This is a genomic window from Micromonospora sp. WMMC273, from assembly GCF_027460285.1.
Taxonomy (GTDB): domain Bacteria; phylum Actinomycetota; class Actinomycetes; order Mycobacteriales; family Micromonosporaceae; genus Micromonospora; species Micromonospora aurantiaca.
Window position 1 is genome coordinate 333,903 of record NZ_JAPZBE010000001.1, and the last position, 56,190, is coordinate 390,092.

At 72.1% G+C, this 56,190-nt stretch carries 55 protein-coding genes, 1 tRNA gene and 1 pseudogene (1 of these 57 cut by a window edge); 34 read left to right on the plus strand and 23 right to left on the minus strand.

The features are described from left to right. The 3 genes in view from O7611_RS01735 to O7611_RS01745 are tightly spaced (at most 27 nt apart) and all read right to left on the minus strand, a layout consistent with a single transcriptional unit that may run on beyond the window. Positions 1-59: the start of an SRPBCC family protein gene (locus O7611_RS01735; RefSeq protein WP_194798695.1), read on the minus strand. 421 nt of this gene lie to the left of the window's left edge; only the first 59 of its 480 coding nucleotides appear in the window; the start codon lies at positions 57-59; its stop codon lies off the left edge, out of view. Further along, positions 56-403, minus strand: coding sequence for an ArsR/SmtB family transcription factor (locus O7611_RS01740; RefSeq protein WP_013473924.1), 348 nt, complete (start codon positions 401-403; stop codon positions 56-58). The genes O7611_RS01735 and O7611_RS01740 overlap by 4 nt, the downstream gene beginning before the upstream one ends. Before the next feature lie 27 nt (positions 404-430). Then, entirely contained in the window at positions 431-1,057 is a 627-nt protein-coding gene (locus tag O7611_RS01745; protein ID WP_269696088.1) for a DUF1963 domain-containing protein, read from the minus strand. A 137-nt stretch (positions 1,058-1,194) separates the two neighbouring features. On the opposite strand from O7611_RS01745, the gene O7611_RS01750 reads away from it, so the two are divergent. Further along, positions 1,195-1,944, plus strand: coding sequence for a hypothetical protein (locus tag O7611_RS01750; protein ID WP_269696089.1), 750 nt, complete (start codon positions 1,195-1,197; stop codon positions 1,942-1,944). 25 nt (positions 1,945-1,969) lie between these two features. Here the strand turns inward: O7611_RS01750 and rox are convergent, their stop codons facing one another. The 3 genes from rox to O7611_RS01765 all read right to left on the minus strand — a co-directional run bounded on the left by rox (position 1,970) and on the right by O7611_RS01765 (position 4,755). Beyond that, positions 1,970-3,397, minus strand: coding sequence for a rifampin monooxygenase (gene rox / locus O7611_RS01755; RefSeq protein WP_194798692.1), 1,428 nt, complete (start codon positions 3,395-3,397; stop codon positions 1,970-1,972). Positions 3,398-3,510: 113 nt separating this feature from the next. Then, on the minus strand, positions 3,511-3,777 hold the full coding sequence (locus O7611_RS01760) for a hypothetical protein (RefSeq protein WP_269696090.1): 267 nt from the start codon (positions 3,775-3,777) through the stop codon (positions 3,511-3,513). A gap of 39 nt (positions 3,778-3,816) precedes the next feature. Further along, positions 3,817-4,755 carry a helix-turn-helix domain-containing protein gene (locus tag O7611_RS01765; protein ID WP_194798690.1) on the minus strand — a complete coding sequence of 313 codons (939 nt, stop codon included), beginning with the start codon at positions 4,753-4,755 and terminating at the stop codon, positions 3,817-3,819. A 95-nt stretch (positions 4,756-4,850) separates the two neighbouring features. On the opposite strand from O7611_RS01765, the gene O7611_RS01770 reads away from it, so the two are divergent. The 3 genes from O7611_RS01770 to O7611_RS01780 all read left to right on the plus strand — a co-directional run bounded on the left by O7611_RS01770 (position 4,851) and on the right by O7611_RS01780 (position 9,045). Then, entirely contained in the window at positions 4,851-5,861 is a 1,011-nt protein-coding gene (locus O7611_RS01770) for a saccharopine dehydrogenase family protein (protein WP_269696091.1), read from the plus strand. Between the two features lie 122 nt (positions 5,862-5,983). Continuing rightward, positions 5,984-8,071 (plus strand): cellulase family glycosylhydrolase, encoded by a 2,088-nt coding sequence (locus O7611_RS01775; RefSeq protein ID WP_194798688.1) that lies wholly within the window; start codon positions 5,984-5,986, stop codon positions 8,069-8,071. A gap of 110 nt (positions 8,072-8,181) precedes the next feature. Further along, entirely contained in the window at positions 8,182-9,045 is an 864-nt protein-coding gene (locus O7611_RS01780; RefSeq protein ID WP_194798687.1) for an alpha/beta fold hydrolase, read from the plus strand. 6 nt (positions 9,046-9,051) lie between these two features. Here the strand turns inward: O7611_RS01780 and O7611_RS01785 are convergent, their stop codons facing one another. The 5 genes from O7611_RS01785 to O7611_RS01805 form a co-directional block, all read right to left on the minus strand. Continuing rightward, complete coding sequence (locus tag O7611_RS01785; RefSeq protein WP_269696092.1) at positions 9,052-9,516, minus strand: hypothetical protein; 465 nt, start codon at positions 9,514-9,516, stop codon at positions 9,052-9,054. A gap of 63 nt (positions 9,517-9,579) precedes the next feature. Further along, positions 9,580-9,771, minus strand: a complete 192-nt coding sequence (locus tag O7611_RS01790; protein ID WP_194798685.1) for a general stress protein CsbD — start codon at positions 9,769-9,771, stop codon at positions 9,580-9,582. Positions 9,772-9,870: 99 nt separating this feature from the next. Beyond that, entirely contained in the window at positions 9,871-10,587 is a 717-nt protein-coding gene (locus O7611_RS01795) for a VOC family protein (protein WP_194798684.1), read from the minus strand. 126 nt (positions 10,588-10,713) lie between these two features. Then, positions 10,714-11,763, minus strand: a complete 1,050-nt coding sequence (locus O7611_RS01800; protein ID WP_194798683.1) for a hypothetical protein — start codon at positions 11,761-11,763, stop codon at positions 10,714-10,716. A gap of 76 nt (positions 11,764-11,839) precedes the next feature. Continuing rightward, complete coding sequence (locus O7611_RS01805) at positions 11,840-12,496, minus strand: 4'-phosphopantetheinyl transferase family protein (RefSeq protein WP_194798682.1); 657 nt, start codon at positions 12,494-12,496, stop codon at positions 11,840-11,842. A 127-nt stretch (positions 12,497-12,623) separates the two neighbouring features. On the opposite strand from O7611_RS01805, the gene O7611_RS01810 reads away from it, so the two are divergent. Then, positions 12,624-12,899: a hypothetical protein gene (locus O7611_RS01810; RefSeq protein WP_194798681.1), complete on the plus strand. Its 276-nt coding sequence runs from the start codon at positions 12,624-12,626 to the stop codon at positions 12,897-12,899. A 100-nt stretch (positions 12,900-12,999) separates the two neighbouring features. Here the strand turns inward: O7611_RS01810 and O7611_RS01815 are convergent, their stop codons facing one another. The 3 genes from O7611_RS01815 to O7611_RS01825 all read right to left on the minus strand — a co-directional run bounded on the left by O7611_RS01815 (position 13,000) and on the right by O7611_RS01825 (position 17,075). After that, complete coding sequence (locus O7611_RS01815) at positions 13,000-13,773, minus strand: peptidase (RefSeq protein WP_269698036.1); 774 nt, start codon at positions 13,771-13,773, stop codon at positions 13,000-13,002. Positions 13,774-13,775: 2 nt separating this feature from the next. Next, the gene (locus O7611_RS01820; protein WP_194798680.1) at positions 13,776-15,068 is read right to left on the minus strand and encodes a VWA domain-containing protein; all 1,293 of its coding nucleotides are present in this window, start codon (positions 15,066-15,068) and stop codon (positions 13,776-13,778) included. A gap of 336 nt (positions 15,069-15,404) precedes the next feature. Then, entirely contained in the window at positions 15,405-17,075 is a 1,671-nt protein-coding gene (locus tag O7611_RS01825) for a dolichyl-phosphate-mannose--protein mannosyltransferase (RefSeq protein ID WP_194798679.1), read from the minus strand. 92 nt (positions 17,076-17,167) lie between these two features. On the opposite strand from O7611_RS01825, the gene rsmI reads away from it, so the two are divergent. Beyond that, on the plus strand, positions 17,168-18,007 hold the full coding sequence (gene rsmI, locus O7611_RS01830; RefSeq protein WP_228531347.1) for a 16S rRNA (cytidine(1402)-2'-O)-methyltransferase: 840 nt from the start codon (positions 17,168-17,170) through the stop codon (positions 18,005-18,007). Between the two features lie 13 nt (positions 18,008-18,020). Here the strand turns inward: rsmI and O7611_RS01835 are convergent, their stop codons facing one another. Continuing rightward, positions 18,021-18,851 carry a hypothetical protein gene (locus tag O7611_RS01835; protein WP_269696093.1) on the minus strand — a complete coding sequence of 277 codons (831 nt, stop codon included), beginning with the start codon at positions 18,849-18,851 and terminating at the stop codon, positions 18,021-18,023. A 127-nt stretch (positions 18,852-18,978) separates the two neighbouring features. On the opposite strand from O7611_RS01835, the gene metG reads away from it, so the two are divergent. Next, on the plus strand, positions 18,979-20,781 hold the full coding sequence (gene metG, locus O7611_RS01840) for a methionine--tRNA ligase (RefSeq protein WP_269696094.1): 1,803 nt from the start codon (positions 18,979-18,981) through the stop codon (positions 20,779-20,781). A 57-nt stretch (positions 20,782-20,838) separates the two neighbouring features. Here metG and O7611_RS01845 read toward each other — a convergent pair whose 3' ends face one another. Both O7611_RS01845 and O7611_RS01850 read right to left on the minus strand, forming a co-directional pair. Then, positions 20,839-21,690 (minus strand): alpha/beta fold hydrolase, encoded by an 852-nt coding sequence (locus tag O7611_RS01845; protein ID WP_269696095.1) that lies wholly within the window; start codon positions 21,688-21,690, stop codon positions 20,839-20,841. Positions 21,691-21,750: 60 nt separating this feature from the next. Then, on the minus strand, positions 21,751-22,995 hold the full coding sequence (locus O7611_RS01850; protein ID WP_269696096.1) for a hypothetical protein: 1,245 nt from the start codon (positions 22,993-22,995) through the stop codon (positions 21,751-21,753). Between the two features lie 81 nt (positions 22,996-23,076). On the opposite strand from O7611_RS01850, the gene O7611_RS01855 reads away from it, so the two are divergent. The 6 genes from O7611_RS01855 (at position 23,077) to O7611_RS01880 (ending at position 28,907) form a co-directional block, all read left to right on the plus strand. Next, positions 23,077-23,976, plus strand: a complete 900-nt coding sequence (locus tag O7611_RS01855) for a TatD family hydrolase (RefSeq protein ID WP_269696097.1) — start codon at positions 23,077-23,079, stop codon at positions 23,974-23,976. A 13-nt stretch (positions 23,977-23,989) separates the two neighbouring features. Then, a complete protein-coding gene (gene rsmA / locus O7611_RS01860; protein WP_269696098.1) occupies positions 23,990-24,859 on the plus strand; it encodes a 16S rRNA (adenine(1518)-N(6)/adenine(1519)-N(6))-dimethyltransferase RsmA in 870 nt (289 codons plus the stop codon). 86 nt (positions 24,860-24,945) lie between these two features. Further along, positions 24,946-25,899, plus strand: coding sequence for a 4-(cytidine 5'-diphospho)-2-C-methyl-D-erythritol kinase (locus tag O7611_RS01865; RefSeq protein WP_269696099.1), 954 nt, complete (start codon positions 24,946-24,948; stop codon positions 25,897-25,899). A gap of 65 nt (positions 25,900-25,964) precedes the next feature. After that, complete coding sequence (locus O7611_RS01870; RefSeq protein WP_091330236.1) at positions 25,965-27,764, plus strand: ABC-F family ATP-binding cassette domain-containing protein; 1,800 nt, start codon at positions 25,965-25,967, stop codon at positions 27,762-27,764. 97 nt (positions 27,765-27,861) lie between these two features. Then, on the plus strand, positions 27,862-28,317 hold the full coding sequence (locus tag O7611_RS01875; protein WP_194798671.1) for a DUF4383 domain-containing protein: 456 nt from the start codon (positions 27,862-27,864) through the stop codon (positions 28,315-28,317). 116 nt (positions 28,318-28,433) lie between these two features. After that, positions 28,434-28,907 (plus strand): DUF4383 domain-containing protein, encoded by a 474-nt coding sequence (locus tag O7611_RS01880; RefSeq protein WP_194798670.1) that lies wholly within the window; start codon positions 28,434-28,436, stop codon positions 28,905-28,907. Between the two features lie 34 nt (positions 28,908-28,941). On the opposite strand, the gene O7611_RS01885 is transcribed toward O7611_RS01880, so the two are convergent. Beyond that, positions 28,942-29,568: a TetR/AcrR family transcriptional regulator gene (locus O7611_RS01885; protein ID WP_194798669.1), complete on the minus strand. Its 627-nt coding sequence runs from the start codon at positions 29,566-29,568 to the stop codon at positions 28,942-28,944. A gap of 107 nt (positions 29,569-29,675) precedes the next feature. On the opposite strand from O7611_RS01885, the gene O7611_RS01890 reads away from it, so the two are divergent. After that, positions 29,676-30,134 carry an ester cyclase gene (locus O7611_RS01890; RefSeq protein ID WP_269696100.1) on the plus strand — a complete coding sequence of 153 codons (459 nt, stop codon included), beginning with the start codon at positions 29,676-29,678 and terminating at the stop codon, positions 30,132-30,134. A 34-nt stretch (positions 30,135-30,168) separates the two neighbouring features. On the opposite strand, the gene O7611_RS01895 is transcribed toward O7611_RS01890, so the two are convergent. Beyond that, positions 30,169-30,834 (minus strand): TetR/AcrR family transcriptional regulator, encoded by a 666-nt coding sequence (locus tag O7611_RS01895; protein ID WP_194798668.1) that lies wholly within the window; start codon positions 30,832-30,834, stop codon positions 30,169-30,171. 72 nt (positions 30,835-30,906) lie between these two features. Between O7611_RS01895 and O7611_RS01900 the strand changes: the two genes are divergently transcribed. From O7611_RS01900 to O7611_RS01940, 9 genes and pseudogenes are all read left to right on the plus strand, one after another. Beyond that, complete coding sequence (locus O7611_RS01900; protein WP_269696101.1) at positions 30,907-31,773, plus strand: helix-turn-helix domain-containing protein; 867 nt, start codon at positions 30,907-30,909, stop codon at positions 31,771-31,773. A gap of 8 nt (positions 31,774-31,781) precedes the next feature. Continuing rightward, positions 31,782-31,853, plus strand: a tRNA-Gln gene (locus tag O7611_RS01905). 116 nt (positions 31,854-31,969) lie between these two features. Beyond that, a pseudogene (gene glmU, locus O7611_RS01910) lies at positions 31,970-33,493 on the plus strand (bifunctional UDP-N-acetylglucosamine diphosphorylase/glucosamine-1-phosphate N-acetyltransferase GlmU); the annotation flags it as partial. Between the two features lie 56 nt (positions 33,494-33,549). Continuing rightward, the gene (locus O7611_RS01915) at positions 33,550-34,530 is read left to right on the plus strand and encodes a ribose-phosphate diphosphokinase (protein ID WP_013283956.1); all 981 of its coding nucleotides are present in this window, start codon (positions 33,550-33,552) and stop codon (positions 34,528-34,530) included. A gap of 284 nt (positions 34,531-34,814) precedes the next feature. Continuing rightward, positions 34,815-35,510, plus strand: coding sequence for a 50S ribosomal protein L25/general stress protein Ctc (locus O7611_RS01920; RefSeq protein ID WP_194798666.1), 696 nt, complete (start codon positions 34,815-34,817; stop codon positions 35,508-35,510). A 100-nt stretch (positions 35,511-35,610) separates the two neighbouring features. Continuing rightward, on the plus strand, positions 35,611-36,201 hold the full coding sequence (pth, locus tag O7611_RS01925; RefSeq protein ID WP_269696102.1) for an aminoacyl-tRNA hydrolase: 591 nt from the start codon (positions 35,611-35,613) through the stop codon (positions 36,199-36,201). A gap of 53 nt (positions 36,202-36,254) precedes the next feature. Beyond that, a complete protein-coding gene (locus tag O7611_RS01930; protein ID WP_269696103.1) occupies positions 36,255-37,088 on the plus strand; it encodes an inositol monophosphatase family protein in 834 nt (277 codons plus the stop codon). A 79-nt stretch (positions 37,089-37,167) separates the two neighbouring features. Next, the gene (gene cysD / locus O7611_RS01935; RefSeq protein WP_013283960.1) at positions 37,168-38,079 is read left to right on the plus strand and encodes a sulfate adenylyltransferase subunit CysD; all 912 of its coding nucleotides are present in this window, start codon (positions 37,168-37,170) and stop codon (positions 38,077-38,079) included. Beyond that, on the plus strand, positions 38,079-39,380 hold the full coding sequence (locus O7611_RS01940; protein ID WP_194798664.1) for a sulfate adenylyltransferase subunit 1: 1,302 nt from the start codon (positions 38,079-38,081) through the stop codon (positions 39,378-39,380). The genes cysD and O7611_RS01940 overlap by 1 nt, the downstream gene beginning before the upstream one ends. A 48-nt stretch (positions 39,381-39,428) precedes the next feature. On the opposite strand, the gene galK is transcribed toward O7611_RS01940, so the two are convergent. Together galK and galE are read right to left on the minus strand one after the other, a co-directional pair. Next, a complete protein-coding gene (gene galK / locus O7611_RS01945) occupies positions 39,429-40,583 on the minus strand; it encodes a galactokinase (RefSeq protein WP_269696104.1) in 1,155 nt (384 codons plus the stop codon). After that, on the minus strand, positions 40,580-41,566 hold the full coding sequence (gene galE / locus O7611_RS01950; RefSeq protein ID WP_269696105.1) for a UDP-glucose 4-epimerase GalE: 987 nt from the start codon (positions 41,564-41,566) through the stop codon (positions 40,580-40,582). Before galE ends, galK begins: the two co-directional genes overlap by 4 nt. A gap of 177 nt (positions 41,567-41,743) precedes the next feature. On the opposite strand from galE, the gene O7611_RS01955 reads away from it, so the two are divergent. From O7611_RS01955 to O7611_RS01980, 6 genes are all read left to right on the plus strand, one after another. Then, a complete protein-coding gene (locus O7611_RS01955; RefSeq protein ID WP_194798661.1) occupies positions 41,744-42,760 on the plus strand; it encodes a hemolysin family protein in 1,017 nt (338 codons plus the stop codon). A 33-nt stretch (positions 42,761-42,793) separates the two neighbouring features. Further along, positions 42,794-43,819, plus strand: coding sequence for a tryptophan--tRNA ligase (gene trpS / locus O7611_RS01960; RefSeq protein ID WP_269696106.1), 1,026 nt, complete (start codon positions 42,794-42,796; stop codon positions 43,817-43,819). Positions 43,820-43,841: 22 nt separating this feature from the next. After that, entirely contained in the window at positions 43,842-44,429 is a 588-nt protein-coding gene (locus tag O7611_RS01965; protein ID WP_120571708.1) for a 2'-5' RNA ligase family protein, read from the plus strand. 56 nt (positions 44,430-44,485) lie between these two features. After that, positions 44,486-45,427, plus strand: a complete 942-nt coding sequence (locus tag O7611_RS01970) for a YhjD/YihY/BrkB family envelope integrity protein (protein WP_194798659.1) — start codon at positions 44,486-44,488, stop codon at positions 45,425-45,427. Further along, positions 45,424-45,798, plus strand: coding sequence for a GntR family transcriptional regulator (locus O7611_RS01975; RefSeq protein ID WP_194798658.1), 375 nt, complete (start codon positions 45,424-45,426; stop codon positions 45,796-45,798). Before O7611_RS01970 ends, O7611_RS01975 begins: the two co-directional genes overlap by 4 nt. 73 nt (positions 45,799-45,871) lie before the next feature. Then, on the plus strand, positions 45,872-46,315 hold the full coding sequence (locus O7611_RS01980) for a hypothetical protein (RefSeq protein WP_194798657.1): 444 nt from the start codon (positions 45,872-45,874) through the stop codon (positions 46,313-46,315). Between the two features lie 153 nt (positions 46,316-46,468). Here the strand turns inward: O7611_RS01980 and O7611_RS01985 are convergent, their stop codons facing one another. Both O7611_RS01985 and O7611_RS01990 read right to left on the minus strand, forming a co-directional pair. Next, on the minus strand, positions 46,469-48,103 hold the full coding sequence (locus O7611_RS01985; protein ID WP_194798656.1) for a glycoside hydrolase family 13 protein: 1,635 nt from the start codon (positions 48,101-48,103) through the stop codon (positions 46,469-46,471). Positions 48,104-48,515: 412 nt separating this feature from the next. Next, positions 48,516-49,598, minus strand: coding sequence for a LacI family DNA-binding transcriptional regulator (locus O7611_RS01990; RefSeq protein ID WP_194798655.1), 1,083 nt, complete (start codon positions 49,596-49,598; stop codon positions 48,516-48,518). 199 nt (positions 49,599-49,797) lie between these two features. Here O7611_RS01990 and O7611_RS01995 point away from each other — a divergent pair, with 199 nt between their 5' ends. The 5 genes from O7611_RS01995 to O7611_RS02015 all read left to right on the plus strand — a co-directional run bounded on the left by O7611_RS01995 (position 49,798) and on the right by O7611_RS02015 (position 56,057). Beyond that, positions 49,798-51,048: a sugar ABC transporter substrate-binding protein gene (locus O7611_RS01995; protein ID WP_262012603.1), complete on the plus strand. Its 1,251-nt coding sequence runs from the start codon at positions 49,798-49,800 to the stop codon at positions 51,046-51,048. Continuing rightward, positions 51,048-52,691: an ABC transporter permease subunit gene (locus O7611_RS02000; RefSeq protein ID WP_194798653.1), complete on the plus strand. Its 1,644-nt coding sequence runs from the start codon at positions 51,048-51,050 to the stop codon at positions 52,689-52,691. Before O7611_RS01995 ends, O7611_RS02000 begins: the two co-directional genes overlap by 1 nt. Further along, positions 52,688-53,593: a sugar ABC transporter permease gene (locus O7611_RS02005; RefSeq protein ID WP_194798652.1), complete on the plus strand. Its 906-nt coding sequence runs from the start codon at positions 52,688-52,690 to the stop codon at positions 53,591-53,593. The genes O7611_RS02000 and O7611_RS02005 overlap by 4 nt, the downstream gene beginning before the upstream one ends. A gap of 142 nt (positions 53,594-53,735) precedes the next feature. Beyond that, positions 53,736-55,547: a glycoside hydrolase family 13 protein gene (locus O7611_RS02010; RefSeq protein WP_194798651.1), complete on the plus strand. Its 1,812-nt coding sequence runs from the start codon at positions 53,736-53,738 to the stop codon at positions 55,545-55,547. 168 nt (positions 55,548-55,715) lie between these two features. Next, positions 55,716-56,057 carry a hypothetical protein gene (locus O7611_RS02015; protein WP_030501184.1) on the plus strand — a complete coding sequence of 114 codons (342 nt, stop codon included), beginning with the start codon at positions 55,716-55,718 and terminating at the stop codon, positions 56,055-56,057. The last annotated feature ends 133 nt before the right edge of the window (positions 56,058-56,190 follow it).

The window sequence follows — 56,190 nt, forward strand, 5'->3', positions numbered from 1 at the left end:
CGCTCCACCGGCGCGTCGACCACGATCTGCCGCCGCACCACCGCATCCGTTCCACTCATGATTCCTCCTCGTCAGGGCGCTCGGCGACGTCCTTGAAGCCGTCCAACGCGCGGCTCCAGTAGGTGTCGAGCTGATCTCGTAGGGCGGCCACGCCGGCGGGATTGAGCCGGTAGACACGCTTCGTGCCCGCCGTGCGGTCCGTCACGAGGCCGGCGTCCTTCAGCACCCGCAGATGCTGCGACACCGCCGGCCGGCTGACCGGCAGCACCGCGGCCAGTTCGCCGACCGCCCGCGGCTGCTCCGCCAGACACGCGATGATCGCCCGCCGCGTCGGGTCGCCCAGGGCGTCCCACCCGTCCTCGGTTCGGTAAGTCCCCACGAACGGTAAGCTACGACTTACCATTGGCGTTCGTCAAGCCTGGAAAGCAGGTCACTGTTGCCACAGGAACGCCGCCGTCGAGCACGGCCGGCAGCGGAATCCGTACCCGCAGCCACCGCCACCGAAGTTGAAGCCGGTGCGGTGATCGTGGCCTTCCTCGAGTTGGACGACGAACGACATGGGCAGAGCGCAGGCGGGACAGGCGGGCGTCTGGTCGAACTGGAGCCACGCCGGCAGTCCGCCGAGTTGCCCGAGGACGTCTCGCAGCGGTCGGCCGGACTCACTGCGCCACCGCTCGCGCGCCTCGTCGTAGCCGTCGGAGTCCTGCATCGGCACGTACGTGACGGCGGACGTCTCGGCGGCCAGGACGGTGTCACCCGAGGGCACGGCAGACGGAGCCAGCGCCCCGGAAGGGAAGACGAACGCGCGATTGCCGCCGGCTGTCGCATCCCACTCGTCGCACAGGCCCGGATCGTTCTGGCACATGAAGATCGACAAGAGCGCGGCGTCGGTCGCGTCGATGTCGTCGAGCCGGACCTGGGCCAGGAAGTGCATCGGCCCGTCGCACTCGCCGCACAATGGCCAGTCGAAGCCCGCGGGCACGAGCGGAACACCACCGGTACGCGTGCCGGGCGCGTCTGGCGCCGTGTCGCCGTTGTAGATCATCAGAATCGTCACGCGGCGCAGCATAGGGGGGCGCGGATGCGCCCGGGCCCGTCCGGAAGTCGGCCCGCAGCCGGGCGGCCGACTGGAGTCACGTCCGTTGGTAGCCTGACGCCTCCCGTACGACGGATGGAGTCTGCCCGGTGCTCAGGATGGTGCTGCGGTGGTTGGGCGCGGCGGGCGTGGTCTGCGTGGTGGCGGCGTGCGGACCCTCGACTGCCGATCCAGCGGATCGTTCGACGGGCGGAGCCGTCCCCTCCACGGCCCGGGCGAACGGCACGCCCACCACCGGGAAGCCGTCCGCGATTCCGGCGACCGGCGGCGCCGGCTACTCCGCGGCACTGTCGGCGCGGCTGGTGACCACTGACGCGCTGCCACCAGGATTCACTGTGGAGATCGCGACCGTCATGGCTCCGGACGCGGGCCGGCAGCGTCCCGGGCCCGAGATGCCCTGTACGGACATGATTCCGCTGTTGTCGGCCAACCGGCTGACCGGTACTCCGTCGGCGATGGCCGCCGCCACAGTCAGCTCTGCCGAGGGCCTCGACTACTCGTGGGTGGCGAGCGAAGTGCTCAGGACGTACGCCGACGACAGCGCCCGAGAGGCGATGGCGGACCTGCGGACGCTCATCGGCCGGTGCCCTGCCGTCGCGTCACCGAACCAGGACGGAGGCAGCTACCGTTTCGCGGTGGTACCGGGGCCGCGACTGGGCGACGAGAGCATGCGCGTCGACTCCAGCACGACCTCCGGATCGATCACCCTGGAATGGGACAGCAGCCTCGTCCGGATCGGCACCACCCTGGTGGTCGTTCACGAGCAGGGTAACGAGCCCGGCGGCGACGCTCACCTCACCCGGCTCGCCGAAGCCGCGCTGCGCAGCTACCAGACGACCGGACCCTGAACGCCCTCGGGCGTCCGGCGGCAGCTCACCTCGTCGTGCCACCGAACCATCTGGTCAGCGCATCCTCCAGCGTCGGCTGATCGTCACCCACCCAGACCACGTGGCCGTCCGGCCGCAACAACGCCGCCGGCACGTCCAGCTCGTCGCCGGTGCCGGCGACGTGCCCGACCCGGTCGGCCCAGCCGTCCACCGACAGCTTCCCGGTCCCGTCCAGCAACAACCCGCCGCCGGTACGCATCAGCTCGTACAGGCGTCCCTGCGGCAGCGGTACGTCGCGCAGCCGCCGCCCGAGTAGGGCGTGCCCCTCGCCGACGTCGTACCGGACGCCGATCGCGGTGACCTTCTCGATCAGGAAGCGGTTGACCTCGTCGAAGTCCATGAGCTGCGTCAGCACCTCCCGCACGGCCTGCGGTCCGGGCTCGTTCGTGGTCAGCAGCATCTGCGCGCGGGTGTTCGTCAGCACGTCAGCCGCGACCGGGCGCCGCTCGGTCTCGTAGGTGTCGAGCAGGCCGTCCGGCGCCCAGCCGTTCACCGTCGCCGCCAGCTTCCAGCCCAGGTTGAACGCGTCCTGGATGCCCAGGTTGAGCCCCTGCCCGCCGAGCGGCGGGTGGACGTGCGCGGCGTCGCCGGCCAGGAAGACCCGCCCGACCCGGTAGTGCTCGGCCAGGCGGGTCGCGTCGCCGAACCGGGACAGCCAGCGGGGGGAGTGCACGCCGAAGTCGGTGCCCGCGTACGCGGTAAGTTGCCGTTTGAAGTCGTCGAGTGTCGGCGGCACCGACGTGACGTCGGCAGCCGGTACGACCACCCGGAACACGCCGGGCTTCCCGGTCGGTCCGAGCCCGAACCGCTTCTCGGTGCGGCGTACCTCGGTCATGATCGCGGTGATCTCGTCCGGCGGCGCTGTCACCTCCATCTCGCCGAGCAGCGTGTCGATCGTCGACGGCTCGCCGGGGAAGCCGACGCCGAGCAGCTTGCGGACGGTGCTGCGCCCGCCGTCGCAGCCGACGGCGAACCGCGCCCGCAGCGGCGGCACGCTCGCGTCGTCGAGGTGGACCGTCACGCCGTCGTCGTCCTGCTCCAGCCCGGTGACCGCACTGCCGCGCCGGATCTCGGCGCCGGCCTCGGCGGCGTGGTCGGCGAGCAGCCGGTCGGTGAGCGTCTGCGGGATGCCGAGGACGTACGGGTGGGCGGTGTCCAGGTCGGCGGGCGCGGGTTTGTCGATGCCGGCGAAGAAGCCCCGGATCGGGTGTTTGCCGCCGTGTTCCAGGAACCGCTCCAGCAGCCCGCGCTGGTCCATCACCTCGATGCTGCGGACGTGCAGCCCGAGCGAGCGCACGTACGGCGGCGGCTCGGCGTCGCGCTCCAGCACGAGCACGCCGACGCCCTGAAGGCGCAGCTCGCTCGCCAGCATCATGCCGGTCGGCCCACCGCCGACCACGATCACGTCGAACACACCGATCCCCCGTGCCGAGTGTCAGGCGACCGTCCCCTCGGGCGGCACGAACCGACCATAGCCCTCGGGCCGGAACGCCCGGGCCCCGAAGGGCAGGCAGACGGCAGATTCGTTCAGGCCGCCCGGCGCCCGCCGCGCCCGGCGAGCTTCGACAGCAGGACGAGGGCGCCACCGCCGATGACGAGACCGACGACGGCGAAGGCGAGCGTCTGCAGCAGCCAGTGGGTCCCGCTCAGCAGCGACGTGGCCAGCCACACGCAGAGCAGGCCGGCCGGCGCCGAGAGGGCCAGGGCCACGACGACGGCGGTCGTCCACTGCCCGGTCGTGGCCTCCGGATAGGTGTTCCACAAACGCTGTTTCGAACCCGGGATCCGATCCATGATGGATCGACTACCCGGGCCGACGTGCCGGCAACCCGGTCAGCCGCGGCGGAACGTGCGGCGGTAGGTGTCCGGCGGTACGCCGACGGTGCGCTGGAAGTGGCGGCGCAATGTCGTCGCCGTACCCATGCCTGATGCCTCCGCGACGGCGTCGATGCTGTCGTCGGTGTTCTCCAGCAGTTCCTGCGCCCGCCGGATGCGCTGCGTGGCCAGCCACTGCGACGGCGTGGCGCCGGTCGCGGCGGTGAAGTGCCGGACCAGGTTGCGGGTGCTCATGGCCGCCTGGCGGGCCAGGTCGGCGACTGTGAGCGGGCGGTCCAGCCGCGCCATCGCCCACGGCAGCAGCGCGGCGAGCGGGTGGTCCTCGCGGGCCGGGACGGGTGTGGTGACGTACTGGGCCTGGCCGCCCGCGCGGTGCGGCGGCACCACCAGGCGGCGGGCGACGGCGTTGGCGACAGTCGAGCCGTGGTCGCGGCGGATCAGGTGCAGGCACAGGTCGATCGCGGCGGCCTTGCCGGCGGAGGCGAGCACGTCGCCGTTGTCCACGTAGAGCACGTCCGGGTCGACCTGCACGCGCGGGTAGCGGGCGGCGAGCGCCTCGGTGTGCGCCCAGTGGGTGGTGGCGCGCAGCCCGTCGAGGACGCCGGCGGCGGCGAGCACGAACGCTCCGGTGCAGAACGAGACCATCCGGGCGCCCGCCCCGTGCGCGGCGCGGACCGCGTCGACCAGGTCGGACGGCGGCTCGGCGTCGGTGTCCTCGATCGCCGGGACGATCACCGTGTGGGCGCGGGCGAGGTGGTCCAGCCCGTGGTCGGGGGTGACCGCGAACCGGCCGACGCCGACCGGGCCGGGACCGCAGACCACCAGGTCGTACCAGGGGTCGGCCAGGCCGGTCGGGTCGCGCACGAAGATCTCGCAGGCCGCCGCCAGCTCGAAGTGCAGCATCCCGTCGGTGGCGGCGAGCGCGATCAGGGTCATGTCCGAAACTGTACGGGCATTGGCGTTTGCGCCACTGTCCCGGCTCTCGGATCCCGGCGAGGATCATTTCAGTCGATCTTCGAGGGGGAAATGTCATGCAGGTGGCGGTGTTCGGGGCGTACGGGCACACCGGACGGTTCGTGATGGCGGAGCTGCGGGAGCGGGGGTACGAGCCGCTGCCGGTGGGGCGTGACGCCGGGAAGCTGGCGGCGGCGTTTCCGGGGACGGAGCAGCGGGTGGCGTCGGTCGACGACCCGGCCACGCTGGACCGGGCGCTGGCCGGGGTGGCGGCGGTGGTCAACTGCGCCGGGCCGTTCGCCTCGACCGCCGGGCCGCTGATCGAGGCCGCGTTGCGGGCCGGGATCCCCTACGTCGACGTGGCGGCCGAGATCGAGGCGAACCGGGACACGTTCGCCGACTACGCCGAGCGTGCCGAGGCCGTCGGAGTCGCTGTGGTGCCCGCGATGGCGTTCTTCGGCGGGCTCGGGGACCTGCTGGTCACCGCCGCGACGGGGGACTGGGCGGCGGCCGACGAGGCGCACGTCGCGTACGGGCTGAGCAGCTGGCACCCGACGGCCGGGACGGTCGCCTCCGGCGTCGTCTCGCGCGTGCGCCGCGACGGCCGGCGGATCCGCTTCACCGGCGGGCGCCTGGTGTACGCCGACGGCGACCTGCCCCGGCGGGACTGGGAGTTCCCGGCGCCGCTGGGGGTGCGGCCGGTGCTCGGGGAGTTCAGCATGGCCGACGTGGTGACGGTGCCGAGCCACCTGGACATCCCGGAGGTGTGCACCTACATGACCGTGAACGCGGCGGGGGACCTGGCCGCCGGGGACGCTCCGGCCGCTGTGGACGAGCGCGGCCGGTCGGCACAGACGTTCACCGTCGACGTGGTGGTGCGGGCGGGTGACGTCCGCCGGCGGGTGGTGGCCCACGGGCAGGACATCTACGCGGTCAGCGCGCCCCTGGCGGTCGAGGCGGTCCACCGGATCCTGACGGGGCGGACGCGGGCGACCGGTGTCGCCTCGGCCGGGCGGATCTTCGACGCGCCGGACTTCCTGCGCGCGCTGTCGGCGCACCTCACCGTCGAGAGTCTGCCGACTGCCTGACGCGCTTCCGTATCCACGTCTGCCGATTGACAATGTTTGGATTCCAAACTTACTCTCGCGCTGGGCGGGTGCGCGCCCCGCCTTCCCCGTCCACGCGCCCCACCCACCACGAAGGAACCACCATGTTCCGCTCTCCCCGTACCGCCCGATTGCGGGTCGGCCTGGTCGCCGCGGCCGCCGCCACCCTCGTGACCGGCACCGCCGTGATGGCGACGAACGCCCAGGCGGCGGCCGGCTGCCGCGTCACCTACACGACCGCCAGCCAGTGGCCCGGCGGTTTCACCGCGAACGTCGGCGTGACGAACCTCGGTGATCCGATAGACGGCTGGACCCTGCGCTGGACGTTCCCGTCCGGCCAGCGGGTCACCCAGGCGTGGAGCGCCGACGTCACCTCCTCCGGCGCCGACGTCACCGCCACGAACGTCGGCTACAACGGCGCCATCGCCACGAACGGCAGCGTCTCGTTCGGCTTCAACGGCTCCTGGACCGGCACCAACACGGCGCCCACCGCGTTCTCGCTGAACGGGGTCGCCTGCACCGGCGGTGTCGTCGGGACCACCGCGCCGGCCACCACGCCCCCGGTGACCACGCCGCCGCCCACGACTCCGCCGCCGGCCGGCAACGCCATGGCCGCCGTCGCCGCCATGCAGCCCGGCTGGAACCTCGGCAACTCCTTCGACGCGGTCGGCGCGGACGAGACCGCGTGGGGCAACCCGCGTGTCACCGAGGCGCTGCTCGACAACGTCCGGGCGCAGGGCTTCAACAGCATCCGCATCCCGGTGACCTGGAGCAACCACCACGGCGCCGCGCCGAACTACACGATCGACGCGGCCTGGCTCAGCCGGGTACGCGAGGTGGTCGGCTGGGCGCTCGCCGACGGCTTCTACGTGGTGCTCAACATCCACCACGACTCGTGGCAGTGGATCAACACGATGCCCACCGACCGCACAGGCGTGCTGAACCGCTACAACGCGCTCTGGACGCAGATCGCCGCCGCGTTCAAGGACTCCTCGCCGAAGCTGACCTTCGAGAGCGTCAACGAGCCGCAGTTCACCGGCAGCTCCGGCGACGCGCAGAACGCCACGCTGCTCAACGAGCTGAACACCTCGTTCCACCGCATCGTCCGCCAGTCCGGCGGGAACAACGCCACCCGGCTGCTGGTCCTGCCGACCCTGCACACCTCCGCCGAGCAGGCCCGGGTGGACGAGCTGGTCAGCACGTTCAACACGCTGAACGACCCGAACCTGATCGCCACCGTGCACTTCTACGGGTACTGGCCGTTCAGCGTGAACGTCGCCGGGGGCACCCGGTTCGACGCCACGGTCCAGCAGGACCTGACCGACCAGTTCGACCGCGTCTACAACGCCTTCGTCACCCGCAACATCCCGGTGATCATCGGTGAGTACGGGCTGCTCGGCTTCGACCGGCACACCGGCACCATCGAGCAGGGCGAGAAGCTGAAGTTCTTCGAGTTCCTCGGCCACTACGCACGCAGCCGCAAACTGACCACCCAGCTCTGGGACAACGGCCAGCACTTCGACCGGACGTCCTTCGTCTGGAAGGACCCGGAGCTGTTCGCGCAGATCAAGTCGAGCTGGACCACCCGCTCCGGCACCGCGTCCAGCGACCAGGTGTACGTGCCGCGTACCGGCTCGATCACCGCCAAGAGCCTGACGCTCAACCTGAACGGCACCACGTTCCAGGGGTTGCGGCAGGGCACCACCGACCTGGTCAACGGCACCGACTACACGGTCTCCGGCAGCACCCTGACGCTCACCGCGTCGGCGCTCACCCGGCTGGTCGGCTCCCGCGCGTACGGGGTGAACGCCAACCTGACGGCTCGCTTCTCCGCCGGTGTGCCGTGGCGGATCAGCATCATCACGTACGACCCGCCGGTGCTGTCGAACGCCACCGGCACCACCGCCGCGTTCACACTGCCGGCGCAGTTCCGCGGCGACCAACTCGCCACGATGGAGGCGAAGTACGCCGACGGCAGCAACGCCGGACCGCACAACTGGACCTCGTACAAGGAGTTCGACGTGACGTTCGCGCCGAACTACACCGGCAACACGATCGCGCTGAAGCCGGAGTTCTTCGCCGAGGTGAACGACGGCCAGCGAGTCACGCTGACGTTCCACTTCTGGAGCGGCACGAAGCTGACCTACTACGTGACGAAGTCCGGCAGCACCGTCACCGGCACGGTGAGCTGACCGCGACGGCACGGCTCGCGGCGGTGGGCGTCGACATCGCCGCGAGCCGCGCCCGGCACCGGTTTCCGCCGGACCGATTACTTCCGGAGCCGGCGCCGGTCGACACAGGCATGAAGACGCTCACTCTCCAGACTCCAGAGGTCGACCTGGTCTACGACGTCCACGCCCCCACGGCGGCCGAGGCCGGGCACCGTCCCCTGTTCATGATCGGTCAGCCCATGTGCGCCGACGGCTTCACCACGCTCGCGTCGTACTTCCCGGACCGCACCGTCGTCACGTACGACCCGCGCGGGCTCGGGCGCAGCGTCCGCAAGGACGGCCGCGGCGACGACGTGCCCGAGGTCCAGGCCCGGGACGTACGCGACATCATCGAGGCCCTCGGCGCGGGACCGGTGGACATGTTCGCCAGCAGCGGCGGCGCGGTCACGGCGCTCGCCCTGGTGGCCGCGTACCCGGACGCGCTGGCCACGCTCGTGGCGCACGAGCCACCGCTGATCCAGGTGCTGCCCGACGCCGAGGCCGCCCGCCGAGCCACGGCCGCCTGCCAGGAGGCGTACCGGAAGAGCGGTTGGGGCGCGGGCATGGCGGCGTTCGTGGCCATGACGTCGTGGCGGGGCGAGTTCACCGACGAGTACTTCGCCCAGCCGCTGCCCGACCCGGCCGCGTTCGGCATGCCGACCGAGGACGACGGCAGCCGGGACGACCCGCTGCTCTCCGACCGTGCGGCGGCGGTCACCCGTTTCCGGCCGGACGTGGACGCGCTGCGCGCGGCGCGTACCCGGGTCGTCGTCGCGGTGGGCGAGGAATCGGCGGACACCCTCACCGGACGCACGTCGGTGGCCACGGCCGAGCTGCTCGGCGGGAAGGCCGCGGTCTTCCCCAGCCACCACGGCGGGTTCCTCGGCGAGGGGATGGGCTACGCCGGGCAGCCGGAGGCGTTCGCGCGCCGGCTGCGGGAGATCCTCGACGCCTGATCGGGTTCAGGCCCGGCGCACCTCGGTGAGCATCGCGGGGTAGGGCCCGGCCGGTGTGCCGGGCCCGGCCTGGTCCACGGGAACGACGTTCTCCATCCTCAGCCGCAGGAGGGCCGGGTCGGCGGTGTCGAGGACGATCCGCCACTCCCAGCCGCCGCCGTACCCGGCGGTCAGCTCGACCACCGCCGCTCCGCCCGTCGCGCCGCTGAGCGTCATCGGTGCCGGCTGCTGGTGCCACGAGTCGCCCCACCAGGCGACGAGCGAGCCCGGCCGGTCACCGGCGGCGATCACCAGCAGGCCGTCCTGCGGGCCGTCGTCGGGGTGGCTCCACGAGTACGACACGGTGGTCAGGTGCCCGCCGGCCGCGGTGGCGACGGTGAGCACGGCCGGCGACTCGGCGAGCGGATCGGCGGGCATCAGCCGGAACCCGTTGGTGCCCGTCCAGGACCCGGTGGCGTCGGTGAGAGGCATCGCCCCAGGATAGGAACCACCCCCGACACTGCTTCTCCACGCAGGATCTCTGGTGACACCGGGTCAGGTGGAGAAGTCGTCGTCGGCGTCGCGGGCGTCCGCCTGGATGTGCTCGCCGGGGCGCTTGCCCCGGATCTCGTCCTGTTCGCGTACCCGGTCCGCTTCGGCGTGTTCGTCCTGGTTCAGGTCACCGAGACGGGCCCGGGCCGGACCGGCCAGGTCCTCCAGGTCGTTCCTCGCGCGCTCGACGCTCATGCCGCCTCCTCGGATCGTCGCGTGGCGGCGCTCGCCGCCTGCCGCGTCGCGTCCCCGCTGACCGCTACGGCAAACCGCCGCCACCGGACGGTCGTGCGGTCACGCGGGCGGCAGGGCGGTGAGCAGATCCTCGGCGTGCCGCATCGTGTCGGCCAGCGCGTCGCGTGAACCGTCGTCCAGCGGGATCGAGCGCGCCTGCCGCACCAGCTCCCGCGCGGACTCCGGCTCGTCGAGTTGCAGCGCCAGCTCCGCCCGGTAGACCAGTGCCTCCACGTGGACGGCCGGGTCGTCGGCGGCCTCCGGGCGGGCGAGCGCGCCGTCGAGGATCCGCGCGGCCTGCGTCGGATTGCCGCGCGAGTCGGCCTGCACCACCGCGTTGCGCAGCGTACGGGCCAGCCCACCCCTGTTGTCGGTCTCCGGCGGGGTGGCCCGCCCGACGAACCGGATCCAGTTGCCGCCGGGGTCGACGATGCTGAACCCGAAATGGCCCTCCTGGTTGCGGCGGGGCCGGGGCCGGGTCATCCGGGGTACGCCGGAGACGAGCACCTTGCCGTACGTGGACCGCATGCCGTCGGCGAAGGCGCGATGGATGTCGACCAGGTCGTCCACCACGACCAGGCAGGAGCCGTACGAGTCGGCGGGATCGAACTGCGGCATCCCGAAGAAGTGCAGGTGCAGATCCTCCCGCCGCAGCGTCACGTACGGGTTGGGGCGCTCCTGCCGGTACGTGACCTCGAAGCCGAGGGCCTGGTAGAAGGGCGCCACGTCGTCCAGGGACCGGCACGGCAGCAGCGGGATCGTCGTCTCGTTAGCCATGCCCCGAGCCTGGCAACCGGGGGCCGGCACGCGCACATGGAAATGGCCGATCGGCTGCCGGCGTCACCCGAACGGACACGGGGGCCGGTCCGCTGTGGACCGGCCCCCGTGCGGGGCACGCGTGGGTCAGGGCTTCCAGGACCCGGCGGGACGGAAGAGGTGCCGGTACTCGACGACGCCGTTCTGGTCCTTCACGTCGAAGATGAGCTGGCCGCTGCGCTTGGAACCCACGGGCAGGTTGGTGCCCGAGGTCATCAGCTTGCCGCAACCGGAGAAGGCGCCGCCGATGCCGCTCTCCTCGGTGCCGTCCGTGGCGACCCAGGTGAAGTAGAACGGGTTGATCGAGCCGGTGCCCTTGGTGATCTCGGCGGTCACGTCGGCGATCAGGAACATGCCGTTCTTCGGTCCGGGCATGACCTCGCTGCAGGCGGCGTTCCGGGTCCGGAAGTTGCCGACGGTGATCTCGATGGTGCCGCGGTCGTCGTTGACGACCAGCCTGTCGCCGGCCGGCATGTTGAACGTCTTGTCGTCGGTGTTGCCCGGCTGCGGCGTGCCGGTGGGAACCCCCGTCGGGGCGTCAGCCGTCGGCTGGCCGTAGGTGACGCCCGGGGTGGGCAGCGAGTCGATCGCATCCTGGGTCTTCTTCGCGCCGCTGTAGATGGCGAAGATGCCGCCACCGCAGCACAGCAGCAGCAGGATCACGGCGACGACGCCGATCGTGATCCAGACGTTCTTGTTCGACTTCTTCGCCGGCGGCCCGAACGGCGCTCCCGGTGGCGGCGGGTACGCCCCACCGCCCGGCGGCGGATACGCCCCGCCCGGCGGCTGGTACGCGGACCCCGGCGGCTGGTACGCGGCGCCCGGGGCCTGGTACTCGAACCCCGGCGGCTGGTACGCCCCGGCCGAGGGCTGGTATTCGCCGCCCGGTGGCGGGTAGGGCGCGCCCGAGGTGGGCGGCGCCGGCGGGAACGCCGTGGTGGGAGCGGGCGCGGGCGGGTACTGCTCGCCCGGACCCGGCTGCGGGGGATAGGGCGCACCCGAGGTCGGGGCGGGCGGCGGCGCGTACGGGCTGTCCGGCACCGGCGGCATCGGTGCGGTGGGGAACGCCTGAGTCGGCGGTTCCGGTGGCTGCTGGTTGGGGTCCGGTGAACCGGACGGAGGCTGAGGGTGGCTCACCGTACTCCTTGGGGCGCCTTCGGGATTTTCCGTCGCAACGACGGTACAAGCCGGGCACAAGCCGGCCGGTAGTGCCTCATCGACGTGGCAGGACGGCCGCGGTGCGGACCAGGTCGTCGTCCACGGCGAACCGTCCGGTGACCGCCGACGGCGGATCGGGCACCGGGGCGGCGGCGAGCCGGACCGGTGCGATCTCGGCGTGGAACGTGCCCGCTTCCGGGTCCAGCGTGACGCGCGCGTCGGCGAAGCCCAGCCACGTACCGACCAGCGGGTGCCAGACCTTGTAGACGGTCTCCTTCGCGCTGAACAACACCGTCGGCCAGGGCGTGCCGGCCGGCAGCCGGGCCAGGTCCGCCTCCTCGTCGGGACGGCACACCTTCCGGCGTACCCCCGGGGAGAGCGGCCGGTAGCGTTCGGCGTCGATGCCGACGGCGCGCACGTCGGCGGCCCGGGCGGCGGCTGCGGCGCAGTAGTCCCGGGTGTGGGTGATCGCGCCGACCACGCCGGGCGGCCAGATCGGGGCCCGGTCGGCGCCGGCGGGTACCGGCGTGGCGGGCAGGCCGAGCGCGGCGAGCGCCCGGCGGGCGCAGACGCGCCCGGCGGTGAAGTCGCGGCGGCGGCCGGGGACCGCGCGTTCGCCGAGAGCGCTCAGTTCGGCCGGGAGCAGCTCACCGGTCCAGTCGGCCGGGCCGGCCAGCGCGACGGCGACAGCGGCCGGGAGCAGATCACGCACGAGTGGTGGATGACGGGGACACGCGGTGAACGTACCGTAACGCTTGGGCGTGCCGCGGCGCTGAAGGAACGTTGCGGGGAGGCAACCGGTCCATCACCACCCATTCCTGACCCGGAAGGAGCGGCCGATGACGCCTGGCGCGGAGGTTCCGGGGAGTGCCGGCGGCGAACACGTGCCGGTGACCCCCGGCTGGACCTGCGGCTCGTGCGGTGACGACTGGCCCTGCGCCACGAAACGTCACCACCTGCTGAGCGAGTACCAGGTGGACCGGGCGTCCTTGAGCGTCTATCTCGGATCCTGCCTCGCCGCGGCGACGCAGGACCTGCGCTCCGTGCCGGTCACCGCGCTCCAGGACCGGTTCATCGGCTGGGTGCCGCGCGGTCCGCGTATCGCCGAGGCGTGAGCGCGTCCGGTGGCCGCCGCGTCGGGTTCGCGGCGGCCACCGGCTGCGGTCTCAGGGACGGCCGTTCTCAGGGGCGGCGGTTCTCAGGGGGCGGCGGTTCTCAGGGGCGGCGGGGCCGCCGGGTGAGCCCGAAGCCGACCACGCCGGCCACGGCGGCGAGCACCCCGCCCACAGTGGTCCACACCCAGCGCGATCCGGCCTCGGGGAGCCACCCGGTCAGGTCGGTCTCCTCCTCGGCCACCGGCTCGGGCGTCGGCTCGGTGCTGAGCACCGTGCCGGCCCTGGTGTTCGGCACCAGCGGCGCGGCCAGTTCGCCGTCGTCGCCGGACGCGCCACCCTCGTCGGTCGCGCCGACCAGCATCTCCACCTCGATCGGCAGGCCGAGGTCCGGTTCGGGCAGGTCGGTGACGGAGAGCCGGATGTAGTAGGTGCCGGGCAGCGGGTCGCCCGACCAGGGTTCGGCCCACGGCCGTAGCCGGCGCAGCGTGCAGCCGAGCGCGACGCTCGTCGCCGACGCGCCGGCGGTCGGGGTCTGCGCGCCCGCTGTGCACGCCTGCCGGCGGCGCAGCCCGTCGAAGACGTCGACGGTCCAGGTGGACGCGCCGCTGCGTGACTTCGGGAACGTGACGGTGGCGGTGACCTCGTGCACCTGCCCGGCGTCGGCGCGGAACGACCAGTACAGGTGGTCGCCGGTCGACGCGCCCACCTGCACCGGCTGACCGGCGGTGACTGTGGTGGCGGTGAGGAACGAGGTGCCGGCCTTGGTCACCGTGGTCGCGCCCGGTGACGGGCTCGGCGCGGCCAGGGCCGCCGCCGGGGTGAGGGCGAGTCCGACGGCGGTGGTCGCCGCCGCGGCGCGGATCAGCGTACGCATGCTCAGTTCGTCCTCCACGTGTGCACCCACCAGCGGGTGAGCAGTCCGGCGAGCAGCCCGGTGAGCAGTCCGGCCAGCGTGAGCAGGAGCAGCAGCACCCAGCCGCGGCCGAGGTCCGGTCCGTCCGGCGCGGGGGAGGCGGCCACCACGTCCACCGTCAGCTCGACCGGCATGCCGGGCCGGGCCTGGGTGCCGGGCTTGGCCGCGAACGAGTTGCTGACCACCAGGCAGACGGTCCGTACGGACTGCTCCGTGCCGGCGCTCGGCTCCGGGCTCGGCCCGTCCTCCTCCTCTTCAGCGGCCGACCAGCGCAGTCCGGCGGAGACCACGTCGGTACGCCCGCTGCCCGCGTCGACGCCCCGGACCAGTTCCCGCCCGTCCGGCGCGGTGGCACGCAGCAGCACGCCGTAGTCCGGGTTGACCGGGCGGTCCAGCGCCACGCTGACCGAGGCGCGCAGTTCCTGCCCGGGGCGCACCGGCACCCGGTACCAGCGGTGCTCGGAGAACGCCTCCCGGTCGCTGTAGACGCCGGGGGCGAGCAGCGGCGCGCCCTCGCAGGCCGAGCCGCCGCCGACGACCGCCGGGGCGGCGGTGTACGTGTCCCGGGCGCGGTCGACGAGCTGCTTGATCCGGCCGGTCAGCTCGTCGGCGCTCTGCGCGGCGGTGTAGGTGCCCCCTGTCGCGCCGGCGATGCAGAGCAGCTGCTTGCGGACCTTCTCGTCCGGCGCCAGGCCGAGCGTGTCGACGACCAGGCGGGTGCCCTGGGCGGCCAGCTCGCGCGCCACCTCGCACGGGTCGGGTGGGGCGCAGGTGTCCTCACCGTCGGTGATCAGCACGATCCGGCGGGCGGTGCTGCCGGTGCCCAGGTCCTGCGCGGCGGAGCGCAGCGCCAGCCCGACCGGGGTGAAACCGGTCGGGCGCAGCCCGGCGACGGCGGCCTTGGCCTGGGTACGGTCCACCGGGCCGACCGGCACGATCTGCTGGGTGTCCAGGCAGCCCTGCTTCTTGTCCTTGCCCCGGTAGGTGGCGCCGAGCACCCGGATGCCGAGCTGTGTCTCGTCCGGCAGGGCATCGACGACCTCGTTGAACGCCTGCTGCGCGACGGAGATCCGGCTGCGCCCGTCGATGTCGCGGGCCCGCATCGATCCGCTGACGTCGAGGACCAGCTCGACCTTGGGTGGTTCGGCGACGGGTTCGGTGGTCTCGTCGTCGGCCCCGGCGGGGCTCGGCCCGATCATCGCGGCCGCCGCCAGCAGTCCGATGAGGACGGCCGTCGATCGTCTCTTGTTGATCACCGGCCGAAGTGTAGTGAGATCCACTTTGGAAGATCACCCGGGTCGCGGGTGCCCGCCGGAGGCCCGTTTCCGGCGTCCGCCGGGGCCGTCACCGTCGCGCTCGGCCACCCACCGTTAGCTGCACCATGTAAACCTTTCGGCCGGTGGTGCACTCGTCGGAAATCTGACCGGCCCGCACCCGTTGTGCCGTTGCCGGAGTGTGGTTAAGCTCTGTCTTGCGCGCCCCAATCGCCCGCTTCCCCCGTGGCAGGCGATCGGGGCGCGCTTTCTTTGCGTCAGGCGCCGCGCAGTGTTACGCGCCGTGCCGGGCGCCGCGCAGGCACCCGGCACCCCGCCTCAGATCCAGCGGCCGTCCAGCCACATCCGGGCCGACCAGTCCGCGTACGGCAGCACCCGGCCCACGAAGATCGGGTAGAAGTAGGCGAAACAGAGCGCCACGAGCAACACGTACGCACCCGCGATGATCCCGCCCACCAGCCGCCTGTCGTGGACCTGTTGCGGGTCCGGTGGCGCGGCTGTGTTCGACACCGGCGCGGGAGTGGCGATCGCGCCGAGCACGTAGACCACCGCGAGCACCAGGAACGGCACCGCCGGGGCGGCGTAGAAGGAGAACATCGTCCGGCCGTCGAGGGCGAACCAGAACCACGGCAGCAGGCCGGCGGCGGCGCTGAGCAGGATCGCGCCCGCCCGCCAGTCGCGCCGGGCCAGGCCGAGCCAGGCGGTCGCGGCGATCGCCGGCAGGAACGACCACCACAGCAGCGGCGTGCCCAGCAGCAGCACCTCCGAGGCGCAGCTCGGCGCGCCGCAACTGCCGTCCCCGGACCAGTGGAACGCCACCGGGCGGCCGAGCAGCAGCCACTGCCAGGGCCAGGACTGGTACTTGTGCGGATCGTCGAGCTGGGTGTGGAAGCCGTACGCGGCCTTGTGGTACTCCCACAGGTTGATCAGCGCCCCGATGAACGGGGTGTCGCTCAGCTCCGGGTTGTTCGGGTAGCGCTCCGCCAGGCGGTAGTAGCCTTCCTGCCCGAGCAGCCAGCCCGACCAGGTCGCCACGTAGGTCACGACCATCAGCACACCGGCGGCGAGCAGCCAGGGCAGCTCGTCGAGCACGGCGTCGCGCCACGGCCGGCGTACCCCGGACGAGCGGCGGACGCCCACCTCCCAGAGCAGCACCAGCAACGCGAACGCCGGTACGAAGTAGAGCGCGCTCCACTTCACCGAGCAGGCGCAGCCGAGCAGCACACCTGCGGCCAGCCGCCACCACGGCCAGTCCCGCCAGCCCGACGACGGCCGGCCGGCCCGGCCCGGCTGCGTCGGGTCGAGCCCGCCCTCCAGCGCCCGCGCCCAGCGCCGCCGCCGGGCGTCCCGGTCGAGCACCAGCGCGCCGAACGCGGCGAGCACGAACAGCAGCAGGAAGATGTCGAGGATGGCCGTGCGGGACAGCACCAGGTGATAGCCGTCGAGCGCGAGCAGCAGACCGGCCGCGCAGCCGAGCACCGTGGAGCGGAACATCCGCCGCCCGATGCGGACCAGCAGCAGCACCGACAGGGTGCCCGCCACGGCCGCGCCGAAGCGCCAGCCGAACTCCGGCGAGGTGGTGATCAGGTGGCCCGGCACCGAGACGCCGCTGTCCGCGTCCTGGTAGCCGAAGGCCCACTCGCCGATGCCGATCATCCACTTGCCCAGTGGTGGATGCACCACGTACGAGGGGCCGTTGTCCTTGTAGTTCCACTCGAAGCCGCGGTCGATCAGCCCGTACGCGTCCTTGGCGTAGTAGGTCTCGTCGAAGATCTTCCCGGGCGGGAAACTGAGCCCCACGAAGCGCAGGATCGCCGCGACGCCCACCACTACCGCTGTCGCCAGCCACGCCTGACCTCGGCCGATGCGATCATCGACGGTGGCGAGCCGGCGCCGCACGGCGGCGGGAAGCCCGCGCCCGGCGCCGTCGCCCCGGTCGGTGGTGGAAGGGTCCGGGTTCGCGCTCTGTGCTGTCGACGCACTCGTCACCCGGCGATCGTAGGCTGCGAAGGTGCCCGGTGGCGTCTGTCGTCTCCGAAATTGGTACGACCGTCGATGAAGGAGCGCACGCCGTGGGGGAAATGTCCGAGGTAGGCCGGCTCGTGTTGCTCGGCGCGCCGCTCGGCAACCCGGCCGACGCGTCCGCCCGGTTCCGCGAGGTGCTGGCCGCCGCCGACGTGGTCGCCGCCGAGGACACCCGGCGGCTGACCCGGCTGGCCCGCGACCTGGACGTGACGGTGCCCGGCCGGATCGTCTCGTACTTCGAGGGCAACGAGGAGCGGCGCACGCCCGAACTGGCCGAGGTGCTCGCCGCCGGCTACACGGTCGCGCTGGTCACCGACGGCGGCATGCCGAGCGTCTCCGACCCCGGCTACCGGCTGGTCCGGGCCGCGCTGGACGCCGGAGTGCCGGTCACCGCCGCGCCCGGGCCCAGCGCCGTGACCACCGCCCTGGCGCTGTCCGGGCTGCCCTGCGACAGGTTCTGCTTCGAGGGCTTCCTGCCGCGTACCCCCGGGGCCCGCCGTTCCCGGCTGCGTGCGCTCGCCGCCGAGGACCGCACGCTGGTGTTCTTCGAGGCGCCGCACCGCATCGCCGGCGCGCTCGCCGACCTGGCCGAGGCGTTCGGCGCCGACCGGCCCGCCGCGCTGTGCCGCGAGCTGACCAAGACGTACGAGGAAGTGGTCCGCCGGCCGCTCGGCGAGCTGGCCGAGTGGGCCGCCGAGGGCGACCCCCGGGGCGAGATCACCCTCGTCGTGGCCGGTGCACCGGCCACGCCCGCGGTCCGGCCGGACGACGAGACGCTGCGCGCGGCGGTGGCCGAACGCGAGGCGGCCGGGCTGTCCCGGCGGGACGCGATCACCGAGGTCGCCACCGCGTACGGGCTGCGGCGGCGGGAGGTGTACGCGGTGGTGCACAGCTGAGGCGGCGGGCGCCTCACCAGGCGGCGGCCAGGAAGCCGACGGTGATCAACGCGGGCCCGGCCAGCGCGAGGCCGACCGCCCAGCGCCGCTGCCGTTCGTCGGCGAGCCGGGTCGCCCCGGTCCACCTGGCGATCCCGGCGGCGCAGCCGGCGACCAGGGCCAGCCCCAGCAGCCAGCGCAGGTGCCGTCCGACCCCGGTGTCCGCGTAGGCGGTGGACCCGTCCGGCCCGGTCATCCGCGCCCGCAGCGAACTGCCGGTGTCGGTGCGTCCGGCCGGTACGCCGCTGACCCGTACCCCGTGGGCCTGGAACCGGTCGCCGTCGGCGGAGAAGATGCCCCGGCAGCGCTGGGTGAGCCCGCCGCCCGCGCACTGCGTGATCATCACGGTGCCGCCGGTCGAGTGCCCCACCGCCAGCCAGAACGGCCCGGCGCTCACCCAGGCGAAGAACGCGGCGAGCAGGCTCAGCGTCAGCAGTACGGCCAGCCCGGCGGGCGGGCTCGGCGGCGCGACCGGGCGGGCGCGTTCCCGCCGCGCCGGGTGCGGGGCGGGACGCGGGCGCGGCTCGTCGCGCAGCGGCGTGCCGTCCCAGTGCACCTCCTCGATCGGCGCCCACCCGCCGGACGAGGCGGCCTCGCGCTGCCAGCGCGGCTGGCGTACCGGCACGCGGTTCGGCACCGCGTCCACCGGCGCTCCGGTGGTCGGCTCCACCTCCACCGGCGGGTCCGCCGGGTCGAGCCGCGGCTGCGGGGCGACGGGCCCGCCGGGCGGCGCGGGCCGCGCCGCACGCCGGGTGGCGGCGGCCGACGGCTCGGGCGCCGCTGGTCTACTGGTCACGATGTTCATTTCACACCGGTACGTCGGGCTTGTCGGGCAGCTCACGCCGCGTGTCGGCGACAAATCGGACGTACGGTCGGAGCGCGCACCCCATTGGTTCGCGGCGCACCCACGTCAATCACTAGGCTTGCTGCTCATGAGTCACGTTCTCGCCGCGGTCGCCTGGCCCTACGCCAACGGCCCGCGCCACATCGGCCACGTATCCGGATTCGGCGTTCCCTCCGACGTCTTCGCCCGGTACATGCGGATGGCCGGTCACGACGTGCTCATGGTCTCCGGCACCGACGAACACGGGACCCCGATCCAGGTGCAGGCCGACGCCGAGGGGGTCATCCCGCGCGAGCTGGCCGACCGCTACAACCGGGTGATCGCCGAGGACCTGCGGGCGCTGGGCCTGTCGTACGACCTGTTCACCCGCACCACCACGCGCAACCACTACGCGGTGGTGCAGGAGCTGTTCACCGGGCTGTACCGCAACGGCTACATCGTCCCGAAGGTCACCACCGGCGCGATCTCCCCGTCCACCGGCCGGACGCTGCCCGACCGCTACATCGAGGGCACCTGCCCGATCTGCGGCTACGACAGCGCGCGCGGCGACCAGTGCGACAACTGCGGCAACCAGCTCGACCCGATCGACCTGATCGACCCCAAGTCGAAGATCAACGGGGAGACGCCGGAGTTCGTCGAGACCGAGCACTTCTTCCTCGACCTGCCCGCCCTGGCCGACGCGCTGCGGCAGTGGCTGGACACCCGCGACGGCTGGCGCCCGAACGTGCTGCGGTTCTCCCGCAACCTGCTCGACGACCTCCAGCCCCGGGCCATCACCCGCGACCTGGAGTGGGGCGTGCCGATCCCGCTCGACGACTGGCGCGACCGCCCGGACAAGCGGATCTACGTCTGGTTCGACGCGGTCATCGGCTACCTGTCCGCGTCCATCGAGTGGGCCCGGCGCACCGGCGACCCGGAGGCCTGGCGCAAGTGGTGGTCGGCGGACGGGGAGGGGAAGGACGCCCGCTCCTACTACTTCATGGGCAAGGACAACATCGTCTTCCACTCGGTGATCTGGCCGGCGCTGCTCGGCGGCTACTCCGGTGAGGGCGCCCGCGACGGCGAGCCGGGCGAACTGGGCCGGCTCAACCTGCCCACCGAGGTCGTGTCGAGCGAGTACCTGACCATGGAGGGGCGGAAGTTCTCCTCCTCCCGCAAGGTGGTCATCTACGTCCGGGACTTCCTGGAGCGCTACGACGCCGACGCACTGCGCTACTTCATCGCGGTGGCCGGCCCGGAGAGCAACGACACCGACTTCACCTGGGCCGAGTTCCTGCGCCGCAACAACGACGAACTGGTCGCCGGCTGGGGCAACCTGGTCAACCGGTCGGTGTCGATGGCGGCGAAGAACTTCGGTGCCGTCCCGCCGGTCGACCCGGCGGGGCTCACCGAGGCCGACCGGGCGCTGCTGGACACCGCGAAGGCCGGCTTCGGCGTGGTCGGCGACCTGATCGCCCGGCACCGGCAGAAGCAGGCCATCGGCGAGGCCATGAAGGTCGTCGCCGAGGCCAACAAGTACCTCTCCGAGCAGGCGCCGTGGAAGCTCAAGGGCGAGGACGACAAGCCCCGCATGGGCACCATCCTGCACGTCGCGCTCCAGGTGGTCAGCGACGCGAACACCCTGCTCACCCCGTTCCTGCCGCACTCCGCCCAGAAGATCCACGAGCTGCTCGGCGGCACCGGCGTGCACGCGCCGATGCCGGTGATCGAGGAGGTCGACGACCTCGACGGTGGGCCGTCGTACCCGGTGCTGACCGGTGACTACACGGTCGGGGCGCGCTGGGAGTCCGTACCCCTGGAAGTGGGCCGGCCGCTCGCGGCGCCGAAGCCGGTGTTCCGCAAGCTCGACCCGTCCATCGTCGACGAGGAACTGGCCCGCCTGGCCGGCTGAACACACGCGCGAACCGCGGCCCCGGGGAGATCCCCGGGGCCGCGGTCGTCCGCCGGGTCAGGCGGTCGCCATGCTCGGCTTGCCGATGAACTCCATGATGGCCTTGTTGACCTCGGTGGGATGGGTCCACGGCGTGCCGTGCGGAGCACCCTTCAGCGTGACCAGCTTGGCGTCGGACAGCATGTTCACCAGCCGCTGGCCCGTCACCGGGAACGGCAGCACGTTGTCCTTGTCGCCCTGGATGATCAGCACCGGCACGTCGATGTTCGGCAGGTCGGCGCGGAAGTCGGTCTGCCAGGCGTCCACCGAGTCGTGGGTGCCCTTGGCCGACGCCTGCGCGCCGATCTGCCAGTGCGCGTGGTACGCCTCGTCGCTGACCAGCTTCCCCCGGTTCTCGCTGGCGTTGAAGAACGCGTCGCAGAACTGGGTCAGGTAGGCGAACCGGTCCTGGATGATCGCCTTCTGGAACCCCTCGAACATGCTCTTGTCGACGCCCTCCGGGTCGTCGGGCGCCTTCAGCAGGTACGGCGCCAACGGGGCCATCAGGACCGCCCGGTCCACCCGGTCCGACCCGTACGCGCCCAGGTAGCGGGTCACCTCACCGGTGCCCATCGAGTGTCCGACCAGGATCGCGTTGCGCAGGTCCAGCTCGGTCATCAGCACGTCCAGGTCGGCGGCGAACGTGTCGTAGTCGTAGCCGCTGGCCGGCTGCGCGGAGTTGCCGAACCCTCGCCGGTCGTACGTGATCACCCGGTATCCGGCGTTCAGCAGCGGACCGCTCATCTTCTCCCAGGTCGCCCCGTTGAACGGGAAACCGTGGATCAGCACGATCGGCTGACCGGAACCGTGATCCTCGTAGTACAGGTCGATGGGTGCGGAGTTCTCCGTACCGACGGTGACGAAAGGCATGTCGGGATTCCCCCTCGCGCGGGTTCTCGGACCCACCACGCCTTCCCGACCTGCCCTCGTCTATTCGTGGCCGGCCGGATAGGGCAGGTCCACCACCCGGTCGTCGGCCAGCTCGGCACCCGGTGCCCAGACCTCGTACACGCCGCGTTCCAGACACTGCGCGCCGGTCGCGGCCACCGCGTCCGGATCCGGGCGGCGTAGCCGCAACCGCAGCCAGCCGCCCTCCTCCCGCAGCACCAGGCACGGCACCCCGCGCCAGGCCGCCGTGCGTACCCGGCGGGCCGGCGCGTCCACCGGGTACCGGGCCGCCCGGGTCATCGCCAGCACCCGGAACCCGCCCGGCTGGTCGGCCACCGCCTCGTACTCCGAACCCGCGTACGTGCCGACGAGCCGGGTGGAGCGCGGCGCGTCGCCGGTCGGCACGTACTCCTGGTCGGCGGCCAGGCCGGGCACCGCGGCGAGCAGGTGCCGCCACTGCGGCCCGGCCAGGCGCAGCCAGCCCCGCTGCTCCGCCTGGTAGGTGTAGAGCACCACCTCCACCCCCTCGACGGGGTAGGCGAGCAGCGTGGCGTTCGCCGGCATCGGCAGGTCGGCGAAGTCCCGGGTGACGAACTCCGGTACGAGCTGCGCGCTGCTCGGCACGAACCCGGTACCCAGCACCGGCGGCCCCAGCCGGTCCCGGGGCGGCAAGGCCATGAGCCCTCGGTGCGCCGCGCCCACCGGCACGTCGTAGTCGGCCGGGTCGGCGGCCCGCCAGCGCAGCGCGTACGCCACGTCGCCGCCCTCGGAGTCGCCCCGCAGCACCGCCATCCCGGCCGGTGTCCGCAGGTGCGCCACGTCGTGCTCCCGGTAGCAGAAGCCGTGCGGCAGCACGCCCCGCACGTAGCCGGCGAGCTGCCGCGCGGAGAGCACCTTCACCATCCGGCTGCCGGGCCGGATCACCGCCGACGCCCGCACCGCGGCCAGCGTCGGGTCACCCGCCGCCCCCGGCTGCTGGCTGAGCCGGTGTACGTACTCCCAGCCCCGGTCCCGGTGCACCGGCATCAGCAGCGGCGCGTCCGTGTCGTCCGCCGACCCCGCGCCGCCGTGCACCGCGTCCACCTCGGTCGCGTGCACGAACCGCCGCCACGGATAGCCGGTGCCGGGCCGGGGACACCACTCGAACCCGGGCGCCTCGTCGGCGCTGAACAACTCGTACGCCGCGCCCCGGGCGATCTCCTCCGCCGGATGCACCCGGCCGCCGTACGTCACGCGCAACCCGGCCCGGTCGGAGGCGGGCCCGCCGGCCTGGTCGGTGACTGTCACTCCGAGACGCTAAGCCCGCCAGATGTGGGGCACGTGAACAGCCGGTGGCGGTCCGGGAACGCCGCACCGGGCCGGTGTGTGATGCTGGCCGCGATGACCGAGCAGACCGAGACCCGCAAGCAGCGCGCCGCCCGCCGGGCCGGGGAGTTCCCGCCCGCCCCCGAGCCGCTGCCCGTACCCGTGCCGGACAGCCACACCCACCTCGACATCACCGTCGGCGAGTTCGGCACGCCTCCCGGCGCCCCCGGCGACGACCCGGTGGCCGCCGCGATCGACGTCGCCGCCCGGGCCGGCGTGGACCGGCTCGTCCAGGTAGGGGTGGACGTCGACTCGTCCCGGTGGGGCGCCGACGTCGCCGACCGGTACGCCCCGGTGCTCGCCACAGTCGCGCTGCACCCGAACGAGGCGCCCCGGCTGGCCGACCTGGACGAGGCGCTGCGCGAGATCGAGACGCTCGCCGGCCGGGACCGGGTCCGGGGCGTCGGCGAGACCGGCATGGACTTCTTCCGTACCGGCGACGACGGGCGGGCCGCGCAGGAGGAGAGCTTCCGGGCGCACATCGCCATCGCCAAGCGGCACGGCAAGGCGCTGGTCATCCACGACCGGGACGCGCACGCCGACGTACTGCGCATCGTCGACGACGAGGGCGCCCCGGACACCGTGATCATGCACTGCTTCTCCGGGGACGCCGACTTCGCCCGTGAGTGCGTCCGGCGCGGCTTCCTGCTCAGCTTCGCCGGCACCGTCACGTTCGGCAGCGCCGCCGCGCTGCGCGAGGCCGCCGCCGTCACCCCACCGGAGCAGATGCTCGTGGAGACCGACGCGCCCTACCTCACCCCGATGCCGTACCGGGGACGGCCCAACGCGTCGTACCTGATCCCGCTGACGGTCCGCTTCCTCGCCGAGACCACCGGCACCGACCTGGACGAACTCTGCGCCACCATCTCCGCGACCGGCGACCGCGCGTTCGGGCCGTGGTGAGAGGATGCCCGGCGTGACCGGACTCCTCGGCCCGGCGGAGATCCGGGAACTCGCCGCGCGCCTCGGCGTCACGCCGACCAAGAAGCTCGGCCAGAACTTCGTGCACGACCCCAACACCGTGCGCCGGATCGTCACCACCGCCGGGCTCACTCCCGACGACGTGGCACTGGAGGTCGGCCCCGGCCTCGGCTCGCTCACGCTCGCCCTGCTTCCGGTCGCCGCACACGTGCACGCTGTGGAACTCGACCCGGCGCTCGCCGCCGCGCTGCCGGAGACCGCCGCCCGCTTCGCCGGGCCGGCCGCCGAGCGGCTCACCGTCCACCCGGCCGACGCGCTGCGGGTCACCGCCGCCGACCTGGCCGGCCCGGCGCCCACCGCGCTGGTGGCGAACCTGCCCTACAACGTCGCCGTGCCGGTCGTGCTGCACCTGCTCGCCGAGCTGCCCACGCTGCGGCACGGCCTGGTGATGGTGCAGAAGGAGGTCGCCGACCGGCTCGTCGCCGGTCCCGGCTCCAAGGTGTACGGCATCCCGTCGGTCAAACTCGCCTGGTACGCCCGCTCCCGCGCCGCCGGCAAGGTCCCGCCGAACGTGTTCTGGCCGGTGCCGAACGTCGACTCCGGCCTGGTCGCGTTCACCCGGCGCGAGCCGCCCCGGCCCGACGTACCCCGGAAGGCCGTCTTCGCCGTCGTCGACGCCGCGTTCGCGCAGCGCCGCAAGACGCTGCGCGCCGCCCTCGCCGGCTGGGCCGGCGGCGCGGACCGGGCCGCCGCAGCGCTCACCGCCGCCGGCGTGGATCCGGGCGCCCGGGGCGAATCGCTCACCGTCGAGCAGTTCGCCGCCATCGCCGCGTCGGCCCCGGACGCCCCCGGCGGCGAGCAGTAGGCTGGCGCCGTTGCCCGACCCCTCGCCGAGGAGCTGACCGTGCCGAAGCCGTTCGACATCCGCCCACGTCCGGTGGAGTCCAGCCGGTGACCGAGGCATGGCGACCGGGGGACGAGGACGGGCAGCGGCGCGGGGCCGGCGGCCCGGTCAAGGTGCGGGTGCCCGCCAAGGTCAACCTGCATCTCGGGGTCGGACCGCTGCGGCGTGACGGCTACCACGAGCTGAACACCGTCTACCACGCGATCTCCATCTACGACGAGCTGACCGCCCGTCGCGGCGACACGCTCACCCTCACGATGGAGGGCGAGGGCGCCGGCGAGCTGGCGCTGGACGACACCAACCTGGCGCTGCGCGCCGCGCACGCGCTCGCCGGTTACGCGGGCGTCGCCCCGCACGCCCGGCTGCACCTGCGCAAGCAGATCCCGCTCGCCGGCGGGCTGGCCGGTGGCAGCGCCGACGCCGCCGCCGCGCTGGTCGCCTGCGACACGCTCTGGGGCACCGGGCTGTCCCGCGACGAGCTGGCCGGCATCGCCGCCGACCTCGGCTCCGACGTGCCGTTCCTGATCCACGGCGGCACCGCGCTCGGCACCGGCCGGGGCGAGGCGGTCAGCCCGGTGCTGGCCCGCCCCACGTCCTGGCACTGGGTGGTGGCGATCGCCGACGGCGGCCTGTCCACCCCGGCCGCGTACCGGGAACTGGACCGGCTGCGCGACGCCGGAGCCGCCGGCACGCCGCTGGGCAGCACCGACGCGCTGCTCGCCGCGCTGCGTCAGCGCGACCCGCGGGTGCTCGCCGCCACGCTCGGCAACGACCTCCAGGACGCCGCGCTGACCATGCGCCCGTCGCTGGCCGAGACGCTCAAGGCGGGCGAGGCCGCGGGCGCGCTCGCCGGCATCGTCTCCGGCTCCGGACCCACCTGCGTCTTCCTCGCCGCCGGCGAGTCCGACGCGGGGCGGATCGCCGCCGAGCTGACCGCCGCCGGGGTGTGCCGGGAGGCCCGCGTCGCGCACGGCCCGGTCGCCGGCGCCCGCGTGGTCTGACGCCCCGTACCCTTGACTCAGGCGTCCCGGGCCCCCGGGACGCCTGAGTCATGAAGGGTGGGTCAGTGGCCAACATCGTCAACCTGGACCGGGTGTCCAAGGGGTACGGCGCCGCGGGGCCGCTGCTCACCGACGTCTCGCTCGGCCTCGACGACGCCGACCGGGTCGGTGTGGTCGGTCTCAACGGCGCCGGCAAGTCGACGCTGCTGCGGCTGCTGACCCGCACCGAGGAACCCGACGACGGCCGCGTCACGCACCGCCGCGACCTGCGGGTGGCCTGGCTGCCGCAGCGCCTGGACCTGGCCCCCGAGCTGACCGTGCGGGACGTCGTGCTCGGCACCGCCTGGCTCGGCGAGAGCATGGGCGCCGAGCACGAGTGGGCCGGCGACGCGGGCGTGCGCGCCATCCTCGACGGCCTCGGCATGCCCCACCTCGGCCTGGACACGCCGGTCGGCCCGATGTCCGGCGGGGAACGCCGCCGCGTCGCGCTCGCCGCGCTGCTGGTCCGCGACGCCGACCTGCTCGTCCTCGACGAGCCCACCAACCATCTCGACGTCGGCGGCGTCGACTGGCTGGCCCGGCACCTCGTCACCCGCAAGGGCGCGCTCGTCGTGGTCACCCACGACCGCTGGTTCCTCGACGCCGTCTGCACCACCACCTGGGAGGTCGCCGACCAGACCGTCCGGGCGTACGAGGGCGGCTTCGCCGCGTGGACGCTCGCCCGCGTCGAACGGCAACGCGTCGCCGCCGCCACCGAGGCCCGCCGCCAGAACCTGCTCCGCAAGGAGATCGCCTGGCTGCGCCGGGGTGCCCCGGCCCGCACCTCGAAGCCCAAGTTCCGCATCGACGCCGCGAACGCGCTCATCGCCGACGTGCCGGAACCCCGCGACACCATGTCGCTGCAACGGCTCGCCACCGCCCGGCTCGGCAAGCAGGTGTACGACCTCGAACACGTCCGGCTGCACGCCGGCCCGAAGGAGATCCTGCACGACACGACCTGGCAGGTCGGTCCCGGCGACCGGGTCGCGATCCTCGGCCGCAACGGCGCCGGCAAGACCACCCTGCTGCGGATGCTCGCCGGGGTGACCGGCCCCGACGGCGGGCGCTTCGCCGCCGGGCAGACAGTCCGGCCCGCGTTCCTGTCCCAGGAACTCGCCGAACTCCCCGGCCACCTGCGCGTGCTGGAAGCCGTCGAGGAGGTGGCCCGGCGCGTGCAGTTCGGCGACCGGGAGATCAGCGCCGCCCAACTCGCCGAGATCTTCGGCTTCGACGACAAGCGGCTCTGGACCCCGGTGAGCGACCTGTCCGGCGGCGAGCGCCGCCGCCTGCAGATGCTGCGGCTGCTCGCCGGGGAACCCAACGTGCTGCTGCTCGACGAGCCCACGAACGACCTGGACACCGACACGCTCGCCGCGCTGGAGGACCTGCTCGACTCGTGGCCCGGCACGATCGTCGTGGCCAGCCACGACCGCTACCTGATCGAGCGGGTCACCGACGTCGCGTACGGCATGTTCGGTGACGGCCGGCTGGTGCACCTGCCCGGCGGCGTCGACGAATACCTCGCGCGCGCCGCCGCGGCCGGTGGCCCGGCGCCCGCCGATCTCACCCCGGCCACGGCGGCGCCGGCGCGCGAGGGCATGTCAGCGGCCGAGGTACGCGTCGCGAAGAAGGAACTGAACCGGCTGGAACGGCAGATCGCCAAGCTCGAACAGAAGGAGGCGGGCCTGCACGAGCAGCTCGCCGCGAACGCCACCGACTACGCCCGGGTCGCCGAGCTGGACGCCCAGCTCAAGGAGGTACGAGCCGAGCGGGACCGCACCGAGGAGACCTGGCTGGCCCTCGCCGAGGAGCTCCCGGGCGGCTGACCTGCCGCCGGGGTGGGGGGTGTGCGGCGTCACTGACCGGCGTACGGGAGAATCACCGGTGGAACCCTCGTCCGAACGGTCTTTTGGAGACGCAGAGATGGCCCACACCCCCGTCAACCACCCCGCGCGGCCGATCTACCGGGCGATCGGCGGGCTCGTTGGTCTGTACTTCGTCGTCTTCGGCGGCCTCGGCATCATCGCCAGCGCCGGCAACGACTTCCTCGCCCAGGACGACACCAAGGTCCTCGGCCAGGGCACCAACATGGCGTTCTCGCTGCTGTCGGTGCTGGTCGGCGTCGTGATCCTGGTCGGCACCGCGATCGGTCGCAACCTCGACGTGGCGATCAACCAGTGGCTGGCCTACACGCTGATGGTGATCGGCCTGGCCGCCCTGGCGTTCCTGCAGACCGACGCCAACATCTTCAACTTCTCGATCATGACCGACGTCGTGGTCCTGACCCTGTCGCTGGTGCTCCTGATGGTCGGCATGTACGGCAAGGTCGGCTCCGACGACGAGCACGAGGCCTGGCAGAAGGCCCGCCTGGTGCTCTGATCCCGTCTCGTACCCGAAGGCCCGGCGCAGCGCGCCGGGCCTTCGGTGTTTTCCGGACGCCGACGGACATCCCAAGCGACAATTGCCCCGAATCAGTCACATGGCTGGAGGGCATCATGGCGCACTTCCCGGTGAACCACCCCGCGCGGCCGCTCTACCGGGTGCTGTCCGGGCTCATCGGCCTCTACATCCTGGTCTTCGGCGTCTTCGGCGTCTTCCAGACCTGGGGCGAAGGGCTGTTCGGCCGGGACAGCGACTGGGCGCTCGGCCTGCGCACCAACCTGGCCTTCTCGCTGGTCTCGGTGGTGTTCGGCGCGGTCCTGCTGGTCGGGGCGTCCCGCCGCGACAACCTCGGCCACTACATGAACCTCACCGCCGGGGTGGTCTTCCTGGTCACCGGCATCCTGATGATGTCGGTGCTCCAGACCCCGGCGAACTTCCTGAACTTCTCCATGTCGACGGTCATCGTGTCGCTGCTGTTCGGGCTGGTCCTGCTCGCCACCGGCCTGTACGACAAGGTCGGCACACCCGAGCACGCCGAGGAGGAACGGCAGCGCCGCTACCACCCCATCGGGGAACGCTCTCGGTGACCGGCGCCCTCGTCGCCACGACGGGCGCTGCGGCTCATTGGAGCGTCGGGCGACCGCCGTCGGCCTGGTCCGTCCGCGGGTCGTGGAGCGCGCGAAGCGCGTCGAGTGCGACAGCGGTGAGAACGCCACGGCCGACACCGGCGCGGCCGAGCAACTCCATCCCCCGGGTGACCGCGACGAAGTAGACCGCCAGTGACTGCACGTTCGCGTCCTCCGGGAGATCCCCGTTCTCCCGGGCGTGTTCCAGGCATCCGGCGTAGACCCCGGCGAGCTGCTCGATGCCGGCTTTCGTGACGGTCGAGAGCGGGTCCTCCTCGCCTGTCGACTCGACGAGCGCGCGCGTGGTGAGTGAGACCCGCCGATCGCTGCTGCTGAACTCGATCGCCATGCGGAGCATGTGCCCCCGGATTCGTTCCAGCGGCGAAGCGCCGTCGTGCCCGAGTGCTTCCGAGACGGCGCGCGTCGCCTCCTCCCGATCCTCGGAGAGCGCCCGGAGGAACAGTTCCCGCTTCCCGCCGAAGGCGTTGTAGAGGCTCTGCTTGCCCAGGCCGGTCGCCCGCACCAGGTCGTCGAGGGTCGAGGCGGCGAGGCCGTGCACGGCGAACACCTCGCTGGCGCTGCTGACGACGTCGCTCTCGACGAACTTGCGGGGACGGGCCACGGGGGAAGCCTACGTTATTGACCATCCGGTCAAAAACTTGCTAGCGTGGGCGGCGCGCATCGGCGAGAACTGTTCCCGCGGTGGCGCGACAATCGAGGACGGGCAGAATGAAGAGCAACGGAGAGATCGTTCGCGAGGCGTACCGGCTGGCGGAAGGGGATGTCCTCGACGGGCCCGGCTTCCGCGCCCTGTTCACCGAGGACGGAACGTTCAACGACATGCCCAACGGGCTGACATTCCGCGGGGACCAGATTCCGCAGGCGCTCACCGGCTTCGCCGGCGTCTTTCCCGACGTCCACCGCGAACTGCTCGACGTGCATGCTCTCGGTGACGTCGTCGCCGTCGAACTACGAATTCAGGGCACCCACCTCGGCGGTTTCCCCACGCCGGCCGGCGAGATCCCGCCGACCGGCAACCGGATCGACGTGCCGACCGCTGATCTCTGGCATCTGCGGGACGGAAAGATCGAAAGGTTCGACTGCTACAACGCGGCGAACGTGCTGCTCGCCCAGATCGGTGCCGGCCCCGACTTCGACTCGGCGATCGCAGCCGCCGCAGGGGCGTAGTGCCACCACCGCACCGCACGGCCGAGGATCCGGCTCACGTCCCGATCGGCCCCGGCTTCGAGGCCAGGTGCGACAACCCGTTCCAGGCCAGATTCACCAGGTGCGCCGCCACCGTCTCCTTGCGCGGCTTGCGCACCTCCAGCCACCAGCGGCCGGTCAGCGCCACCATGCCCACCAGCGCCTGCGAGTAGAGCTCCGCCAGCTTCGGATCGTAGCCCCGGATGGAGAACTCGCCCGCCAGGATGTGTTCCACCTGGTGCGCCACGTCGTTCATCACGCTGCTGAAGTTGCCCGTCGCGGACATCAGCGGGGACTCCCGGACCAGCACCCGGAAGCCGCTGGTCTCCTCCTCGATGTAGGTCAGCAACGTCAACGCGGCCTGCTCCAGCAACTCCCTCGGATGACCTGCGGTCAGCGCCGTGGTGATCCGGTCCAGCAGCGAGCGGACCTCCCGGTCCACCACCACCGCGTAGAGCCCCTCCTTCCCGCCGAAGTGCTCGTAGACCACCGGCTTGGAGACCTTGGCGCGCGCCGCGATCTCCTCGATCGAGGTCGCGTCGAAGCCCTTCTCGGCGAAGATCTGCCGGGCGATCGAGATCAGCTGCTCGCGCCGCTGCGTCGCGGACATCCGTACCCGGGAGGGCTTCGCCGCCGGCACGGGCCGCCGACGGGTGCGGTCGTTGCCGGAAACGTCGGTCACCCGTCCATCCTGCCAGGCGCGACGCTCGCGGTCAGACCGGCCGCTGTCGTACGCACGTTCTAATCTGCGCCGGTGACCGACCCCCTCGCCGCCGAGGCGCGGCGCCTACGCGTGGACGAGCAGCTCTCCGTCGCCGAGATCCGGGCTCGCCTGGGCATCGGCCGCGACCGGGTGTACGCGCTGCTGCGCGGCATCCCGCCGCCGGCGTGGACCCGCCGGCCACGCGCCCGGGACGACGCCCGTGCCGAAGCCCTGCGGCTGCGCACGGCGGGCCGGTCGGTCAATCAGATCGCGGTGCGGCTCGGGGTGGCGAAGTCGACCGCCTACCAGTGGGTGCGGCACCTGCCGCTGGATCCCGACGACGCGAGCGCGCAGCGGCGCCGCGAGCACTCGAAGGCGATGACGGAGGCGCGCTGGAGCGCGTACCGGGAGTCGCGCGACGCCGCACAGGCTGCGGAGCACGCCCGCGCCGCCGGTGTGGTCGGCGGTCTCGGCGAGCGGGACCTGCTGATGCTCGGTGCCGCGATCTACTGGTGCGAGGGAGTCAAGTCCAAGCCCTGGCGCCGGGCGGTGACAATCCAGTTCGTCAACACCGATCCGGGGTTGCTGGCCCTGTTCCTCCGATTCCTGGAGGTCTGCGGCGTGGACCGGACGGTGCCGACCTATCGCGTGAGCATCCACGAGTCGGCGGACGCCGAGGCCGCTGTGCGCTGGTGGGTGGCGCGGCTGCGGCTGCCCGCGGAGAGGTTTCGCCGTACGGTGCTCAAGCGGCACAACCCGACAACGGTACGGCGGAACACTGGCGACACCTATCACGGCTGCCTCGTGATCACCGTGCCCCGCAGTCGTGAGCTCTACTGGCGGATCGAAGGTATGATCGCCGAGCTGTTCCGGATCGCGGGCGAAGCGCAAGGGAAGACGCTGCTCCGTAGGTCTTGACATGGCGATGGGGTGTGGGGTAACGGCAACCCGCAGGCCTTTGGAGCCTTGAGCTCCTGGTTCGAATCCAGGCACCCCAGCTCATTCGTCGGATCGCTCTCGGGCGAACGGCGTTTGTGCGGCCGGATGCGAATTGTGGCGAGCCGCGTGGTTAGCATGACCGCGAGACTGTCGCCGTCCCGACGGGAGCCACGTCGTGTCCCAGCCCCACCTCCGCACCGTTGTCGTGCTCGCCGCCGGTGAGGGCAAGCGGATGAAGTCGTCCCTGCCCAAGGTGCTGCACCCGCTGCTCGGTCGTACCCTGCTCGGTCACGTCCTCGCCGCGGCCGGTCCGCTCGGCGCGGACCGCACCGTGGTCGTGGTCGGCCACGGCGCCGACCAGGTCAGGGAGCACCTGACCGAGGTCGCCCCGGGTGCCACGCCGGTGCTTCAGGAGCGCCAGCTCGGCACCGGCCACGCGGTCCGCATCGCGCTGGACGCGGTGCCGGACGCGACAGGCACCGTCGTGGTGATCAACGGCGACGTGCCGCTGCTGCGGCCGGAGACGGTCCAGGCGCTCGTCGAGGCGCACGAGGACGCCGCCGCGGCGGCCACAGTGCTGGCCGCCGAGGTGCCGGACCCGACCGGCCTGGGCCGGATCGTGCGGGACGTGCAGGGGCACCTGGAGCAGATCGTCGAGGAGCGCGACGCCACCCCCCAGCAGCGCGCGCTGCGGGAGATCAACGCGGGCATCTACGCGTTCGACGCGGCCCGGCTGCGGGAGGCGCTGGGCAAGCTCTCCACCGACAACGACCAGGGCGAGGAGTACCTGACCGACGTCTTCGCGCTGCTGCGCGACGCCGGTGAGCCGGTGGCGGTGCACTGCGCCGCCGACCACGTGGAGACGCTCGGCTGCAACGACCGGGTCGAGCTGGCCGCGCTGCGCCGGCTGCTGCGCGACCGGGTCAACGAGGGCTGGATGCGTACCGGCGTCAGCATCCTCGACCCGCACACCACCTGGATCGACGTGACGGTGACCGTCGAGCGGGACGCGGTGATCGACCAGAACACGCAGCTCCAGGGCGCCACGACGGTCGGCGAGGGCGCGCTCGTCGGCCCGGACACCACGCTCGTCGACACGGTGGTGGGGGCGGGCGCGAGCATCGTGCGCAGCCAGGCGCTCGGCGCCGAGGTGGGTCCGCAGGCGAGCGTCGGCCCGTACGCGTACCTGCGGCCGGAGTCGCGGCTGGGCCGCAAGGCGAAGGTCGGCACGTTCGTGGAGACCAAGAAGGCGTCGATCGGTGACGGGTCGAAGGTGCCGCACCTGTCGTACGTGGGCGACGCGACGATCGGCGACCACAGCAACATCGGCGCGGCGACCGTCTTCGTCAACTACGACGGAGTACGCAAGCACCACACCACCATCGGCAGTCACGCCCGTACCGGGGCGGACAACATGTTCGTGGCGCCGGTGCGGGTGGGCGACGGCGCGTACACCGCTGCGGGTTCGGTGATCACCGGCGACGTGCCGCCCGGTGCGATGGCGGTGGCGCGTGGTCAGCAGCGCAACGTGGAGGGCTGGGTGCTGCGCAAGCGGGCCGGCACGGAAGCCGCGGAGGCGGCGCGGCGGGCCGGTGAGGGTGCGCCGGACACGGGCGGCGCCGCAAGCGAAGGTGACTGACTCCACGGCGATCGCCGGGCCGTGGGTGGATCGCTGAACCGGGGGCATACTGCAACCGAACAGTCCCCGGCCCCACCGCCGCCGGGCACCACCGACATACGGGAGCAGACGGGCCCATGGGCAGCATCGTCGCCGAAAACCGCAAGAGCCTGATGCTCTTCTCCGGGAGGGGTTTTCCGGAGCTGGCCAAGGAGATCGGTGAGGTGCTCGGCGTCGCGCCGACGCCGGCCGACGCGTACGACTTCGCCAACGGCGAGATCTTCGTACGGTACAAGGATTCGGTCCGTGGTTCGGACGCCTTCGTGGTGCAGTCCGTGACGCACGGCGTCAACACCTGGGTCATGGAGACCCTGATCATGGTCGACGCGCTGAAGCGCGGCTCGGCCAAGCGGATCACCGTGGTACTGCCGTTCTACCCGTACTCGCGGCAGGACAAGAAGCACCGTGGCCGGGAGCCGATCTCGGCGCGGCTGATCGCGGATCTGCTGAAGACCGCCGGCGCGAACCGGATCCTGACGGTGGACCTGCACACCGCGCAGATCCAGGGCTTCTTCGACGGCCCGGTGGACCACCTGTTCGCGATGGACGTGCTGGCCGAGTACGTGGAGCACAAGTACGCGGGCCGGCCGATGACCGTGGTGGCGCCGGACTCGGGCCGGGTGCGCGTGGCCGAGCGCTGGACCGACCGGCTGGGCGGCTGCCCGCTGGCGTTCATCCACAAGACCCGCGATCCGCTCAAGCCGAACCAGGTGGTGGCGAACCGGGTGGTCGGTGAGGTCGAGGGCCGGGTGTGCCTGATCGTGGACGACATGATCGACACCGGTGGCACGATCACCAAGGCGGCGGACATCCTCAAGGAGCAGGGCGCGGCGGAGATCGTGGTCGCCTCGACCCACGCGCTGCTGTCCGACCCGGCGACGGAGCGGCTGAAGAACAGCCCGATCAGCGAGGTCGTGGTGACGAACACGCTGCCGCTGCCGTCGGAGAAGCAGCTGGACAAGCTGACCGTACTGTCGATCGCCCCGCTGCTCGCGCGGGCGATCCGGGAGGTCTTCGACGACGGCTCGGTGACCACCCTGTTCGGTGGCCTGAGCTGAGCGTGCGGTCCGGTCGCCGGGAGTTCCCGGCGGCCGGGCCGATGCCCTGCGGAACCGGCGGGGCGGTGATATGGGGGACTGCCGGAGAGCCGGGAAATCCCTCGGGTAGACTGGTGCGGTTGCCACGGCGAGGGTGCCCGGCGGGCTGCTGACAAGCACCGCACGGAGGCGCCGTCATCGACGCGGTGCTCCGGGCGGTCGTTCATGACCCTAGCCCCAGCGAGCCCCTCGCCCCAGCACCGCCAGACGACAAGCCGCCGCAGCGAAGCATCAGGAGTTTCCCCGTGTCCGAGGTAAAGATCAGCGCCGAGCCCCGTACCGAGTTCGGCAAGGGTGGTGCCCGTCGTACCCGCCGGGCCGGCAAGGTGCCCGCCGTGCTGTACGGCCACGGCGAGAAGCCCAAGCACATCGCGCTTCCGGCGCGGGAGTTCGCCGCCGCGATCCGCAAGGGCGGCGCGAACCAGCTCTTCGCGATCGAGGTCAGCGACGGCACCCAGGTGCTGGCGCTGCCGAAGGCGATCCAGCGTGACCCGATCAAGGACACCTTCGAGCACGTGGACCTGCTGCTGGTCCGCCGCGGCGAGAAGGTCACCGTCGAGGTCCCGGTCCAGCTGACCGGTGAGGCCGCGAAGGACACCCTGATCGTGCACGACCACGACACGCTGTCGGTGACCGCCGACGCGACCAAGGTGCCGGACCACCTGGAGGCGTCGATCGAGGGCGCCGAGCCGGGCACCACGATCACCGCTGCCGACGTCGAGCTGCCGTCCGGCGTCGAGCTGGCCACCGACGAGGAGACCGCTGTCGCCTCGGTGACCGCCGCTCCGACCGCCGAGCAGCTCGAGGCCACCCTCCCCGAGGTCGAGGAGGCCGCCGAGGAGGCCGAGGCCGAGGTCGGCGAGGAGACCGCCGAGGGTGCCGAGGGCGCTCCGGCCGCCGAGGGCGAGGAGGCCCCGGCCGAGGCGAAGACCGAGGCCTGACCGGTCCGCAAGGCTGTGCGACAGGCGTCCCCGGTTCCCGGGGGCGCCTGTCGGCGTATCGGGACGGCTGGTCGGGCGAGCGAGCGGGAAGGGGCGTCGGGTGACGGACGAGGCGGGACCGTGGCTGGTGGTCGGCCTGGGCAACCCCGGCCGGGAGTACGCGGGCAACCGGCACAACGTCGGGTTCATGGTGGCCGACCTGCTGGCGGCCCGGGTGGGCGCGAAGTTCGGGCGGCACAAGCGCGCGATGGCCGAGGCCGCCGAGGGGCGGCTGGGGTTCGGCGGCCCGAAGCTGGTGCTGCTGAAGCCGTTGACGTACATGAACCTCTCCGGCGGTCCGGTGGCCGGGCTGGCGCAGTTCCACAAGATCCCGCCGGCGCACGTGATCGCGGTGCACGACGAGCTGGACATCCCGTACGGGCAGGTGCGGGTGAAGTGCGGCGGCGGCGAGGGCGGGCACAACGGTCTGCGCTCGATGTCGAAGTCGCTCGGCACGAAGGACTACGTGCGGGTGCGGTTCGGCATCGGCCGGCCGCCGGGCCGGCAGGACCCGGCCGACTACGTACTTTCGGATTTCTCCCCGTCGGAGCGCAAGGAGCTGGAGTTCCTGGTGGACCGCGCGGCGGACGTGGTGGAGTCCGTCGTTCTCAAGGGCGTGGAACCGACGCAGAACCTCTACCACGGGGCTTGAGCGGCGATCGGTAGTCTGCGGCTCTGGTGACGGGAGCGGGTGACGGGAGCATCATGGGCAGTCCTCCGATGATCGACGGCGGGTTCGCCCGGTGGCTGGCGTCCCGGGCCGGTCAGGCGCTGACGGCCCTGCGCGCGGAGATGGGCTTCGCCGACGCGGGCGCGCTCCGGTCGGCCGGTGACAAGGTCTCGCACGACCTGATCCGCACCGAGCTGGCGAAGTGGCGGCCGGCGGACGCGGTGCTGTCGGAGGAGGACGAGGGCTCGCGGCTGGCCTGGACGGCGGAGGTGACGGACGCGGCGTTGTCGCGCCTGAACGCGGACCGGGTCTGGATCATCGACCCGGTGGACGGCACCCGGGAGTACGCGGAGGAGGGGCGCGCGGACTGGGCGGTGCACGTGGCGCTCTGGTCGCGTAACGCGTCGAGGCCGCACGGTCTGGTGGCGGGCGCGGTGGCGCTGCCGGCCCAGCACCGGGTGCTGGGCACGGACCACCCGCCGGCGTACCCGCCGATGACCGTGGAGGCGGCCACCGGGGGCGGCGCGCGGGTCATCCGGTTGGCGGCCAGTCGTAGCCGTCCGCCGGTTTTCCTGACCGACCTGGCAGAGGACGTCGGCGCTCATCTGGTTCCGATGGGCTCGGCGGGCGCGAAGATCGCCGCCGTGGTGACCGGCGAGGTCGACGCGTACATCCATGCGGGCGGTCAGTACGAGTGGGATTCGGCCGCTCCGGTCGCTGTGGCGACGGCCACCGGTCTGCATGCTTCCCGGATCGACGGTTCTGCGCTGAAATACAACGGGGCCGACCCGCGTCTACCGGATCTGCTGGTCTGCCGCAAGGATCTCGCGAGTCGGTTGCTTGCAGCGTTGCAGCGGCATTCCGGGTAACCTGAGCGTTCTTCTTCACGAGTCCGACCTGAAAGGTCTGGAATCCGATGTACGGATCCGTGCGAATCGAGTTCGTGTCATGACGTCCCCCGCCGCGTACCAGGTGTCGCACCTCGACGCGCTCGAGGCGGAGAGCATCTTCGTGATGCGCGAGGTCGTCGCCGAGATGGAACGGCCGGTGCTGCTGTTCTCCGGCGGCAAGGACTCGATCGTGATGCTCCGGTTGGCCCAGAAGGCGTTCGCGCCGGCCAACATCCCCTTCCCGGTGATGCACGTGGACACCGGGCACAACTTCCCCGAGGTGCTCGACTACCGCGATCAGCGGGTGGCCGAGCTGGGCCTGCAGCTCATCGTGGCGAGCGTGCCGGAGGCGCTGAACAAGGGCCTGGTCCGCGAGTCGGCCGACGGCATGCGCAACCGGATCCAGACGCCGGTGCTGCTGGAGGCGGTGGAGAAGCACCGCTTCGACGCGCTGTTCGGCGGCGCCCGGCGCGACGAGGAGAAGGCGCGGGCCAAGGAGCGGGTGTTCAGCTTCCGCGACGAGTTCGGCCAGTGGGATCCGAAGAACCAGCGTCCGGAGCTGTGGGCGCTCTACAACGGCCGGCACCACCCGGGCGAGTCGATCCGGGTGTTCCCGCTGTCGAACTGGACCGAGCTGGACGTCTGGCACTACATCGAGCGGGAGCGGATCCCGCTGCCGTCGATCTACTACGCGCACGAGCGCGAGGTGATCGAGCGCGACGGCATGCTCTACGCGGTGAACGAGTTCTTCCGGGCACGCGCCGGCGAGCAGCCGTTCAAGGCCCAGGTGCGGTACCGGACCGTGGGTGACGCCTCCTGCACCGCGGCGGTCCGCTCGGACGCCGACACGGTGGAGAAGGTGATCGAGGAGGTGGCCGCCACGCGGATCACCGAGCGCGGCGCGACCCGCGGCGACGACCGGGTCAGCGAGGCCGCCATGGAGGACCGCAAGCGAGAGGGCTACTTCTGATGAGCGTCGAGACCCTGGCCCCGGCCGAGAGCGAGACCGCGCGGCCGATGGACCTGCTGCGGTTCGCCACCGCGGGCAGCGTCGACGACGGCAAGTCGACGCTGATCGGCCGTCTGCTCTACGACACCAAGTCGCTGTTCAGCGACCAGCTCGCCGCCGTCGAGGCGGTCAGCGCCGCCCGTGGCGACGAGTACACGAACCTGGCGCTGCTCACCGACGGCCTGCGCGCCGAGCGGGAGCAGGGCATCACCATCGACGTGGCGTACCGCTACTTCGCCACGCCGCGGCGGAAGTTCATCATCGCCGACACCCCGGGGCACATCCAGTACACCCGGAACATGGTCACCGGCGCCTCCACCGCCGACCTGGCGCTGATCCTGGTGGACGCGCGTAAGGGCCTGGTGGAGCAGTCCCGTCGGCACGCGTTCCTCTGCTCGCTGCTGCGGGTGCCGCACCTGGTCCTGTGCGTGAACAAGATGGACCTGGTGGACTGGTCGCAGGAGGTCTACGAGCGGATCGCGGACGAGTTCACCGCGTTCGCCGCGAAGCTCGACGTGCCGGACCTGACGGTGGTGCCGGTCTCCGCGCTGCAGGGCGACAACATCGTCACCCGCTCGGAGAACATGCCCTGGTACGAGGGCCCGTCGCTGCTGCACCACCTGGAGCGGGTGCACATCGCCTCGGACCGCAACCTGGTCGACGTGCGGTTCCCGGTGCAGTACGTGATCCGGCCGCAGTCCACCACCGTCACCGACTACCGGGGTTACGCCGGTCAGGTGGCCTCGGGCGTGCTCAAGCCGGGCGACGAGGTGATGGTGCTGCCGTCGGGCTTCACCAGCCGGATCGCCGCGGTGGAGACCGCCGACGGCCCGGTGGACGAGGCGTTCCCGCCGATGTCGGTGACGGTCCGGCTGACCGACGAGCTGGACATCTCCCGCGGCGACATGATCTGCCGGCCGAACAACGCCCCGACGCCCGTGCAGGACATCGAGGCGATGGTCTGCTGGATGGACGAGACGCGGCCGTTGCAGGTCGGCGGCAGGTACGCGATCAAGCACACGACCCGCTCGGCGCGGGCGATCGTGCGCGGGCTGCACTACCGGCTGGACATCAACTCGCTGCACCGCGACGAGACGGCCGGTGAGCTGAAGCTCAACGAGATCGGCCGGGTCCGGCTGCGCACCACGGTTCCGCTGCTCGCCGACGAGTACCGGCGCAACCGCACCACCGGTGGCTTCGTCATCATCGACGAGTCGACGAACCGTACGGTCGGCGCCGGCATGATCGTCGAGGCCGGCTGACGCACGTGACGAGAAGGCCCCCGGCGCTGCGCCGGGGGCCTTTCGCGCTCAGTCCAGGCGGGTGACGCCGCCGGCCGGGAGCACGGTGAGCGTGCCGGGTGCGGTGAAGCCGCGCTTCGCGTACGCCTGGGTGACGGCGGCCGCCACCGCGTCGGCGGCGCCGGCGTCGACCAGGGCGAGCACGCAGCCGCCGAAGCCGCCGCCGGTCATCCGTGCGCCGTACGCCCCGGCGGCCAGCGCCGCCTCGACCGCGGTGTCGATCTCCGGCACGGTGATCTCGAAGTCGTCGCGCATGGAGGCGTGCGAGGCGGTCAGCAGCGGACCGGTGTCGCGGACCCGCCCGGCGCGCAGCAGCGCGACGGTGTCGAGCACCCGCTGGTTCTCGGTCACCACGTGCCGGACCCGGCGGCGGGTCTCGTCGTCGTCGAGGCGCGCCAGCGCGGCGTCGAGATCGGCGACGTCGACGTCGCGCAGCGCGGTCACGCCGAGCGTCGCGGCGGCCCGCTCACAGCTCTTGCGGCGGGCCGCGTACTCGCCGTCCGCGTGCCGGTGCGGGGCCCGGCTGTCGATCACCAGCACGGCCAGCCCCGCGCCGTCCAGGTCGAACGGGATCTGCTCGACGTCCTCGGTGCGGCAGTCGAGGAACAGCGCGTGCCCGGCCCGGCCGCGGATCACCGCGGACTGGTCCATGATCCCGGTGGGCGCGCCGACGTAGTCGTTCTCGGCCCGCTGGGCGAGCCGCGGCCACCGCCCGGCGGGCAGGTCGAGCCCGCCGAGGTCGACAAGGGCGGCCAGCACCGCCGACTCGATCGCCGCCGACGAGGAGAGCCCGGAGCCGACCGGCACGTCGGAGGCGACGGCGAGCCGCGCGCCCGGCACGTCGTGGCCGTCGGCGCGCAGCGCCCACACCACCCCGGCCACGTAGGCGGCCCACCCGTCGACCCGGCCGGGCTCGTCGGCCTCCGCCGCGCCGAACTCGACCGGTTCGTCGTCGAGTTCCGACCAGACGGTCCAGCGTCCGCCGGGGGCGGGCGCGGCGGCGACCACGGTACGCAGCGGCAGCGCGAAAGGCAGCACGAAGCCGTCGTTGTAGTCGGTGTGCTCACCGATCAGGTTGACCCGGCCGGGAGCCGCCCAGCGGCCCGCCGGCTCGGTGCCGTACCGCTGCCGGAAGCCGGCGGTGGCGCGGTCGGCGACGGTCATGAGGGCTGCCTCGCGACGTGGGCCCGGTAGAACGCCCAGGCGTCGCCGACCATGTCGTGCAGGGTCGGCTTGGCCGGCGTCCAGCCCAGCTCGTCGTGGGCCAGCGCGGAGGACGCGACCAGCTCGGCCGGGTCGCCCTCGCGGCGGGGGGCCACCTCGACCGGCACCGGGTGCCCGGTGACCTCGCGGACCACGTCGACCACCTGGCGGTTGGTGAAGCCGTTGCCGTTGCCGAGGTTGTAGATGCGGTGCCGGCCCGGGGTGGCCGCGTCGAGCGCGAGCAGGTGGGCGCGGGCCAGGTCCTCGACGTGGATGTAGTCGCGGACGCAGGTGCCGTCGACTGTGGGGTAGTCGTCGCCGAAGAGCTGGAGCTTCTCCCGCCGCCCGGCGGCCACGTCGAGCGCGATCGGGATGAGGTGCGTCTCCGGGTCGTGCCGTTCGCCGATGGCCAGCCCGTCGCGCAGGTACGCCCCGGCGACGTTGAAGTAGCGCAGCGAGACGGCGGCCAGGTCGTGCGCGATCGCCTCGGAGGTGAGCGCCATGTCGACGGCCAGCTTGGTGGCGCCGTAGGTGCTGGTGGGCGCCTTGACGGCGGTCTCCGGGATGGGCAGCTCGGTGGGGTTGCCGTAGACGGCGGCGGTGGAGGAGAAGACCATCCGGGGCACCCGGGCGGCGCGGACCGCGTCGATGAGCGCGATCGAGCCGACCGTGTTGGTGTGCCAGTACAGCTCGGGACGGATCATCGACTCGCCGGCGGCGATGAGGGCGGCGAAGTGCAGCACGCCGTCGAACCCGGCGTCGGGGGTGAGCACCTGGGCGGCCTCGTGCACCGGCAGCTCGACATGGGTGGCGTCGGGGGCGAGGGCTTCCCGGTGACCGGTGCGCAGGTCGTCCAGCACGGTCACCTGGTGGCCGTGGTCGAGCAGCATCCGGGTCACCACGCTGCCGATGTAGCCGGCGCCGCCGGTGACGAGCAGTTTCACGTCGGTCCTCCTGCCTGGGCCGCGTCCCGCGGCGGCCGTCCCGCGATCACCCTACGGCTGAGGGCTGTGTCGCGGCTGTCGAGTCGAGTCCGCCTCCATTCCATCATAATCCTTCATGATTGAACAGATCCGAACATTGGGCCGAGCGTACGGTGGTCGCTGTCTACCATCCTTCTCATGCGGGAGGGTGGTGGTCCCGGGCCCCGGCGGCGACCGTCGGGGCGGCCCCGACGCGAACCCGGCCCGCTGGCCCGCACCGTGGCCCGTCTCGTGGTGCGCGGTGCCGACGGCGCCACCCGCCTCGTCACCGCCCTGCTCGGGGCCAGCCCCACCGCCGGGCGCGAACGGATCAGCGAGGCCGAGCTGCGGGATCTGGTCGCCGCGAACACGCTGCTCGACCCGGACGAGCGGCGGATCATCGACGAGGTGCTGGTGGCCGGCGCCCGGCTCGTCCGCGAGGTGATGGTGCCCCGCACCGAGGTGGTCTTCCTCAGCGCGGCGCTCCCGCTGACGCAGGCCCAGCGGCTGGTCCGGGCCGACCCGCACACCCGCTACCCGGTGGTGGACGGCACCCACGACGACGTGGTCGGCCTGGTGCACCTGCGGGACGTGCTGCTGCGCCCGGACGCGGACCGGCTGCTCCTGGTCGGCGACCTGATCCGGGAGGTGAAGCGCCTGCCGGACAGCAAGCGCGTGCTGGCGGCGCTCACCGAGATGCGCCGGGAGGGCCACCACCTGGCCGTCGTCGTCGACGAGTACGGCGGCACCGCCGGCATCGTCACCTGCGAGGACCTGGTCGAGGAGCTGGTCGGCGAGATCCGCGACGACGAGCACGGCCCGCTCGAACCGGAGCCCGCCGGCCTGCCCGCGGTCGTCGACGGCCGGCTCAACCTGACCGACTTCGCCGAGCGCACCGGGGTGTCGCTGCCCGCCGGGCCGTACGAGACGGTGGGCGGGTACGTGATGGCCGCCCTGGGCCGGCTGCCGGTGGCGGGCGACGAGGTGCCGGTGGCTGTCGACCCGGACACCGGATCGGTTCCCGCCGATCCGGCGGGCTGGCTGCTGCGGGTGCTCACGCTCGACGGCCGCCGCGTGTCCCGCCTGGCGGTCTCCGCCGCGCGGCTGCCCGAGCCCCGGCGTGAGATGAACGGTCCGCTTCCGCCCGTACCCGCCCGATCCACCGGCCCGTCATGACGGACGCCGGGGCTTGCTGACAGAATTGCCGCCATGTCCGACGTACCCGTCCGCCCGCGCGTCTTCTCCGGCATCCAGCCGACGGCCGACTCGTTCCACCTCGGCAACTACCTGGGCGCGCTGCGGCACTGGGTGGCGTTGCAGGACAGCCACGACGCCTACTACTGCGTGGTCGACCTGCACGCGATCACCGCCGGGCACGACCCGTTGGTGCTCAAGCGCCGCAGCCGGGTCGCCGCCGCGCAGCTGTTCGCGCTCGGCCTGGACCCGGAGCGCAGCACGCTGTTCGTGCAGTCGCAGGTGCCCGAGCACTCGCAGCTCGCCTGGGTGCTCGGCTGCATCACCGGCTTCGGCGAGGCCGGCCGGATGACCCAGTTCAAGGACAAGTCGCAGAAGCAGGGCAGCGAGCGGGCCAGCGTCGGCCTGTTCACGTACCCGATCCTCCAGGCCGCGGACATCCTGCTCTACCAGGCGAACGCGGTGCCGGTCGGCGAGGACCAGCGGCAGCACCTGGAGCTCTCCCGCGACCTGGCGCAGCGGTTCAACTCGCTGTTCGGCAGCACCTTCACCGTGCCCTCCCCGCACATCGTGAAGGACACCGCGAAGATCACCGACCTGCAGGACCCGACGGCCAAGATGTCCAAGTCGTCGTCCTCCCCGGCCGGCATCATCGACCTGCTGGAGGACCCGGCCCGCTCGGCCAAGAAGATCCGCTCGGCGGTCACCGACACCGGCCGCGAGATCGTCTTCGACGCCGAGGGCAAGCCGGGCATCACCAACCTGCTGACGATCTACTCCGCGCTGTCCGGCCGGTCCATCGACGACCTGGTCGCCGCGTACGACGGCAAGGGCTACGGCGACCTGAAGAAGGACCTCGCCGAGGTGGTGCGGGAGTTCGTCACGCCGATCCAGGAACGCACGAACGCCTACCTCAACGACCCGGCCCAGCTCGACAAGCTGCTGGTGCGGGGCGCGGAGAAGGCCCGGGCGGTGGCCGCCGGGACGCTGCGGGACGTGTACGAGCGGGTCGGCTTCTTCCCGCCCGTGCGGTTCGAGTAACGGCCCGGACGGGCGGAGACGGGTGACGCAGCCGGTGGCCGGAGGGGTGGCGCGCGACGTGGCGGGCAGTGACACGGCGCCGGGCGGCGCGGACACGATCCAGATCGGGATCGCTGTCGACGTCCCCGAGCCCTGGGGCGGGATGCTCACCCGCCGCCGGGTCGAGGCCGGCGACCCGCTCGCCGTCCCCGCGCACGTCACCCTCCTCGGGCCCACCGAGATCCCGGTACGCGCGCTGCCCGCCGTCGAGGACCATTTGGCCCGGGTCGCCGCCGCGCACCTGCCGTTCACGCTGCACCTGCGCGGCACCGGCACGTTCCGCCCGGTCACCCAGGTGGTCTTCGTGGCGGTGGCGGCCGGGATCAGCGAGTGCGAACTGCTCGCCGCCGCCATCAACTCCGCTCCCGAGCTGCGCCGCGAGCTGCGTTTCCCGTACCACCCGCACGTCACAGTGGCGCAGGACGTGCCGCCCGAGGTGCTCGACAAGGCGTACGAGGATCTGGCCGACTTCTCCGCGTTGTTTCAGGTGGACGCGTTCACGCTGTTCTCGCACAGCGGGGCGACCCGGTGGCAGCCCCGCCGCGACTTCCGGCTCGGCGGCCGGAGCTGAACATCCGACCGGCCGGGCCACCTCCGTCACGGGCGGAGATCGGCGAGGATGACGGGGTGAACGTCTTCGGCCGGATCGAGGCGGCGGTGGGGCGCCGCATCGACGCGGCCCGGAGCCGCTCGTCGGCCTTCGACCACGTCTGGCGGGCCGGGACGCTCTACGCCGACCTGCTCGCCGGGCGGCTCGCCGCCGCCATCGCGTACTACGGCTTCTTCGCCGTGTTCGCGCTCGCGCTCGTCGCGTACTGGATCTTCGGCGCGGTGCTGCGGGACAACGAGGAGGTCAGCCGCGGCGCGGCCCACTTCCTGGAGGAGAACCTGCCCTTCCTCGATCCGGCGCAGATCGCCGAGAGCAGCGGCACCGTCGGCGTGGTCGGCCTGGTCATCCTGGTCTTCACCGGCATCGGCTGGGTGGAGGCGATCCGCTCCTCGCAGCGGCTGATGTACGGCTTCAACCAGCAGCCCGGCAACCTGGTGGTGCGGCGCCTGGTCGACCTGGGCGTGCTGGTCGCGGTCTTCGTGCTGCTGTTCGTCTCGGTCGCCGCCGTGGACGCGCTGGAGTCGCTGCTGCGCTTCCTGCTGCGCAGCACCGGCTCGGTGGGCCTGACCACGATCAGCGCGGTGCTGAGCGTGCTCGTCAACGCCGTGCTCGCCGCCGCGCTGCTGCTCGCAGTGCCCCGGCTGCGGATGAGCCGGCGCCGGCTGCGCCCGGCGATCCTGACCATCGCCGTCGGTATCACCCTGCTGAACACCGTGGGGCGCTACTACGTGGTACGCACCGAGCGGAACCCCGCGTACACGGTGGTCGCCACCGCCGTGGGCCTGTTGCTCTACCTCTACCTGCTCAACCAGTTGGTGCTCTTCGGCGCCGCGCTCGCCGCGACCAGCCGGTACGGCCGGGTGGTGGACCTGGCCGAGGGCGGCGCCCGGGAGGTGGACGTGGAGGCGGACGTGCTCGACGAGGAGACCGAACCGGGGACACCGGGGGGAGCGGGATGAGCGCGCGGATCCGGATCGACGCCGAGTCGGCGGTGCCGCCGTACGAGCAGGTGCGGGCGCAGTTCGCCGCGCGCATCGGCGACGGGCGGCTGCCGGTGGGCACCCGGCTCCCGGCGGTGCGGCAGCTCGCCGCCGACCTGGGGCTGGCGGTGAACACCGTGGCGCGGGCGTACCGGGAACTGGAGAGTGCCGGGCTGGTGGAGACGCGGGGCCGGCACGGCACGGTGGTGGCCCCCGGCCGGGACGACGCCACCGACCGGCTGCAGCGGGCCGCCGCCGGGTACGCCGCCGAGGCGCGTCGCCTGGGTGTCGCGCCGGAGCGGGCGGTCGCGCTGGTCCGTGCGGCGCTGGACGCCGGTACGCGTGGCTGAGCGTGGTCCCCGAAGCGGGGAGAGTCCGATGATTGCGTTCCCCGGTCCGGCACGCGGCGACCATGATGGGCCGGTGGGCGCACTCGTGACACTGGACCTGCCGGACGACTCCCCGATCCGGGGTCTGCCGTGGATCATCACGTTCGGCCCGCTCGGCGCCGAGGACGACTGGGAGCCGGTGGTCTGCGGCCCGTACGAGCGACAGCACGCGCTGGCGCTCGCCGAGGCGGTGGTGGCCGACGAGCAGCTGATGGCGGTGGTGGAACCGCTGCTGCCGGCGCTCACGCCGGAGGAGATCCGCGGCGAGATCGCCGCCGCGCAGATCGCCGCCGAGGACGAGGCGGCCGAGATCGACCAGGCGGACCTCTACGGCGACTTCGAGGACGTCATCGACGAGGAGCTGGAACGCGCCGCCGACCGCGAGCCGGAGCCCGAGCCGGCGAAGGCGCCCGACCGGGAGGAGATCCGGGCCGGGTTCGCCCGGATCGCCGCGCTGCTCACCGCCAAGGGCGGCTGAGAGCGCGCTCGCTCCCCGATGGACACCGGCCCCCCGGGAGCGTGCTCCCGAGGGGCCGGGGCCACCTCACCCCCCACCACAAGGGGTCGGCAGCCCAGCCGCCCGTCGGCGCGGGGCACAACGGACGGCCAGGTCGTTGGCGGGTTACCCGGCTCAGCGCCGTTCGAACCACGCAGCCGCGTCCACCGGCAGGACGTACCCGTCGCCCCGCTCGGTGAGGTCGGCGCTGGCGACGAGCGGGCGGCCGTGGCCGCTCACCGTCACGTCGGCGCCACTGATGTTCACCACGCACGTCACCCCGGCGTCGCCGGCGGTGCGGCGGAACGCGAGTACGCCGGGCTCGGTCTCCAGCCAGGTGATGCCGTCCAGGCCGGCCAGCGCCGGGTGCTCGTGCCGGACGCGCAGCGCGGTCCGGTACAGCTCCAGCGTCGAGCCGGGCGCACCGGCCTGGGCGGCCACCGACAGCTCCCGCCAGGTCGCCGGCGCCGGCAGCCAGCTCAGCTCGCTGCCGTCCGGCCCGAAGCCGTACGGGGGCAGGTCGCCACCCCACGGGATCGGCACGCGGCAGCCGTCGCGGCTCTCCCCGGTACGCCGGAACGCCGGGTCCTGGCGCAGCTCGTCCGGGAGGTCCAGCACCTCCGGCAGGCCCAGTTCCTCGCCCTGGTAGACGTACGCGCAGCCGGGCAGCGCGAACATCAGCAGCGCGGCGGCGCGGGCGCGGCGCAGGCCGACCTCGCCGTCGCCGTACCGGGTGACGTGCCGCTGCCGGTCGTGGTTGGAGAGCACCCAGGTGGTCGGCGCGCCCACGATCGTGGACTCGGCCAGCGCCGTGTCGATCACCTTGCGGAACGAGTCGGCCGACCAGGTGGCGTCGAGGAAGTCGAAGCTGAAGGCCTGGTGCAGCTCGTCCGGGCCGATGTAGCGGGCCAGGCGCTGCGGCGTCTCGGCCCACGCCTCGGCGACAGCCATCCGGCCGCCCGGGTAGCTGTCCAGGATCGGCCGCCAGGCGCGGTAGATGTCGTGCACCTCGTCCTGGTCGAAGTACGGCAGCCGGCCCTTGCCCAGCAGTTCGGACTGGCGCTGGCCGGTGGTCATCGAGTTGAAGCCGACGTCCGGCAGGCCCTCGGCCTTGATCATGCCGTGCGCCACGTCGATCCGGAAGCCGTCCACGCCCCGGTCCAGCCAGAAGCGCAGCACGTCCTCGAACTCGGCCCGCACCTCCGGGTGGCGCCAGTTCAGGTCGGGCTGGGCCGGGTCGAACAGGTGCAGGTACCACTGGCCGTCGACCACGCGGGTCCACGCCGGCCCGCCGAAGATGCTCTCCCAGTCGTTCGGCGGCAGCTCGCCCTGCTCGCCCTTGCCGTCGGCGAACAGGTAGCGCTCGCGCTCCGGTGAACCGGGCCCGGCGGCGAGCGCGGCGGTGAACCACGGGTGCGCGCTGGAGGTGTGGTTCGGCACCATGTCGACGATGATCCGCAGGCCGAGCGCGTGCGCGTCGGTGATCATCTCGTCGAAGTCGGTCAGGTTGCCGAACAGCGGGTCGACGTCCCGGTAGTCGGACACGTCGTAGCCGGCGTCGACCTGCGGCGACGTGTAGAACGGCGTCAGCCAGAGCGCGTCCACGCCGAGGTCGCGCAGGTACGGCAGGCGCTGCCGGATGCCCTGGAGGTCACCCACGCCGTCGGCGTTCGCGTCGGCGAAGCTGCGGACGTACACCTGGTAGACGACAGCGGACCGCCACCAGTCGTCGTCGGCGGTGCGAGGGGTGGTGCTGGGGGCGGAGGTCATCGCTGTCGATCCCGTTCTGTGGCGGCTTCTGGTGCGGCGCAGGGTGTCTGAGAAGAATGCCGCCATCAGACTGCAAGAGTCAAGCATTCCTTGCGCAAGAAATGGCAGCCATCACCCGCGCCGGCCCCGTCCTCGTCTCCCGAATCCCGAGACACCCACACCCGCGACCCTCCGGCCGGCCCTCTCACTTCGACGTCGATCATGAGGTTAACCCCGACATTCCGGACCTCAGCCCTCGCCAACCTCATGATCGCCACCCGATCCGGCCGCCCTTGATCAACGGGGGAGGGGAGGGGAGGGTGCGCGCGGCGCGGGCGCGGCCGGGGGTGGCTCGCGTGATCATGAGGTTGGCGGCATTCGGCGTCCGATTTGTTGCCGTCAACTTCATGATCGACGGGAAGAGGCGCGGGGGTCAGGCGGGGATGGGGAGGGACGGGGTGGGGTTGGGGGTGGCGGGGCGCTGGCGCTTCGGGGGGTCGGCGGGGCGGGTCACCGCGGTGGAGCCGCGTACCACCAGCTCGGGGCGGAACAGGTACTCGGAGTTCGGGGACGGGTGACCGTTGATCTCGTCTACCAGGGCCCGCACCGCGGCCACCGCCATCGCGGCCACCGGCTGGCGCACTGTGGTCAGCGGCGGGTCGGTGAACGCCATCAGGGGGGAGTCGTCGTACCCGACCACGGAGATGTCGCCGGGCACCGACAGCCCGCGCTGGCGGGCGGCCCGGATCGCGCCGAGCGCCATCAGGTCCGAGCCGCAGACGAGCCCGGTCACGCCGCGCTCGATGAGCCGGCCGGCGGCCGCCTCGCCGCCCTCGACGCCGAACAGTGACAGCTCGGTCAGCTCGGTCAGTTCGCCCTCGGTGATGTCGGTCAGGCGCCCCATCGCGGCCTTGTAGCCGGCGACCTTGCGCTGTACCGGCACGAACCGGTCCGGGCCGGTGATCAGGCCGATCCGGCGGTGCCCGAGCGCGACCAGGTGGGCGACGGCGAGTTCGGCGGACTCCCGGTCGTCGCAGGAGACGAACGGCGCGGGGATGCCGGGCGCGTACCCGTTGATCATGACGATCGGCAGCGGCCGGGCCAGCAGCGTGCGGTAGCGGTCGTGGTCGGCGGCGGTGTCGGCGTGCAGGCCGGAGACGAAGACGATGCCGGAGACCTGGCGGTCCAGCAGCATCTCCACGTACTCGTCCTCGCGGACGCCGCCGGGCGTCTGCGTGCAGAGCACCGGTGTGTAGCCGGTGGGGGCGAGCGCGGACTCGATGATCTGGGCGAACGCCGGGAAGATCGGGTTGTCCAGTTCCGGCACGACCAGGCCGACCAGTCCGGCGCTGCGCTTGCGCAGCCGGGCCGGTCGTTCGTAGCCGAGCACATCGAGGGCGGTGAGGACGGCCTGCCGGGTCTCGGGGGCCACACCGGGGCGGTCGTTGAGCACCCGCGACACCGTGGCCTCGCTGACTTCAGCCTGTTGGGCGATGTCGGACAGTCGAGCGCGCATGTGCGGCACTTTAGCCCAACGGCAAAGTCTTGCGTACACTTCTGCAAGCCCTTCCATTCTCTGCAACCTCTTGCTAACGTCCCCGCAACATGCGAGAGCAGCGGCGCAGCATCTCGGCGCCGGTCAGCAAGAACTTTCAGAGGTTTCCACTGGCGGGTCGCCCTTCCCCCGGCGAGCCGCCATGACGACAGGAGTACCGATGCGCATCCGTACCGCGGGTGTGGTCGCCGTCCTCGGCCTGGCGCTCGCCGCCTCCGGCTGTGGTGACAGCGGCAGCGACGACAAGCCGGCCGCCGGCGAGTCCAAGGCGACCGGCGGCAAGCTGGTCATCTGGGCCGACGACAAGCGCACGGCCGCCCTCAAGCCGTTCGCCGAGGAGTTCGGCAAGGAGAACGGGGTGACCGTCGAGGTCCAGGCCGTCTCCAAGGACCTGCAGACCAACTTCGTCACCGCCTCGCAGCAGGGCAGCGGCCCGGACGTCGTGGTCGGCGCGCACGACTGGATCGGCAACCTGGTCCAGAACGGCGCCATCGACCCGGTGCAGCTCGCGGCCGAGCAGAAGTCCGGCTTCAACGAGACCGCGATCAAGGCCGTCACGTTCAACGGCCAGCTCTACGGCGTGCCCTACGCCACCGAGAACGTCGCGCTGATCCGCAACACCGAGCTGGCCCCCGAGGCGCCGAAGACGATCGAGGACCTGGTCGCCACCGGCAAGAAGCTCAAGGCCGAGAAGAAGGCCAGCGAGATCCTCTGCCTGCAGTCCGGCCAGAACGGCGACGCGTACCACATCTACCCGCTCTACACCTCGGGCGGCGGCTACCTGTTCGGCACCGCGGCCAACGGCGACTACGACCCGAAGGACCTGGGCGTGGGCAAGCCGGAGTCGATCGCTGCCTTCCAGAAGATCGCCAAGCTGGGTGAGAAGGGCGAGGGTGCGCTGAAGCGCTCCATCACCGGCGAGAACTCCATCGCCACCTTCACCGGCAAGAAGTGCGCGTTCCTGGTCTCCGGCCCGTGGGCCGTGGCCGACGCCAAGAAGGCCAACATCGCGTACGACATCTCCCCGGTCCCCGGCTTCGCCGGTGGCAAGGAGGCCCAGCCGTTCGTGGGCGTCCAGGCGTTCTACGTGGCCGCCAAGGGCAAGAACAAGGCCCTGGCCCAGGAGTTCGTCACCAACTACGTGACCAAGCCCGAGCTGGCCGTCGCGCTGTACAAGGCCGAGCCGCGCCCGCCGGCGCTGACCGCCGCCTTCGACCAGGTCAAGGGCGAGGACCCGGACCTGGCCAAGTTCTCCGAGGCCGGTAAGAACGGCCAGGTCCTCCCGGCGATCCCGGCCATGGCCGCGATCTGGGACCCGTTCGGCAAGGCGGAGGCCGCCATCATCGGTGGCGCCGACCCGGCCAAGACGATCACGGCCGCCGGCAAGACCATCCAGGGTCAGATCAAGTAATGAGCGCGCCGCTGTCCGGCCCGGGGTCTGCACCGCAGGCCCCGGGCCGGGAGCCCGTACGCCGTGGGCTCCCGCGCACGTCCCGTACCGCGCGGCAACACGCGCCGATCACCGCGACCGGCCTCGTCGTCAAGGTGGTCCTGCTCGGCCTGGTGGCCGGGATCGCGATCTGGGCGGCCTTCCCGCTCATCGAGGCCGAGCACTGGCTCGCGCTGGGCGTCCTGGCGGTCACCACCGCCGGCCTGTTCTACCTCTACCTGAGCCGCCGGCACATCCCGGCCAAGTACCTGGTCCCCGGCACGCTCTTCCTGATCGCGTTCCAGATCTTCCCGGTGCTCTACACCGCGAGCACCGCGTTCACGAACTTCGGCGACGGCCACCGCGGCAGCAAGGACGACGCGATCGTCGCCGTGCAGACCTCCTCGGTGAAGCAGGTACCCGGCTCGACCGAGTACAACCTCACCATCGCCACCACCGGCGACCCGGCGACCGGCTCGCTGGTCTTCCTCCTCAGCGACCCGAAGACCAAGGAGGTCTTCGCCGGCGACGCGGACGGGCTGCGCAAGCTCGACGCCGCCGACGTCGAGGTGAGCAGCCTCAGCGGCAAGATCACCGCCGCGGACGGCTACACCCTGCTGAACATCGGGCAGGCCAGCAGCCGCAGCGACGCCGTCACCGCGCTCATCGTGCCCACCGACGAGGGCGCCATCCGCTCCAACGGCCTGACCCGGGCGTACGAGGGCAAGGCGGCGCGGGCGTACGACGCCGCGTGCGACTGCGTCAAGGACAGCGAGACCGGCAAGACGTGGACCGCCGACGAGAAGTCCGGCTCCTTCGTCGCCGCCGACGGCGAGCGCCTCGCCCAGGGCTGGAAGGTCGACGTCGGGCTGAAGAACTTCAGCACCGTGCTCACCGACCCGAACATCTCCGGCCCGTTCTTCGGCACGCTCGCCTGGAACTTCGCGTTCGCGATCGGTTCCACCGGCCTGACGTTCCTGCTCGGCATGGCCATCGCGCTCGCGCTGCACTCACCCCGGATGCGCGGGACGAACTTCTACCGGGTGCTGCTGATCCTGCCGTACGCCATGCCGTCGTTCGCCATGCTGCTGATCTGGCGGGACATGTTCAACACCGACTTCGGCCTGCTCAACAACCTGTTCGGGCTGAACGTCGACTGGTTCGGCGGCAACTGGTCGGCGCGGATCGCGGTGCTGCTGGTGCAGTTGTGGCTCGGCTACCCGTACATGTTCCTGGTGGCCACCGGCGCGTTGCAGGCCATCCCGCGGGAGCTGACCGAGGCCACCTCGGTCGACGGCGCGTCACCCTGGCAGTCGTTCCGCGCGGTCACCCTGCCGCTGCTGCTGGTGGCGCTCTCGCCGCTGCTGATCGCGTCGTTCGCGTTCAACTTCAACAACGTCAACGCGATCCTGTTCACCACCGAGGGCGGCCCGTTCGCGCCGGACAATCCGCGTAACGGCGCCACCGACCTGCTGATCACCTACACGTACCGGCTCGCGTTCGGCGCACAGGGCGCCGAGTTCGGCCTGGCCGCCACCGTCTCGATCTTCATCTTCGCGATCGTGGCGACGGTGTCGGCGATCAGCTTCCGGCGGACCCGCAAGCAGGAGGAGGTGTACTCGTGACCACCATCGCGGAGACGCCCACACCCACCGCGACCCGTAAGCCGGCCCGCCGCTCGCGTGGCCGCTGGTTCGCCCAGGTGGGCTGGCGGCACCTGGTCGGGATGCTGGCGGTGGCGTTCAGCCTCTTCCCGATCCTGTTCGTGATCTCGGCGGCGTTCAACCCGCTCGGCACGCTCTCCTCCACCGAGCTGCTGCCGACCGGGGCGTCGCTGGAGAACTTCACGAACCTGTTCGACAACACCGCGTTCGGCCACTGGTTCCTCAACTCGCTGCTGCTGGCGGGCGTGGCCAGCTTCGCGTCGATCTTCCTGTCGTCGCTCGCGGCGTACGTGTTCTCCCGGATGCGTTTCGCCGGGCGCCGGGTCGGCCTGCTCGCGTTGCTGCTGATCCAGATGTTCCCGCAGTTCCTGGCGATCGTGGCGATCTTCCTGATCTTCACCACGCTCACCGACCTCTACCCGGCGATCGGGTTCAACACCCCGTGGGGCCTGTTCCTGCTCTACATGGGTGGCGCGCTCGGCGCGAACACCTGGCTGATGAAGGGCTTCTTCGACACGCTGCCGAAGGAGCTGGACGAGTCGGCGACCATGGACGGCGCGTCGCACGTGCAGGTCTTCTTCCGGATCATGCTGCCGCTGGTGGCCCCGATCCTGGCGGTGACCGGCCTGCTCGCGTTCATCGGGTCGATCAACGAGTTCATCATCGCCAACGTGTTCCTCACCGAACCCGAGGCGAAGACCCTCGCGGTCGGCATGTACGGCCTGGTGGCCGGCGAGCGCAACAACAACTTCGGGATGTTCGCGGCGGGCACGCTGCTCACCGCGATCCCGACGGTGCTGGTGTTCCAGCTGCTCCAGCGCTACATCGTCTCCGGACTCACCTCCGGAGCGGTAAAGGGCTGAGCCTCCTCGGCTCACGCTGCGGCAAGGGCGTCGTGTCGGCGTACACCGGAGCGGTTCTCGGGCGGACCGCCGCGGTCGGGTGAACCGGCCGCGGCGGGTGCCCGCCCCCTCTCCCTGTCGGTACGACGCGAAAGGCAGCACCATGTCCCTTCAGCCGCACCACGACGGCTCCGCCACCTACGTCCCGGAGCAGGAGCCCGCGCTCGGGCAGACCGTGCCGGTCTTCGTCCGGGTGCCGGCCGGTTCCGGCGTCTCCCAGGTACACGTGCGCACCACCGGCGACGGCGAGCCGCGCTTCGCCGAGGCACGGATCGACTTCACCGACGGCGGCGACGTGTGGTGGCGGGCCGACGTCGAGGTCCGCAACCCGGTCAGCAACTACCGCTTCCTGCTCGACGGCGAGCGCGGCACCCGCTGGCTCAACGCGGCCGGGCTGTCCGGCCACGACGTGCCGGACAACGGCGACTTCAAGCTGGTCAGCTACGCCCCGCCGCCGGCCTGGGCCCGCGACGCGGTGATCTACCAGATCTTCCCGGACCGGTTCGCCCGCTCGGCCGCCGCCGACGGCCGGACCGTGCCGGACTGGGCCATCGGATGCGACTGGGACACCCCGGTCGTCGGCCGCGGCCCGGAGACGCCCCGCCAGTTCTACGGCGGCGACCTCGACGGCGTCACCGAGCACCTGGACCACCTGGACCGGCTCGGCGTCAACACCGTCTACCTCACGCCGGTCTTCCCGGCGCGCTCCAACCACAGGTACGACGCGTCGAGCTTCGACACCGTCGACCCGCTGCTCGGCGGCGACGCGGCGCTGGCCCGGCTCGCCGACGCGGTGCACGCCCGGGGCTGGCGGCTGCTCGGCGACATCACCAGCAACCACACCGGCGACGCCCACGACTGGTTCACCGCCGCCGTCTCCGACGTGAACGCGCCGGAACGCGAGCTGTACTACTTCGACCTGCCCGGCTCGGACTACGAGTCGTGGAACGGGGTGAAGTCGCTGCCGAAGCTGAACTGGGGCAGCGCCGAACTGCGCCGCCGGTTCGCCACCGCCGAGGACTCGCTGCTGCGCCGGTGGCTGCGCCCGCCGTACGGGCTGGACGGCTGGCGGGTCGACGTGGCGAACATGACCGGGCGGCGGGGTGCGGACGCGTACACCCACGAGGTGGCGCGGCTGCTGCGCGAGGTGGTCGCCGAAACCCGCCCGGACGGGCTGCTGCTCGCCGAGCACGGCCACGACCACACCGGTGACCTGGACCGCGACGGCTGGCACGGGACGATGAACTACGTCGGCTTCACCGACCCGGTCTGGTCCTGGCTGCGCCACGGCGACGAGCCGGTGCCGAACTTCCTCGGCACCCCGGGCGGGGTACGGCGGCGCGACGCGGGCGCGGTGCTCGCCACCATGAACACCTACCGGTCGCTGGTGTCGTGGCGCTCGTACACGCACTCGTGGCAGCTGCTCGGCTCGCACGACTCGGCCCGGATCCGCACCGTGGTCGGCGACGCGGCCCGGCAGGAGGTGGCGGCCGGACTGCTCGCCACCATGCCCGGCACGCCGGTGGTCTTCGCCGGGGACGAGCTGGGCCTGACCGGCACGAACGGGGAGGGCTCGCGTACCCCGATGCCGTGGCACCGGCGCCAGAGCTGGGACCGGCGCACGTTCGACGCGTACCGGTCGTTGCTGACGCTGCGCCGCGACGAGCCGGCGCTGCGGCACGGCGGCCTGCGGTGGGTGCACGCGGACGCGGACACGCTGGTCTTCCTGCGCGAGGCGCCCACGTCGACGGTGCTGGTGCTGGCGAGGCGAGCCGCAGGCACCCCGGTCCACCTGACCGGCATGGGAGCCGCAGACAACGTCTACGGCGACGCCCCCGCCCTCCACCCCGACGCCGACAACAAGGTGATCCTCCCCGCCGACGGCCCCACCTTCCAGGTCTGGCGCCTGCGCTGATCCCGCTTTCCCGCCACGTCGATCTTGCGGTTTCGGCCCGCGCCGTGCGGCCTTCGTCCCTTATATCGGGGCGGAAACTGCAAGATCGCGGGGCGGGGGGTCACGGTATGACGGCAGGTCGGCGGGGCGACTACTACGTTGCGTCGTTGGTGAGGGAGGATGGGGTGCGTGGAAGCTCTTCGACTGATTCTTCTCTACGTCCATCTGATCGGCTTCGCGCTGCTGCTCGGCGGTGGGATCGCCCAGTACGTCTCCGGCAAGCTGCGCATCAACGCGGCCATGCTCTGGGGCGCGATCATCCAGGTCCTCACCGGCATCGGGCTGTCCGCTCCGCTGCGCGACGGGGACGAGCCGGCCCCGGCGAAACTTGTTACCAAGTTGGTGCTCGCGCTGCTCATCTTCGTCATGGTCTTCTTCTCCCGTAAGCGGGAGACCGTCAACCGTGGCCATTTCCTCGCGATCGTCGGGTTGACGCTGGTAAACGCAGCCGTCGCGGTGTTCTGGCGTTAGTTCGCCAGCAGTCGGGGAACCTCGGGAAAACGGACGTTCGCGACACCGCCACGCACGCCTACCGGCCGGATAAGTGACGTGCCCCACGCAAGGGTTACGCCGGGGTAACGGACGCTCAACAGTCGTGCACGAT

Excerpts from the sequence above, each read along its gene's own strand:
- O7611_RS01740 (WP_013473924.1), bottom strand. The coding sequence starts at position 403 with ATGGTAAGTCGTAGCTTACCGTTCGTGGGGACTTACCGAACCGAGGAC.
- O7611_RS01750 (WP_269696089.1), top strand. The coding sequence starts at position 1,195 with ATGGTGCTGCGGTGGTTGGGCGCGGCGGGCGTGGTCTGCGTGGTGGCG.
- O7611_RS01760 (WP_269696090.1), bottom strand. The coding sequence starts at position 3,777 with ATGGATCGGATCCCGGGTTCGAAACAGCGTTTGTGGAACACCTATCCG.
- O7611_RS01765 (WP_194798690.1), bottom strand. The coding sequence starts at position 4,755 with ATGACCCTGATCGCGCTCGCCGCCACCGACGGGATGCTGCACTTCGAG.
- O7611_RS01770 (WP_269696091.1), top strand. The coding sequence starts at position 4,851 with ATGCAGGTGGCGGTGTTCGGGGCGTACGGGCACACCGGACGGTTCGTG.
- O7611_RS01775 (WP_194798688.1), top strand. The coding sequence starts at position 5,984 with ATGTTCCGCTCTCCCCGTACCGCCCGATTGCGGGTCGGCCTGGTCGCC.
- O7611_RS01780 (WP_194798687.1), top strand. The coding sequence starts at position 8,182 with ATGAAGACGCTCACTCTCCAGACTCCAGAGGTCGACCTGGTCTACGAC.
- O7611_RS01785 (WP_269696092.1), bottom strand. The coding sequence starts at position 9,516 with ATGCCTCTCACCGACGCCACCGGGTCCTGGACGGGCACCAACGGGTTC.
- O7611_RS01790 (WP_194798685.1), bottom strand. The coding sequence starts at position 9,771 with ATGAGCGTCGAGCGCGCGAGGAACGACCTGGAGGACCTGGCCGGTCCG.
- O7611_RS01795 (WP_194798684.1), bottom strand. The coding sequence starts at position 10,587 with ATGGCTAACGAGACGACGATCCCGCTGCTGCCGTGCCGGTCCCTGGAC.
- O7611_RS01810 (WP_194798681.1), top strand. The coding sequence starts at position 12,624 with ATGACGCCTGGCGCGGAGGTTCCGGGGAGTGCCGGCGGCGAACACGTG.
- O7611_RS01815 (WP_269698036.1), bottom strand. The coding sequence starts at position 13,773 with ATGCGTACGCTGATCCGCGCCGCGGCGGCGACCACCGCCGTCGGACTC.
- rsmI (WP_228531347.1), top strand. The coding sequence starts at position 17,168 with ATGTCCGAGGTAGGCCGGCTCGTGTTGCTCGGCGCGCCGCTCGGCAAC.
- O7611_RS01835 (WP_269696093.1), bottom strand. The coding sequence starts at position 18,851 with ATGAACATCGTGACCAGTAGACCAGCGGCGCCCGAGCCGTCGGCCGCC.
- metG (WP_269696094.1), top strand. The coding sequence starts at position 18,979 with ATGAGTCACGTTCTCGCCGCGGTCGCCTGGCCCTACGCCAACGGCCCG.
- O7611_RS01845 (WP_269696095.1), bottom strand. The coding sequence starts at position 21,690 with ATGCCTTTCGTCACCGTCGGTACGGAGAACTCCGCACCCATCGACCTG.
- O7611_RS01855 (WP_269696097.1), top strand. The coding sequence starts at position 23,077 with ATGCTGGCCGCGATGACCGAGCAGACCGAGACCCGCAAGCAGCGCGCC.
- O7611_RS01875 (WP_194798671.1), top strand. The coding sequence starts at position 27,862 with ATGGCCCACACCCCCGTCAACCACCCCGCGCGGCCGATCTACCGGGCG.
- O7611_RS01880 (WP_194798670.1), top strand. The coding sequence starts at position 28,434 with ATGGCGCACTTCCCGGTGAACCACCCCGCGCGGCCGCTCTACCGGGTG.
- O7611_RS01890 (WP_269696100.1), top strand. The coding sequence starts at position 29,676 with ATGAAGAGCAACGGAGAGATCGTTCGCGAGGCGTACCGGCTGGCGGAA.
- O7611_RS01915 (WP_013283956.1), top strand. The coding sequence starts at position 33,550 with ATGGGCAGCATCGTCGCCGAAAACCGCAAGAGCCTGATGCTCTTCTCC.
- O7611_RS01930 (WP_269696103.1), top strand. The coding sequence starts at position 36,255 with ATGGGCAGTCCTCCGATGATCGACGGCGGGTTCGCCCGGTGGCTGGCG.
- cysD (WP_013283960.1), top strand. The coding sequence starts at position 37,168 with ATGACGTCCCCCGCCGCGTACCAGGTGTCGCACCTCGACGCGCTCGAG.
- O7611_RS01940 (WP_194798664.1), top strand. The coding sequence starts at position 38,079 with ATGAGCGTCGAGACCCTGGCCCCGGCCGAGAGCGAGACCGCGCGGCCG.
- galK (WP_269696104.1), bottom strand. The coding sequence starts at position 40,583 with ATGACCGTCGCCGACCGCGCCACCGCCGGCTTCCGGCAGCGGTACGGC.
- O7611_RS01955 (WP_194798661.1), top strand. The coding sequence starts at position 41,744 with ATGCGGGAGGGTGGTGGTCCCGGGCCCCGGCGGCGACCGTCGGGGCGG.
- trpS (WP_269696106.1), top strand. The coding sequence starts at position 42,794 with ATGTCCGACGTACCCGTCCGCCCGCGCGTCTTCTCCGGCATCCAGCCG.
- O7611_RS01975 (WP_194798658.1), top strand. The coding sequence starts at position 45,424 with ATGAGCGCGCGGATCCGGATCGACGCCGAGTCGGCGGTGCCGCCGTAC.
- O7611_RS01985 (WP_194798656.1), bottom strand. The coding sequence starts at position 48,103 with ATGACCTCCGCCCCCAGCACCACCCCTCGCACCGCCGACGACGACTGG.
- O7611_RS01990 (WP_194798655.1), bottom strand. The coding sequence starts at position 49,598 with ATGCGCGCTCGACTGTCCGACATCGCCCAACAGGCTGAAGTCAGCGAG.
- O7611_RS01995 (WP_262012603.1), top strand. The coding sequence starts at position 49,798 with ATGCGCATCCGTACCGCGGGTGTGGTCGCCGTCCTCGGCCTGGCGCTC.
- O7611_RS02000 (WP_194798653.1), top strand. The coding sequence starts at position 51,048 with ATGAGCGCGCCGCTGTCCGGCCCGGGGTCTGCACCGCAGGCCCCGGGC.
- O7611_RS02010 (WP_194798651.1), top strand. The coding sequence starts at position 53,736 with ATGTCCCTTCAGCCGCACCACGACGGCTCCGCCACCTACGTCCCGGAG.